This is a genomic window from Vibrio sp. A1-1 (genome assembly GCF_021728175.1).
In the GTDB taxonomy this organism is placed as follows: Bacteria; Pseudomonadota; Gammaproteobacteria; order Enterobacterales; family Vibrionaceae; genus Vibrio; species Vibrio diabolicus.
In genome coordinates, this window is the sequence record NZ_JAKKCL010000015.1 from 75,287 (window position 1) to 124,676 (window position 49,390).

47 protein-coding genes and 4 tRNA genes are annotated in these 49,390 nt (G+C 46.0%); 39 read left to right on the top strand and 12 right to left on the bottom strand.

The window, feature by feature from the left end; all coding sequences use genetic code 11:
• Nucleotides 1-100: 100 nt before the first annotated feature.
• The 4 genes from L3V30_RS18960 (at nt 101) to L3V30_RS18975 (ending at nt 535) form a co-directional block, all read left to right on the top strand.
• Nucleotides 101-176 (top strand) — tRNA-Gly (locus tag L3V30_RS18960).
• 36 nt (nt 177-212) lie between these two features.
• Nucleotides 213-288: transfer RNA gene (locus L3V30_RS18965), tRNA-Gly, on the top strand.
• A gap of 35 nt (nt 289-323) precedes the next feature.
• Nucleotides 324-399: transfer RNA gene (locus L3V30_RS18970), tRNA-Gly, on the top strand.
• Nucleotides 400-458: 59 nt separating this feature from the next.
• Nucleotides 459-535 (top strand) — tRNA-Met (locus L3V30_RS18975).
• Between the two features lie 619 nt (nt 536-1,154).
• Here the strand turns inward: L3V30_RS18975 and queG are convergent.
• The gene (queG, locus tag L3V30_RS18980) at nt 1,155-2,282 is read right to left on the bottom strand and encodes a tRNA epoxyqueuosine(34) reductase QueG (protein ID WP_237309538.1); all 1,128 of its coding nucleotides are present in this window, start codon (nt 2,280-2,282) and stop codon (nt 1,155-1,157) included.
• Nucleotides 2,283-2,559: 277 nt separating this feature from the next.
• Here queG and tsaE point away from each other — a divergent pair, with 277 nt between their 5' ends.
• The 8 genes from tsaE (at nt 2,560) to hflC (ending at nt 11,712) form a co-directional block, all read left to right on the top strand.
• A complete protein-coding gene (gene tsaE, locus L3V30_RS18985) occupies nt 2,560-3,024 on the top strand; it encodes a tRNA (adenosine(37)-N6)-threonylcarbamoyltransferase complex ATPase subunit type 1 TsaE (RefSeq protein ID WP_237309540.1) in 465 nt (154 codons plus the stop codon).
• A complete protein-coding gene (locus L3V30_RS18990) occupies nt 3,018-4,733 on the top strand; it encodes an N-acetylmuramoyl-L-alanine amidase (protein ID WP_237309541.1) in 1,716 nt (571 codons plus the stop codon). The genes tsaE and L3V30_RS18990 overlap by 7 nt, the downstream gene beginning before the upstream one ends.
• 18 nt (nt 4,734-4,751) lie before the next feature.
• The gene (mutL, locus tag L3V30_RS18995; RefSeq protein WP_237309542.1) at nt 4,752-6,764 is read left to right on the top strand and encodes a DNA mismatch repair endonuclease MutL; all 2,013 of its coding nucleotides are present in this window, start codon (nt 4,752-4,754) and stop codon (nt 6,762-6,764) included.
• Nucleotides 6,761-7,693 (top strand): tRNA (adenosine(37)-N6)-dimethylallyltransferase MiaA, encoded by a 933-nt coding sequence (gene miaA / locus L3V30_RS19000; protein ID WP_005395375.1) that lies wholly within the window; start codon nt 6,761-6,763, stop codon nt 7,691-7,693. The genes mutL and miaA overlap by 4 nt, the downstream gene beginning before the upstream one ends.
• A gap of 193 nt (nt 7,694-7,886) precedes the next feature.
• On the top strand, nt 7,887-8,150 hold the full coding sequence (gene hfq, locus L3V30_RS19005; protein WP_005381379.1) for an RNA chaperone Hfq: 264 nt from the start codon (nt 7,887-7,889) through the stop codon (nt 8,148-8,150).
• A 38-nt stretch (nt 8,151-8,188) separates the two neighbouring features.
• The gene (hflX, locus tag L3V30_RS19010) at nt 8,189-9,478 is read left to right on the top strand and encodes a ribosome rescue GTPase HflX (RefSeq protein ID WP_005381380.1); all 1,290 of its coding nucleotides are present in this window, start codon (nt 8,189-8,191) and stop codon (nt 9,476-9,478) included.
• Nucleotides 9,479-9,523: 45 nt separating this feature from the next.
• Entirely contained in the window at nt 9,524-10,729 is a 1,206-nt protein-coding gene (gene hflK / locus L3V30_RS19015; protein ID WP_005395374.1) for an FtsH protease activity modulator HflK, read from the top strand.
• Nucleotides 10,730-10,731: 2 nt separating this feature from the next.
• Nucleotides 10,732-11,712, top strand: coding sequence for a protease modulator HflC (gene hflC / locus L3V30_RS19020; protein WP_005395373.1), 981 nt, complete (start codon nt 10,732-10,734; stop codon nt 11,710-11,712).
• A 62-nt stretch (nt 11,713-11,774) separates the two neighbouring features.
• On the opposite strand, the gene L3V30_RS19025 is transcribed toward hflC, so the two are convergent.
• The gene (locus L3V30_RS19025; protein WP_237309543.1) at nt 11,775-11,960 is read right to left on the bottom strand and encodes a DUF2065 domain-containing protein; all 186 of its coding nucleotides are present in this window, start codon (nt 11,958-11,960) and stop codon (nt 11,775-11,777) included.
• A gap of 172 nt (nt 11,961-12,132) precedes the next feature.
• Here L3V30_RS19025 and L3V30_RS19030 point away from each other — a divergent pair, with 172 nt between their 5' ends.
• Together L3V30_RS19030 and L3V30_RS19035 are read left to right on the top strand one after the other, a co-directional pair.
• A complete protein-coding gene (locus L3V30_RS19030) occupies nt 12,133-13,449 on the top strand; it encodes an adenylosuccinate synthase (RefSeq protein ID WP_005395372.1) in 1,317 nt (438 codons plus the stop codon).
• A 219-nt stretch (nt 13,450-13,668) separates the two neighbouring features.
• Nucleotides 13,669-14,304, top strand: a complete 636-nt coding sequence (locus L3V30_RS19035) for a tetratricopeptide repeat protein (protein WP_005387944.1) — start codon at nt 13,669-13,671, stop codon at nt 14,302-14,304.
• 84 nt (nt 14,305-14,388) lie between these two features.
• Here L3V30_RS19035 and hmpA read toward each other — a convergent pair whose 3' ends face one another.
• Nucleotides 14,389-15,573 (bottom strand): NO-inducible flavohemoprotein, encoded by a 1,185-nt coding sequence (gene hmpA, locus L3V30_RS19040; RefSeq protein ID WP_237309544.1) that lies wholly within the window; start codon nt 15,571-15,573, stop codon nt 14,389-14,391.
• Nucleotides 15,574-15,730: 157 nt separating this feature from the next.
• Here hmpA and nsrR point away from each other — a divergent pair, with 157 nt between their 5' ends.
• From nsrR to trpS, 5 genes are all read left to right on the top strand, one after another.
• Entirely contained in the window at nt 15,731-16,156 is a 426-nt protein-coding gene (nsrR, locus tag L3V30_RS19045; protein WP_005387939.1) for a nitric oxide-sensing transcriptional repressor NsrR, read from the top strand.
• A gap of 115 nt (nt 16,157-16,271) precedes the next feature.
• Nucleotides 16,272-18,776: a ribonuclease R gene (gene rnr, locus L3V30_RS19050; RefSeq protein WP_237309545.1), complete on the top strand. Its 2,505-nt coding sequence runs from the start codon at nt 16,272-16,274 to the stop codon at nt 18,774-18,776.
• 70 nt (nt 18,777-18,846) lie between these two features.
• Nucleotides 18,847-19,593 carry a 23S rRNA (guanosine(2251)-2'-O)-methyltransferase RlmB gene (gene rlmB / locus L3V30_RS19055; RefSeq protein WP_005395369.1) on the top strand — a complete coding sequence of 249 codons (747 nt, stop codon included), beginning with the start codon at nt 18,847-18,849 and terminating at the stop codon, nt 19,591-19,593.
• A gap of 99 nt (nt 19,594-19,692) precedes the next feature.
• Nucleotides 19,693-20,379, top strand: a complete 687-nt coding sequence (locus L3V30_RS19060; protein ID WP_005395368.1) for a phosphoglycolate phosphatase — start codon at nt 19,693-19,695, stop codon at nt 20,377-20,379.
• A gap of 115 nt (nt 20,380-20,494) precedes the next feature.
• Nucleotides 20,495-21,511: a tryptophan--tRNA ligase gene (trpS, locus tag L3V30_RS19065; RefSeq protein ID WP_005395367.1), complete on the top strand. Its 1,017-nt coding sequence runs from the start codon at nt 20,495-20,497 to the stop codon at nt 21,509-21,511.
• A gap of 55 nt (nt 21,512-21,566) precedes the next feature.
• Here trpS and L3V30_RS19070 read toward each other — a convergent pair whose 3' ends face one another.
• Entirely contained in the window at nt 21,567-21,941 is a 375-nt protein-coding gene (locus tag L3V30_RS19070; RefSeq protein ID WP_005395366.1) for a hypothetical protein, read from the bottom strand.
• A gap of 546 nt (nt 21,942-22,487) precedes the next feature.
• On the opposite strand from L3V30_RS19070, the gene L3V30_RS19075 reads away from it, so the two are divergent.
• The 6 genes from L3V30_RS19075 to L3V30_RS19100 all read left to right on the top strand — a co-directional run bounded on the left by L3V30_RS19075 (nt 22,488) and on the right by L3V30_RS19100 (nt 31,434).
• Nucleotides 22,488-25,442 carry an ExeM/NucH family extracellular endonuclease gene (locus L3V30_RS19075; RefSeq protein WP_237309546.1) on the top strand — a complete coding sequence of 985 codons (2,955 nt, stop codon included), beginning with the start codon at nt 22,488-22,490 and terminating at the stop codon, nt 25,440-25,442.
• A 175-nt stretch (nt 25,443-25,617) separates the two neighbouring features.
• The gene (locus L3V30_RS19080; RefSeq protein ID WP_005397690.1) at nt 25,618-26,205 is read left to right on the top strand and encodes an aminodeoxychorismate/anthranilate synthase component II; all 588 of its coding nucleotides are present in this window, start codon (nt 25,618-25,620) and stop codon (nt 26,203-26,205) included.
• A gap of 361 nt (nt 26,206-26,566) precedes the next feature.
• Nucleotides 26,567-27,778, top strand: coding sequence for an aspartate aminotransferase family protein (locus tag L3V30_RS19085; protein WP_005397689.1), 1,212 nt, complete (start codon nt 26,567-26,569; stop codon nt 27,776-27,778).
• Between the two features lie 109 nt (nt 27,779-27,887).
• Nucleotides 27,888-28,907 carry an arginine N-succinyltransferase gene (astA, locus tag L3V30_RS19090; protein WP_085344615.1) on the top strand — a complete coding sequence of 340 codons (1,020 nt, stop codon included), beginning with the start codon at nt 27,888-27,890 and terminating at the stop codon, nt 28,905-28,907.
• Nucleotides 28,908-28,935: 28 nt separating this feature from the next.
• Nucleotides 28,936-30,393, top strand: a complete 1,458-nt coding sequence (astD, locus tag L3V30_RS19095) for a succinylglutamate-semialdehyde dehydrogenase (RefSeq protein ID WP_005397684.1) — start codon at nt 28,936-28,938, stop codon at nt 30,391-30,393.
• Nucleotides 30,394-30,642: 249 nt separating this feature from the next.
• Entirely contained in the window at nt 30,643-31,434 is a 792-nt protein-coding gene (locus L3V30_RS19100) for a DUF1338 domain-containing protein (RefSeq protein ID WP_005397681.1), read from the top strand.
• A gap of 145 nt (nt 31,435-31,579) precedes the next feature.
• Here the strand turns inward: L3V30_RS19100 and crp are convergent, their stop codons facing one another.
• The 6 genes from crp to L3V30_RS19130 form a co-directional block, all read right to left on the bottom strand.
• Entirely contained in the window at nt 31,580-32,212 is a 633-nt protein-coding gene (gene crp, locus L3V30_RS19105) for a cAMP-activated global transcriptional regulator CRP (RefSeq protein WP_005381432.1), read from the bottom strand.
• A gap of 240 nt (nt 32,213-32,452) precedes the next feature.
• Nucleotides 32,453-33,322 carry a phosphoribulokinase gene (locus L3V30_RS19110; protein WP_005397679.1) on the bottom strand — a complete coding sequence of 290 codons (870 nt, stop codon included), beginning with the start codon at nt 33,320-33,322 and terminating at the stop codon, nt 32,453-32,455.
• 124 nt (nt 33,323-33,446) lie between these two features.
• Nucleotides 33,447-33,659 (bottom strand): YheU family protein, encoded by a 213-nt coding sequence (locus tag L3V30_RS19115; RefSeq protein WP_237309547.1) that lies wholly within the window; start codon nt 33,657-33,659, stop codon nt 33,447-33,449.
• A 33-nt stretch (nt 33,660-33,692) separates the two neighbouring features.
• Complete coding sequence (locus L3V30_RS19120) at nt 33,693-34,700, bottom strand: hydrolase (protein ID WP_046874535.1); 1,008 nt, start codon at nt 34,698-34,700, stop codon at nt 33,693-33,695.
• Between the two features lie 87 nt (nt 34,701-34,787).
• A complete protein-coding gene (locus L3V30_RS19125; protein WP_005397673.1) occupies nt 34,788-35,276 on the bottom strand; it encodes a TIGR02444 family protein in 489 nt (162 codons plus the stop codon).
• Nucleotides 35,273-37,192: an ABC transporter ATP-binding protein gene (locus L3V30_RS19130; protein WP_237309557.1), complete on the bottom strand. Its 1,920-nt coding sequence runs from the start codon at nt 37,190-37,192 to the stop codon at nt 35,273-35,275. Before L3V30_RS19130 ends, L3V30_RS19125 begins: the two co-directional genes overlap by 4 nt.
• A 209-nt stretch (nt 37,193-37,401) precedes the next feature.
• Here L3V30_RS19130 and kefG point away from each other — a divergent pair, with 209 nt between their 5' ends.
• The 5 genes from kefG to L3V30_RS19155 all read left to right on the top strand — a co-directional run bounded on the left by kefG (nt 37,402) and on the right by L3V30_RS19155 (nt 41,710).
• Entirely contained in the window at nt 37,402-37,995 is a 594-nt protein-coding gene (gene kefG, locus L3V30_RS19135; protein ID WP_145474426.1) for a glutathione-regulated potassium-efflux system ancillary protein KefG, read from the top strand.
• Nucleotides 37,979-39,775: a glutathione-regulated potassium-efflux system protein KefB gene (gene kefB / locus L3V30_RS19140; protein WP_237309549.1), complete on the top strand. Its 1,797-nt coding sequence runs from the start codon at nt 37,979-37,981 to the stop codon at nt 39,773-39,775. Before kefG ends, kefB begins: the two co-directional genes overlap by 17 nt.
• Nucleotides 39,776-39,808: 33 nt before the next feature.
• Nucleotides 39,809-40,009: a YheV family putative zinc ribbon protein gene (locus L3V30_RS19145; protein ID WP_005381449.1), complete on the top strand. Its 201-nt coding sequence runs from the start codon at nt 39,809-39,811 to the stop codon at nt 40,007-40,009.
• 92 nt (nt 40,010-40,101) lie between these two features.
• Complete coding sequence (slyD, locus tag L3V30_RS19150) at nt 40,102-40,638, top strand: peptidylprolyl isomerase (RefSeq protein ID WP_237309551.1); 537 nt, start codon at nt 40,102-40,104, stop codon at nt 40,636-40,638.
• A gap of 130 nt (nt 40,639-40,768) precedes the next feature.
• Entirely contained in the window at nt 40,769-41,710 is a 942-nt protein-coding gene (locus tag L3V30_RS19155; protein WP_237309553.1) for an isoaspartyl peptidase/L-asparaginase, read from the top strand.
• Between the two features lie 84 nt (nt 41,711-41,794).
• Here the strand turns inward: L3V30_RS19155 and L3V30_RS19160 are convergent, their stop codons facing one another.
• Together L3V30_RS19160 and L3V30_RS19165 are read right to left on the bottom strand one after the other, a co-directional pair.
• Nucleotides 41,795-42,022: a SlyX family protein gene (locus L3V30_RS19160; RefSeq protein WP_005381455.1), complete on the bottom strand. Its 228-nt coding sequence runs from the start codon at nt 42,020-42,022 to the stop codon at nt 41,795-41,797.
• Nucleotides 42,019-43,005: a hypothetical protein gene (locus L3V30_RS19165; RefSeq protein WP_237309558.1), complete on the bottom strand. Its 987-nt coding sequence runs from the start codon at nt 43,003-43,005 to the stop codon at nt 42,019-42,021. Before L3V30_RS19165 ends, L3V30_RS19160 begins: the two co-directional genes overlap by 4 nt.
• A gap of 128 nt (nt 43,006-43,133) precedes the next feature.
• Between L3V30_RS19165 and fkpA the strand changes: the two genes are divergently transcribed.
• The 9 genes from fkpA to L3V30_RS19210 form a co-directional block, all read left to right on the top strand.
• Nucleotides 43,134-43,916 carry an FKBP-type peptidyl-prolyl cis-trans isomerase gene (gene fkpA / locus L3V30_RS19170; RefSeq protein WP_005397659.1) on the top strand — a complete coding sequence of 261 codons (783 nt, stop codon included), beginning with the start codon at nt 43,134-43,136 and terminating at the stop codon, nt 43,914-43,916.
• A 143-nt stretch (nt 43,917-44,059) separates the two neighbouring features.
• Entirely contained in the window at nt 44,060-44,782 is a 723-nt protein-coding gene (locus tag L3V30_RS19175; RefSeq protein WP_031780643.1) for a transcriptional regulator, read from the top strand.
• Nucleotides 44,779-45,174, top strand: a complete 396-nt coding sequence (gene tusD, locus L3V30_RS19180; RefSeq protein ID WP_046874531.1) for a sulfurtransferase complex subunit TusD — start codon at nt 44,779-44,781, stop codon at nt 45,172-45,174. The genes L3V30_RS19175 and tusD overlap by 4 nt, the downstream gene beginning before the upstream one ends.
• Entirely contained in the window at nt 45,171-45,527 is a 357-nt protein-coding gene (gene tusC, locus L3V30_RS19185; RefSeq protein ID WP_005397648.1) for a sulfurtransferase complex subunit TusC, read from the top strand. Before tusD ends, tusC begins: the two co-directional genes overlap by 4 nt.
• A gap of 7 nt (nt 45,528-45,534) precedes the next feature.
• Nucleotides 45,535-45,810, top strand: coding sequence for a sulfurtransferase complex subunit TusB (tusB, locus tag L3V30_RS19190; protein WP_237309556.1), 276 nt, complete (start codon nt 45,535-45,537; stop codon nt 45,808-45,810).
• A gap of 177 nt (nt 45,811-45,987) precedes the next feature.
• A complete protein-coding gene (rpsL, locus tag L3V30_RS19195) occupies nt 45,988-46,362 on the top strand; it encodes a 30S ribosomal protein S12 (RefSeq protein ID WP_004399892.1) in 375 nt (124 codons plus the stop codon).
• A 101-nt stretch (nt 46,363-46,463) separates the two neighbouring features.
• Nucleotides 46,464-46,934, top strand: coding sequence for a 30S ribosomal protein S7 (gene rpsG / locus L3V30_RS19200; protein ID WP_005382796.1), 471 nt, complete (start codon nt 46,464-46,466; stop codon nt 46,932-46,934).
• A 75-nt stretch (nt 46,935-47,009) separates the two neighbouring features.
• Nucleotides 47,010-49,109 (top strand): elongation factor G, encoded by a 2,100-nt coding sequence (gene fusA, locus L3V30_RS19205; protein ID WP_005397643.1) that lies wholly within the window; start codon nt 47,010-47,012, stop codon nt 49,107-49,109.
• A 153-nt stretch (nt 49,110-49,262) separates the two neighbouring features.
• Nucleotides 49,263-49,390, top strand: a 128-nt coding sequence (locus L3V30_RS19210; protein ID WP_227484038.1) for a GTP-binding protein, incomplete at its 3' end; no start/stop codon positions are given.

Consider the following 49,390-nt stretch of genomic DNA (forward strand, 5'->3'; position numbering starts at 1 on the left):
TGGAGCAGCTTGGTAGCTCGTCGGGCTCATAACCCGAAGGTCGTCGGTTCAAATCCGGCCCCCGCAACCAAATTCCATTAATAGCGACTGCTGTTAATATGCGACACTAGCTCAGTTGGTAGAGCGCAACCTTGCCAAGGTTGAGGTCACGAGTTCGAACCTCGTGTGTCGCTCCAATATATAGCCCTCATCGTGCTTAACGGTGACGAAATGCGACACTAGCTCAGTTGGTAGAGCGCAACCTTGCCAAGGTTGAGGTCACGAGTTCGAACCTCGTGTGTCGCTCCAATATATAGCCCTCATCGTGCTTAACGGTGACAAAAGCGACACTAGCTCAGTTGGTAGAGCGCAACCTTGCCAAGGTTGAGGTCACGAGTTCGAACCTCGTGTGTCGCTCCAGTTTCTTTTTTATAAATGAAAGCAAAGCCTTCATCATCAACAAAGATGAAGCACTCGGACGCGGGGTGGAGCAGCTTGGTAGCTCGTCGGGCTCATAACCCGAAGGTCGTCGGTTCAAATCCGGCCCCCGCAACCAAATACAAGACGATAGATTGAATGCTTATTTATTAGCACAATCCTAAGTCGTCGACGGATGCGCCGCTTGATTCAATTCCTGCTTCTCGCAACCAATCACATCGCTCTTTTCATAATGCTGCGAAGCATGAATCCCCAAAAACTAAATTTTATCCGCATCATATGATGTCGGACGATTTCGTTTGTGTTTAAAACACGATATGAATCGGCTGGCGTACAAGTATGATGAGGTTCTGCATGTTTTATCTACTTTAATTAACAGAGTTATCCACATACGTCGTTCTGTGGATAAGTTAGTTGATAAAGTGTTTTTAGCTTGACTTTTTGCGATGGAGAAGAAAGATCTTTTCGCTGAAGGAAAGTCGAAATAATAACGAAATATTGATTAAGTCTCTGTTAATTAAGAGAAAAATAAGTTTCTTGTCGGATCGGATACGTTAAAATACGATCATTAACTGGTATTTTTTTGATCCTAGTCATTTCTCCAAGCTGTGTTTAACTTTTTTCTGCTAGCTTGTTTTTCTTGAATCTCAAATTTTTTTCCACATTACAAAATTGAGAACAAGGTCATGAATTGAACATGTAAAAGTGCTTTCAATCTCTTGCATATAGACTACGCACTATGCGTCTCTTGGTAGCCCCTTCTCGACGATTCTTATTAAGCGCTGCTTTTTCGTCTCTGTAGATGCTTTATTCTCAATGGGGAGTTGATTCAGTTGCTCGGCCAAAGCCCATTTGATGTGTTCATCAAGTAATTTATTTTCACCTTGTCGACTTTCTAACGCATCAATGACTCGTTGACTGTATTCTGCATTACCAAGTGCGACAGCAATATTACGCAGCCACTGTATATGACCAATGCGACGAATAGCGGAGCCTTCCATATTTTTTAGAAAAGTCGCTTCATCCCAGTTAAACATGTCAACGAGATCCGGGTTTTTGAAACTATCGCGACGATGGAAATCACTCTGCTCCGTTATGTCGGCGTAGCGATTCCATGGACAAACCAATTGGCAGTCGTCACAGCCATAAATGCGGTTACCCATTGGCTTGCGAAACTCTTCAGGGATCACGCCATCGAACTCGATGGTGAGGTAAGAGATGCAGCGTCTAGCATCGACAACTTTGTCTTCAACGATGGCTTGTGTTGGGCATGAGGTAATACATGCTTTGCATTTACCGCACTGGTCAACGCTTGGCTCGTCAACGGGAAGTGGCAAGTCGATAAGTAACTCGCCTAAAAAGAACCACGAGCCACAGTCTTGATCTAAAATCAGGGAATGTTTCCCTGTCCAGCCTAAGCCTGCTTTTTGGGCGAGTGGTCGCTCCAATATTGGTGCGGAGTCGACGAAAGGTCGGTAACCATACTGACCAACTTCTTGTTCAATAAGTTTGCCAAGTTTATTCAGTTGTTTTCTGACGAGCTTGTGATAATCACGCCCTAATGCATAGCGACTAATATAGGCATGATTTTTATTCGCTAGGTTCGAAGCGAATTGTGCTTCTGGTGGTAGGTAGTCCATCCGAACGCTGATCACACGAACGGTTCCCGGGAGTAGCTCATTGGGTCTAGCTCGCATCATACCGTGACGAGCCATCCAGTCCATTGAGCCGTGATAGCCTGCATCGAGCCATTTTTGCAGTGCGGCTTCATGCTCACTCAGATCAACGTCGCAGATCCCAACTTTTTGGAAGCCGAGCTCTTTTCCCCAAATTTTGATTTGTTGTGCGAGTTGTTCGTAGTCCATGTTAACCACCGGAATAAAAGGGGGGCGGATCTTAACGGATCTCTGGCTTTGGTGCTACCCAGTTATGGACGTTTTTGATGCTGTGAATACTGCTTATTGAAGTCATTTGCATATATTCTAAATCTAGGTCGATACTAAGGTGATTAAGATACCGTTCCTTGGATACTTTTTTCGCACATATGACATTTGAAAGCTTGTCTCTCAAAACCAACACGGTTTACTATTCCTGTTCTTTTGATTTTTATATAGTCAACGATCATTAGTTAGAGAAGCATCAATGAGCACGAAACAATTCAATTTAAAAGATGAGCACGAAACGGTTGCACTAGGTACCGCTCTGGCTCACCTTTGTTCGCAACAAACCACAATTTATCTGCATGGTGATTTGGGTGCAGGTAAAACAACCTTTAGTCGTGGTTTTGTCCGTGCTCTTGGCCATCAAGGTAACGTGAAAAGCCCAACTTATACTCTAGTCGAACCGTATCAGTTGGATCAGTGGCAAGTGTACCATTTCGATCTTTATCGTCTTGCGGATCCTGAAGAGCTTGAGTTCATGGGGATTCGAGATTACTTCACAGATGATGCAATTTGCTTGGTTGAATGGCCTGAAAAAGGGCATGGTTTGTTGCCACAACCGGATCTTGATGTGAACATTCGCTACCAAGGTGAGCAGCGTGTAGCCGAACTAACAGCTAATAATGATTATGGTGTGCAGTTACTCACTCGATTGGAGCTATGTTGAGTTTTTCAAATTTTAGAGTAGTGGCGACGTTTGTCGCCACTTTTCTCCTTCTCATCCCCAATTTAGCATTTGCTAACGTCGTTAAGAGTTTTCGAGTTTGGCCTTCTCCTGATGAAACGCGTGTTGTCATCGATTTAGGCTCGGAAGCTGACTATTCCTATTTCTCTTTATCCGGACCGGATCGTCTTGTCGTGGATTTAAAAAGCACGACCATGCAGGCCAAACTGCCTGTTACTGTTACGGACAGCCCGGTTTTAAAGCTAGTTCGAAAAAGCTCTCCGCCAGAGAAGGGCACCTATCGTTTGGTGTTTGAACTGAAAAAGAGCGTTCAAGCGGAATTGTTTAAATTAAGCCCAACACCTGGCGGGCAATATGGTCACCGTTTGGTGATTGACCTGCCGCACGGTAAGAAAGCATCGACTTCAGCCTCTAAACCGAGCAAGCCAGCGGCGACCAGTAAAGACATGAGTTCAGTACAACGAGCTCAAGAAGTCTTGATCGTTATCGACCCTGGTCACGGTGGTGAAGATCCTGGCTCTATTGGCCCTTCACGCCGTAAGTATGAAAAAGATGCAGTATTAAGTATTTCACGAAAAATCGCCGCTCAGCTTGATGCTACGCCTGGGATTAAAACGCGTATGACACGTACCGGAGATTACTTTGTGAATCTAAACCGTCGTGTGGCCATTGCCCGTGAAAATGATGCGCACTTACTGATTTCCATTCACGCTGATGCGTTTACATCACCGAAGCCTCGCGGAGGTTCGGTTTTTGTACTGAATACCCGTCGTGCAAATACTGAAATTGCTCGCTGGGTTGAGAACCATGAGAAACAATCTGAAATATTAGGTGGTTCGGGTAATGCGTTCTTCACTAAAACCAAAGATCGTAACGTGAACCAAACTTTGTTGGACTTGCAGTTTAGTCATTCACAAAAAGAAGGGTATAAGCTGGCAACAGAAATCCTTGGTGAGATGGGGCGTGTTGCGCACCTGCATAACACCAAACCGATTAATACTAGCCTTGCTGTTTTACGCTCTCCGCAGATTCCGTCTGTATTAGTGGAAACGGGCTTTATTTCTAACCCAACAGAAGAGCGGTTGCTGTTTCAACGAGCGCACCAAGATAAGTTAGCTCAGGCGATCACCAAGGCGGTCGTTAAGTACTTAAAAGATAATCCACCAGAGGGTACGGTATTCTCGCCTTCAGCGAAGCCAATGGTGCATACCGTAAAACGTGGCGAGTCGTTATCGGTGATTGCGAATAAATATGGGCTTAGCTCTAAAGCGCTGATGTCGGCAAACAACTTGAATTCGACTGGGTTGGCAATTGGTCAGAAGCTCAAAATCCCTTCTGCTGGCACGATTAAAGTGCCAAGTAAACCGATTACTGTTGAGACAGAAACCATTATTCATAAGGTTAAGTCAGGTGAGTTCTTAGGTAAGATTGCGAGTCACTATAAAGTGAAGGTTTCAGATATCCGCCGTGAGAACAACTTGAAGTCAGATACCTTGTGGGTAGGACAAAAGTTGAAGATAACAGTCGCAGTCAAAGATAAGCCGATCCGTAAGCACAAAGTTTCTCGAGGTGAATACCTTGGTAAAATAGCGTCCAAATACGGCGTCAGCGTTTCGAGCATTCGTAAAGCGAACAACTTACGCTCCGATCAGCTGGCGGTTGGGCAAGTCCTTATCATTCCAAACAAATAGGTGAGCTTTTAACTCATTATGACGATTAAAATTTTGCCAGCTAGACTTGCAAACCAAATTGCAGCAGGGGAAGTGGTCGAAAGACCCGCCTCTGTGATTAAAGAACTGGTTGAAAATAGTCTTGATTCTGGCGCAACTCGAATCGATATCGATATCGAGAAAGGAGGCGCAAAGCTGATTCGTGTTCGTGATAACGGCAAAGGTATCGCGAAAGATGAACTCGGCTTAGCGCTCAGTCGTCATGCTACATCTAAGATACATACCTTGGATGATCTTGAAGCCATCATGAGTCTAGGTTTTCGCGGTGAAGCGTTAGCCAGTATTAGCTCAGTCTCGCGTTTGACGCTCACATCGCGTCCTGCGGCACAAGAAGAAGCCTGGAGTGCCTACTCCGAAGGGCGTGATATGCAGGTGAAGCTTAAGCCTGCAGCGCACCCGATTGGTACGACTGTTGAGGTGTTGGATTTATTTTTTAATACTCCAGCGCGTCGCAAATTTCTTCGTACGGAGAAAACCGAATTTGCTCATATTGATGAGTTATTGAAACGCATTGCGTTAAGTCGCTTTGATGTCACCATCAATGTGCGTCATAACGGCAAGATCATCCGTCAATATCGCGCGGCGAAAAATCAGCTTCAAACCGAAAAACGTATTGCAGCTGTCTGCGGTAATGCGTTTGTGCGGCATATGCTCAGAATCGAGCTTGAGCATCAAGGGTTAAAGCTACATGGTTGGATTACCACTCCAGAGGGAGCAAGGCAGCAAAGCGATTTACAGTATTGCTATGTGAATGGCCGAATGATGCGTGACAAATTAATCAATCACGCGATTCGTCAAAGCTATGAAATGAGCTTAAAGCCAGATCAGTTCGCTGCCTATGTGCTCTTTATTGAGTTAGACCCGCACCAGGTAGATGTGAATGTCCACCCTGCTAAGCATGAAGTGCGTTTCCACCAAGCTCGCTTAGTGCATGATTTCATCTATCAAGCTTTGGCGGATGCACTTGCACAAAGCGCCGTGATTGATAAACCACAGGTTAATGAATCGGCATTTCATCGTGTGGAACTGAATGAATCCGAAGAGGTTGAGCATTCGCTTGAACCTGAAACAGTGCAAAGACCGACCTCTTCACCAGTTCCAGAGCGTGTTTATCAAGCGATAGAGAGCACACCGGCTTATCCTGGACGCAGTGATTATGAAGTTAAACCTCGCGATCGCAGTCCTAGGGATACTTCCGTGCGAGAAGCTCGCGTTGCGGACTCGTTCAAGCGTACTGATTGGGTGGAATCCAAACCAGCATCAAAGCCGAATCACAACAAAGAGCGCCATGTTGAGCCAGCGCCAACTAAACAAGAAGTGCGCGCTTATCACGAGCTGTTGAAAACGCCAGAGTTTGAGGCTCAGGCAGTCACTCCAATAGCGCCCCAAACGATAACTTCGCACACATCAATGCCATCGATTACTGCATTAGGCAAAGCGCTGATGGTGGTCGATGAACAATTTGTTTTGATGAGCAGTGACAGTGGGGCGGCGTTAGTCTCGTTACCTAGAGCAGAATTTTATCGTGTAAAAGGTCAGCTCACTCCAAGCGATGGTGCACTTAAGGCACAACCTCTGCTTGTTCCTCTATCTATTAAGTTAGAGGCCGAGTTAGTGAAGCTGGCTCAAGATTATCAACAAGATTTGGCGTTACTTGGCATTCAATTGAAAGCGAGAAATGAGCAAGCCTTAATGGTGATGGGCGTTCCCGCGCCGCTACGTCAACAAAACTTACAAAATCTAGTACCAGATCTGTTATCTTACGCGCAATCTTGTGTGAAGGAAGGTATAGCAACGGCTCAGATGCTGTCTGAGTTGATAGATTGGCTCGCATTGCAGGTCACGACAGTGAAGAGTCACTATACTTTTTCTGAAGCAATTCAAATTATTGCGGAACTTGAACAGCTAAGAGATGGTCAATTGCCATTAGAAGATACAAAATTTGTATCCGCTGTTGATTTCTCTGCCACGATAGCCAAATTAAAACCATGACAGATAAACTACCTTTGGCGCTATTTTTAATGGGGCCAACTGCATCAGGCAAAACTGAGTTGGCGATTCGTCTTCGTCAAAAGTTCCCAGTTGAGATCATCAGTGTCGATTCTGCTTTGATCTATAAAGGGATGGATATCGGTACGGCGAAACCGGATGAAAAAGAGTTAAGTTTAGCGCCTCATCGCTTGATTGATATTTTGGATCCGAGCGAATCTTACTCTGTAGCCGACTTTCGTCGTGATGCATTGAAAGCGATGGATGATATTGTTGCAGAAGGAAAAATTCCACTCTTAGTGGGTGGGACAATGCTGTATTATAAGGCGTTACTTGAAGGTTTATCCCCACTTCCTGCTGCAAATCCTGAAATTCGTCAGCAAATTGAACAAGAAGCATTGACTAAAGGTTGGTCAGTGTTGCACGATGAACTCAAAGAGGTTGATCCTGTGTCAGCAGCGAGAATCCATCCCAATGATCCCCAACGTTTATCTCGGGCATTGGAAGTTTTTCGTATTTCAGGTAAAACTTTGACTGAATTGACTCAAACGAAAGGTGAAAGCCTGCCATACCGAGTCAAGCAGTTTGCAATAGCTCCCAAGGATAGGGCAGAACTTCACCGTCGAATTGAACTTCGTTTCGAAAAGATGATGGAAGCGGGCTTTGAAGAAGAAATGAAAGCGCTACATTCGCGAAAAGATCTTCACCCCGATCTTCCTTCCATACGATGCGTCGGTTACCGACAGATGTGGGAGTATTTAGATGGGGAGTGTACACGTGACGAAGCAGTATTTCGTGGCGTATGCGCGACTCGTCAATTGGCCAAGCGTCAAATCACCTGGTTACGCAGCTGGGATGACTTAACTTGGTTGGATAGCGAGAACATTGAACAGGCATTAGAAACGATGTCGGAAGCAATAGCATCTGATTGACATAGCTGTGTATAATGTGATCGTTTTTGCGTGAACGCACTCTCAAAGGATCTGTTGTTGGCGGTTTTTATACTATGCTGCTAATTACTTAGAGTGCATTTTTGATTCGTTTAGCTCAGATGCAAAAGCAGTATCTTTTGCATTGCACCACTAGCTAAATAATTACAACTACAAATTAAATAAGGAAAATAAAATGGCTAAGGGGCAATCTCTACAAGACCCATTTCTAAACGCGCTACGTCGTGAGCGTATCCCGGTATCTATCTACCTTGTGAATGGTATTAAACTACAAGGTCAGATCGAATCGTTCGATCAATTTGTGATCCTGCTGAAGAATACTGTTAACCAAATGGTGTACAAGCACGCGATCTCAACAGTTGTGCCGGCTCGTCCAGTGAGCCATCACAGCGGTGAACGTCCACAAGGTGAGCGTCCACAAGAGAAATCAGAAGATTAATTCTTCATCGAGTATTTTTAAAATAAGGAGTTGATTGCTTGTTTGACCGTTATGAATCCGGTGAGCGAGCCGTACTTGTTCATATCAACTTCACGCAAGAAGGTGAATGGGAAGATCTGGCTGAGTTCGAAATGCTGGTTTCTTCTGCTGGGGTAGAGGCGCTACAAGTGGTAACTGGTAGTCGTCAATCCCCACACCCGAAATACTATGTCGGAGAGGGTAAGGCCCAAGAGATTGCTACTGCGGTACAGTCGACAGGTGCCGAAATTGTGATTTTTAATCACGCCCTCTCTCCTGCCCAAGAACGTAACCTCGAAGCACTGTGCCAATGTCGAGTTCTCGACCGCACTGGTCTTATTCTCGATATCTTTGCTCAACGAGCTCGAACACACGAAGGTAAGCTACAGGTAGAGCTGGCCCAACTTCGTCATATCTCTACTCGTTTGATTCGTGGTTGGACGCACCTTGAAAGGCAGAAAGGGGGGATCGGTTTACGTGGCCCGGGTGAAACCCAGCTGGAAACCGACCGTCGCTTATTGCGTGACAGAATCAAAGCCATCCTGCGACGCTTAGACAAAGTAGCGAAGCAGCGTGAACAAGGGCGCCGCGCCCGAAATCGAGCTGAAATCCCAACGGTTTCACTCGTGGGTTACACCAACGCGGGTAAGTCGACACTCTTCAACCGTATTACAGAAGCTGGCGTGTATGCCGCTGATCAACTATTTGCTACTTTGGACCCGACTTTACGTAAGATAGAGTTAGCAGATGTTGGGCCTGCCATTTTGGCTGACACGGTTGGTTTTATTCGACATTTGCCTCACGACTTGGTTGCGGCCTTCAAGGCAACCTTGCAGGAAACGCAAGAAGCTGACATTTTGTTACATGTTGTTGATGCCAGTGATGAGCGTTTTCGTGAGAATATTCAAGCTGTTCATGAAGTACTAGAAGAGATCGACGCACATGAGGTGCCGACTCTGGTTGTCATGAACAAAATCGACAATCTAGATTCGCAGAAACCACGTATAGAACGAGACGAGGAAGGCGTACCTCGCGCAGTTTGGGTTTCAGCAATGGATGGGTTGGGCATTGATGTCCTGTTTGAGGCACTGACGGAACGTCTGGCGTCACAAATGGTCGAGCATCAGTTGCGAATTCCTCCACAGTATCAAGGACGATTCCGTAGTACCTTCTTCCAAATGAAGTGTATTCAACGTGAGGAATATGACCAGGATGGTAACTTGTTGATCGATATTCGAATGCAGCAAGTAGATTGGTCTAGACTTGAAAAAAGAGAAGGGGCAGTTTTGACTGGCTTTATAGTCACTTAAAGGACTGCTACAGTATAACGTCATATCAAATGATGGAGCTTTCTAATGGCGTGGAATGAGCCTGGAAATAACAACGGCAACAATGGCCGCGATAATGACCCTTGGGGTAATAATAATCGTGGTGGCCAGCGTCCTGGTGGCCGAGATCAAGGTCCGCCAGATTTAGATGAAGTGTTCAATAAACTGAGTCAAAAACTGGGTGGCAAGTTTGGTAAAAAAGGCGGCGGTGGTTCTCCAATCGGCGGCGGTGGTGGTAGTGCAATTGGCTTTGGCGTGATTGCTCTTATTGCTGTTGCAGTTTGGTTCTTCGCTGGTTTTTACACCATCGGTGAAGCAGAGCGTGGTGTTGTGCTGCGTTTAGGTAAATACGATCGTATCGTAGACCCAGGCCTTAACTGGCGCCCTCGTTTTATTGATGAATACGAAGCGGTAAACGTACAAGCGATTCGTTCACTACGTGCATCTGGTCTAATGCTGACTAAAGATGAAAACGTTGTAACAGTTGCGATGGATGTTCAGTACCGAGTGACTGATCCGTACAAATACTTGTACCGTGTAACCAATGCGGACGATAGCTTGCGTCAAGCAACGGATTCTGCACTACGTGCGGTAATTGGTGACTCATTGATGGATAGCATTCTAACCAGTGGTCGTCAGCAAATTCGTCAAACTACGCAAGAAACACTGAACCAAATCATTGATAGCTATGATATGGGTCTGGTACTTGTTGACGTAAACTTCCAGTCTGCTCGTCCACCAGAGCAAGTGAAAGATGCGTTTGATGATGCAATCGCTGCACGTGAGGATGAAGAGCGTTTCATCCGTGAAGCTGAAGCATACAAGAACGAAATCTTGCCGAAGGCAACGGGTCGTGCTGAACGTTTGAAGAAAGAAGCGCAAGGTTACAATGAACGTGTCACTAACGAGGCTCTTGGTCAGGTAGCACAGTTCGAAAAACTACTACCAGAATACCAAGCGGCACCAGGTGTAACGCGTGACCGTCTGTACATTGACGCAATGGAAGAAGTGTACTCAAGCACTTCGAAAGTGTTGATTGACTCGGAATCAAGCGGCAATCTTCTGTACCTTCCAATCGATAAGTTGGCGGGCCAAGAAGGTCAGGCAGACACAAAACGTAAATCGAAGTCATCTTCAACCTACGATCAAATTCAACTGGAGTCTGAGCGTACACAAGAAGACACTTCGAACACGCAGTCTCGTTCAACAGGTTCACGTCAAGGGAGATACTAAGAATGCGTAAGTTAATGATCCCTGTATTGGTAATCGCACTGGCATTAATGTTGATGTCTTTGTTTGTGATTCCTGAAGGTGAGCGCGGTATCGTGGTTCGATTTGGTCGTGTTCTTAAAGACAACAACGACATCACTCGAATTTACGAGCCTGGTTTGCATTTCAAGATGCCTCTGTTTGACCGTGTGAAACAACTTGATGCACGTATCCAAACGATGGATGGCCGTGCAGACCGTTTCGTAACGTCTGAGAAAAAAGACGTTATTATTGATACCTACGTGAAGTGGCGTATTGAAGACTTTGGTCGTTACTACCTAGCGACAGGCGGTGGTAATTCGCTAACGGCGGAGGCACTACTTGAGCGTAAAGTAACGGATGTGCTTCGTTCTGAAATCGGTGCTCGTGAAATCAAACAGATTGTATCTGGTCCACGTAACGATGATGTACTACCAGAAGATGCAAGTGCAGATGTTGTCGCAACTGAAGCGGCACGTGAAGCGCTTGAGATTGATGGTGAACGTGACCTAATTATGTCTGAAGTATTGAAAGACACGCGTGAAAGCGCGATGAAAGACTTGGGTGTTCGTGTTGTTGATTTCCGCATGAAGAAAATTAACCTGCCTGATGAAATCAGTGAGTCTATCTACCGTCGTATGCGTGCAGAGCGTGAGTCTGTAGCTCGTAAGCACCGTTCTCAAGGTCGTGAGAAAGCGGAAGTTATTCGTGCTCAAGCTGAGCTAGAAGTAGCAACCATTCTAGCTGAAGCTGATAAGACTGCTCGTGTAACACGAGGTGAAGCGGATGCAGAAGCAGCGAAGATTTATGCTGAAGCATACAACAAAGACCCTGAATTCTTTAGCTTCCTACGTTCGTTACGAGCGTATGAGAAGTCCTTCAGCTCTAAGAGCGATATCCTGGTACTTGATCCGAAGAGTGAGTTCTTCCAATACATGAACCAGTCGAAGGGCGGCATGGAGAAATAATCTCAGCGTCAAATGAAACAAAAGGCTCCTTAGGGAGCCTTTTTTGTATCTGATGCTAAGTGCTAGCTCAACATTATGGCGATTACGGCTCCAGCAACCACTAGGCAACCACCGATACGACGCAGCTGGTTGTTGGGTTGTTCACTTAATTGAGCCACCATATTCCGCCAACCGTTTGGAGCAATGAGTGGTCCAATGCCTTCCACGATCAAGACGAGCCCAATCGCCAACCATATGGATTCAGACATACCGCTTTCCAGTCGAATAAAGAAAACTAAATACTATCAGTGATATGCTGATTTCAAAATGAGCAAAGCAGCAAGATGACATTCTGGTAGCAACTCTGTGAACAAAAAATGACTGCAAGAAGCGTGATTCGGTGCTAGAATCCATTTTTAACTAGCAATCAGACTTGGAAAGATGGGAAATAACGTAGTCGTTCTAGGCACCCAATGGGGTGACGAAGGTAAAGGTAAAATCGTAGACCTTTTAACTGAAGATGCAAAATACGTGGTACGCTACCAAGGCGGTCACAACGCAGGTCATACTCTCGTAATTGACGGTGAAAAAACCGTTCTTCACTTAATTCCATCAGGTATCCTTCGCGATAACGTAAAATGTGTTATCGGTAACGGTGTTGTACTATCACCTGAAGCTCTACTTAAAGAAATGAAACCTCTTGAAGAGCGCGGTATTCCAGTACGCGAGCGTCTTTTCATTTCTGAAGCATGTCCGCTAATTCTTCCTTACCACGTTGCAATGGACCAAGCTCGCGAAATCGCTCGCGGTAAAAAAGCTATCGGTACAACAGGTCGTGGTATCGGTCCAGCATACGAAGATAAAGTTGCTCGTCGCGGTCTACGCGTTGGCGACCTATTCGATATGGAATCGTTCGCTGAGAAGCTAAAAGAAGTCATGGAGTTCCATAACTTCCAACTAGTTAACTTCTACAAAGCTGAACCAGTAAGCTACGAAGCTGTGCTTGAAGAAGCAAAAGGCTACGCAGAGCTACTTACTTCAATGGTTATCGACGTAACTGACGAACTAGACGCAGCACGTAAGCGCGGCGATAAGATCATGTTCGAAGGTGCACAAGGTACGCTACTTGATATCGACCACGGTACTTACCCATACGTAACGTCTTCTAACACGACTGCTGGTGGTGTTGCTGCAGGTTCTGGTTTTGGTCCTCGTCACATCGGTTACATCTTGGGTATCGCGAAAGCGTACTGTACTCGCGTTGGTGCAGGTCCATTCCCGACAGAACTATACGATGGTCTAGATAAGCAAGATCCAATTGGTAAGCACTTAGGTGAAGTTGGCCACGAGTTCGGTGCGACAACTGGTCGTCTACGCCGTACAGGTTGGTTCGATGCTGTTGCTATGCGTCGTGCAATCCAAATCAACTCTGTATCTGGTTTCTGTCTAACTAAACTAGACGTACTAGATGGTCTAGAAGAGCTAAAAATCTGTACTGGTTACAAGATGGAAGATGGCTCTGTGCTAGAAGTTTCTCCGATGGCTGCTGAAGCATTCGAAAAAGCAACGCCAATCTACGAAACAATGCCTGGTTGGTCTGAGAACACATTCGGTGCTAAAGCGCTAGAAGATCTACCACAAGCGGCTCTTAACTACATCAAGCGTATTGAAGAGCTAACAGGTGTGCCTGTAGATATCATTTCAACAGGTCCTGACCGCAACGAAACTATCATCAAGGTTCATCCATTCGAAGCTTAATTGATAGTCGTTAAAGATTGCAAAAGCCGACCTTCTGGTCGGCTTTTTTGTATCTGAACAAAAAACGGCAGTGATTCTCATATGGCAAATTTTTGCCGCTGAGTCTAAGTCAGAGGCAAAAATTGTCTAAAGCTTAGCTGGTTTTTGCCGATAAGGTTATCAAGCAGAGGAGATCCTTCATCGATCTTTGGTTTCTTAGATACCTTAAAGAGTACGTTTATGAAGTTACGAACAGTGGCTGCTTCACTGTTATTGACCTTGGTAGCTACCACAGCGAAAGCCAATGTTGCTGATGTGGGGGCGCCAGTTCCTATCTACACCGAAGCAGAGCTGATAAAGCTTATTGAGCAAAATAAGCACTTACAACGTGTGCGCGCTGATAACTGCCAGCTGGTGGAGGATATCGTTGCTCGTGCGACTCGAATTAACTTGCCCGCTTATGAATTTCTGTACGGCGACATGTTGGCGTGGGGTGTGTGTGTCGAGCAAGATGTCGAACTGGGCCTTTACTACATCGAAAATGCAGCACATCAGGGATTACCTGCCGCGCTAGAGCAGATTGGCCGATACTATTCGCGTGGCACTTTAGTGCAGCAAGATAAAGAGCGAGCGATTCCTTACTTGCGAGAAGCCGCCTCAATGGGAAACCTAAATGCGCGTATTCATTTAGCCGAGTTGCTCCTGCGTGATTACGGCAGCCCACTTGATTACGAAGATGCGTATCGTTGGTTATATAACTCTGTCACAGCAGATAAGCGGCAGCATAAGCGTATCACTGTATTGAGAAATGGCCTTGAGCAGCGCATGCCACAAAACGTTATTGCTCGAGCTAAACGGCGAGATACCTTTTGGTAACGTCCTATCAAGGCAAACAACTTCATACAACAAAGCCCACATTATGTGGGCTTTGTTGTTTTCCCGAAGAGTAATCTTGAGCGATTAAACGACTTTGTGTGGACCGAAGCATTCGTAATGGAATTGCTCTTGTGGTACGCCAAGTTCTAATAGCTGTTTCGCTACGTGTTGCATAAACCCTACAGGGCCACAGAAGTACACCTGCACGTTATCTTGCTTTAATGCAGCTTCAATTTCATACAGATTGACAAAACCCGTGAAGTGGAAGTCTTCACCTAACTTGTCTTCTGCCGTTGGGTGGTTATACCAAACGAGCGCGTTCATGTTTTCTTTTTCTGCAACGAGCTGGTTCACGTGTTGCTTGAAAGCATGCTGTTGGCCATTTTCTGTTGCATGAACCCAAGTTACAGGTGCTTGATGTGCTGAGAGACTTTCTAGCATGGACAGCGTTGGCGTCAGTCCCACACCAGCAGAAATTAGAACAACGGGTGTTTGTGGTTCGGCATCCATAAAGAAATCACCGGCAGGGGCGGCAAGCTGCACTTTTTCGCCAATGTTCAGGCTATCGTGCAGGAAGTTCGATACTTTTCCGCCTTCTTCACGTTTTACCGAGATACGGTAGGTGTTCTCTTGGACCGCAGAAGATAGGCTATATTGGCGAATTTCTTGGTTATCTAACTGGTCACTGTTGATATAGATGCCAAGATATTGTCCCGGTTTATACGGTGCCACTTTTTGGCCATCGGTTGGCTTAAACACAAAGCTGCAAATGTGTTCGCTCTCGATTTGTTTATCGACTAATTCAAATTCGCGTAGACCGCGCCAGCCGCCTTCCAAAGCTTCATTTTGTTGGTAAATTTGTTCTTCGCGCTGAATAAATACATTCGCAAGTACGCCGTAAGCCTCAGCCCAAGCATCCAACACTTCCTGACCTGGATTAAACAACTCATCAATCGTCGCAAGTAAGTGTTTACCAACGATTTGGTACTGATCTTCTGTGATCAAAAAGCTCGTGTGTTTATGAGCAATTTTTTCTACTGCGCCAAGTAGGGCTGGCAAATTTTCAATATTGGCAGCATAGGCGCAGATGGCGTTGAATAGCGCTTCACGCTGATCGCCGTTACGCTGGTTACTCATATTAAAAATATCTTTCAACTCTGGGTTATGAGTAAACATACGTTCGTAAAAGTGCGCGGTCAGTTTTGGTCCCGTTTCGGCGATAAGTGGTGCGGTCGCTTTGACGATCTCGATGGTTTGATTGCTGAGCATAAGGGCTTCCTACTTTAAGTTGTATTTATAATGCATGTTTAAAGTTGTATCTCAAATGTATCTTTCGATCAAGAAAAGATTTACACTTTTATCGATAGCTCAAGTTTGGTGTTTTAGTGTCACCAGCGAGTTATTGAGTCGCACTTTGGGAGAGAATATGCAGTTAACGAGCTTTACTGATTATGCGTTGAGAACCTTAATTTTCTTGGCTTCGTTGCCGGAAGATGAGTTAACTAATATCACTGAAGTGACGGATTTATTTGGTGTGTCACGTAACCATATGGTCAAAGTTATCAACCGTTTAGGGCAACTAGGTTATGTCCACACCGTGCGTGGAAAAAACGGTGGTATTCGGCTGATGAAACCTGCTTCTGAAATCACAGTAGGTGGTGTCGTGCGAGATTTAGAGCCGTTAGATTTGGTCAATTGCGGCGTAGATTTTTGCCATATTACCCCTGCCTGTCGCCTCAAAGATAAATTGGCAAAAGCAAAAAGTGCCTTTTTGGCGGAGCTGGATGATTGCACGATCGAATCCTTGCTGAGCGACAATTCTGAGTTGTTGATCTTACTGGCTCGTCCTTAACTCATTTGCACGTCTAGAGTCGATCTCGATCATTCTTTTTTCAAAGCAATTCTGTAGCTTATCGAGAGACTCAGATATACTAGCCATATACCTTCCTTGCTAGATAGGCGTGCCTATGTCAGACAATATTCCAAACGATCCTTTTGCAGATCGTGAATCCAAAAATTACGAAAATCCAATTCCAAGCCGAGAGTTTATCATCGAGTTTCTAGAACAAGCGGGCGTTCCAATGAATCGCAACGACTTGTTTGAGGCACTAAAGCTTGAGGGCGAAGAGCAATACGAAGGGTTGCGTCGTCGGCTACGTGCGATGGAGCGAGATGGTCAACTGGTGTTTACCCGCCGTCAGTGCTACGCATTGCCTGAAAAACTTGAAATGGTGAAAGGTTACGTGATTGGTCATCGTGATGGCCACGGTTGGGTGCGTCCAGAAGGCAGCGTCGGCAAGGATGATGATATTCTGTTACCGCACCATCAAATGAAGAACATCATCCACGGTGACTTTGTTTTAGTGCAACCTACAGACAACAGCAAACGCGGTCGCCGTGAGGGGCGCTTGGTTCGAGTGTTAGAGGAGCGTAATGATCAAATCGTCGGTCGTTTCTTCCTCGAATATGGTTATTCCTATGTTGTCCCTGATGACTCGCGTATCAGCCAAGATATTCTGATCCCAAATGAGCTCAAAGCGGGTGCACGCATGGGTAACGTGGTCGTGATTGAAATTACTGATCGTGGCTCACGCTCACGTGGCATGATGGGTAAAGTGGTTGAAGTACTTGGTGAAAATATGGCACCAGGTATGGAAACGCAAATTGCGATTCGTACACACCAAATTCCTCACGAGTGGCCAGAGGCCGTCGATAAACAAATCGAAAACTTAGGAGAAGAAGTACCAGAAGAAGCCAAAGTTGGTCGTGTGGATCTACGTGAGTTACAACTTGTGACCATTGACGGCGAAGACGCACGAGACTTTGATGATGCTGTTTACTGTGAGAAGAACAAAGAAGGTGGTTGGCGTTTATGGGTAGCGATTGCTGACGTCAGTTACTACGTTCGTCCTGACTCTGCGCTGGATAAAGAAGCCATCAACCGTGGTAACTCGGTGTACTTCCCTTCGCAAGTAGTGCCAATGCTACCGGAAGTGCTGTCGAACGGCCTATGTTCGCTTAACCCGCAAGTAGATCGCTTGTGTATGGTGTGCGAAATGACCATTTCCGATACTGGTAAGCTGTCTGGTTACAAGCATTACGAGGCGGTGATGAACTCGCACGCTCGCCTCACTTACAGCAAAGTGAGCGCGATTTTAGAAGGAGATGAGGAACTACGTGAGCGTTACCAGCCGCTTGTTTCTCATCTAGAAGAGCTGCATAAGATGTACAAAGTGCTGAAAGAAGCACGAGATCAACGCGGTGCAATCGAATTTGAAACCGTTGAAACCAAGTTTATCTTCAATGCGGAACGTAAAATCGAAAGCATTGAGCCAGTGATTCGTAATGACGCGCACAAGATCATCGAAGAATGTATGATTTTAGCCAACATTGCTTCGGCATCGCTGGTAGAAAAAGCGAAAGAGCCTGCGCTCTATCGTATCCACGAATCTCCAGGTGAATTACGCCTGCAAGGTTTCCGTGACTTCTTAAGTGAACTTGGTCTTGAGCTAAAAGGTGGTCTAGAGCCTTCACCAACGGACTATGCTGATCTCGCACGTCAAATCTCTGGGCGTCAAGATCAAGAGTTGATTCAAACTATGCTGCTGCGCTCAATGAAGCAAGCGGTATACAACGCAGATAACGCGGGGCACTTTGGATTGGCACTGAAACGCTATGCGCACTTTACGTCGCCAATTCGTCGTTACCCTGACCTGTTACTTCACCGTGCAATCAAGTATCTGATTGCGAAAGAAGAAGGTCGTAATCAAGATCGCTGGACACCAACGGGTGGCTATCATTACTCGTTCGATGATATGGACTTTTACGGTGAACAATGTTCGATGACAGAGCGCCGTGCGGACGATGCAACACGTGATGTTGCGGATTGGTTGAAGTGTGAATACATGCAAGACCACGTCGGTGACGAACTAGACGGCGTGATTGCTAATGTCACTAGCTTTGGCTTCTTTGTACGTTTAACGGATTTGCACATCGATGGTTTGGTGCATATTTCTACCCTTGCGAACGACTACTATCAATTTGACCCGATTGGTCAACGACTTATTGGTGAAAGTTTCGGTAACATCTATCGCTTAGGTGATGCAGTAAAAGTAAAAGTACTGGCTGTTAACCTCGATGATAAGCAAATTGACTTTGAATTGGTCGAAACAAGTCGTAAGCTACGCGGTGAAGGTAAGACTGCGAAGAAACGCGCAGCGGAAGCAAAACGCAAAGCGAAAGATAAAAAACGTGCTGCGACTCGCTCTTCATCGAAAGAAGGTGGCGCGCCTCGCGCAGTTCCTGCGATAGAGCCAACTAAGCGTCCAGAAGAAACGGGCGCAGTGAGTAAGCGCAATGGCCCCAAACGTGATGACGCCGAAGGCAAAAAGAAGCCTAAAGTGAAAAAAGCACGTAAAAAAAAGCCACACAGTAAGCCGAAGAAAACCAAGCGCACTAAAAAAGAGGCGTAGTAGGCTGAAGCGCCAGCTCAGTTCAAACTCGGCTGGCGCAGGCAATACGACCCGAACAACAGGTTAAACAATGAGTAACGAATTTATCTACGGCATTCACGCAGTGAAAGCGGTATTGGAGCGCGAACCAGAGCGTTTTATCGAGGCATACGTTTTAAAAGGTCGTCAAGATGATCGCCTAATGCCAATCCTAAATGATCTTCAGGTTTGTGGGGTCTCTATTCAACAAATGACGCGTAAAACTCTGGATGATAAAGCGCGTGGTGCAAATCACCAAGGCATCATTGCTCGCGTAAAACCAGCAAAACAGCTGAACGAGAACGACATTGATGACATCTTAGCGCAGCATGAATCACCGCTACTGTTAGTGTTAGATGGTGTGACGGACCCGCACAACCTTGGTGCGTGTTTGCGTAACGCAGATGCGGCAGGCGCTGCGGCGATCATCGTACCGAAAGATCGTTCTGCACCAATGAATGCAACGGTAAGTAAAGTAGCATGTGGCGCTGCAGAGGTTGTGCCTTTGATTCGTGTAACCAACCTTGCACGTACAATGCGTACGCTACAGGAAAAAGGTATTTGGTTTGTGGGTACGGCTGGTGAAGCTACGCACGACATTTATCAAGCTAAGCTTACTGGTCCTCTTGCTATCGTGATGGGTGCTGAAGGTGATGGTATGCGTCGTCTGACTCGCGAAACCTGCGATGATTTAATTAAGATCCCTATGGCGGGCAGTGTATCAAGCTTGAACGTATCAGTGGCTTCTGGTATCTGTTTGTTTGAAGCGGTTCGTCAGCGTTTGGCTGCCCAAAAATAAGGCGAGCACACTAAGCGTCGCTGAGTGTGACACTGAGTGACATCAAGATTAAGCACACAGGATGGGGAACCATCCTGTGTTATTTTAGCTAGGGAATTTATGACCCAACAAGATATTAAATTGATTGCTTTTGATCTGGATGGAACACTGCTTGATAGCGTGCCAGATCTTGCCGTAGCGGCCGATCAAGCAGTTCAGGCGTTAGGCTATCCTTCTGTATCAGAAGAGCAGGTGCGTGATTACGTTGGTAATGGTGCTGATATATTGATTGGACGTGCATTAAGCCAAAGCATGACCATCAGCAGTGATTTGAGTGATGAGCTGCGTGCTAAAGCGCGTGAGCTGTTTGATGAATACTACAAGCAAAGCGGCCATAAGTTAAGTCACCTTTATCCAACAGTAAAAGAGACGCTTGAAGAGCTACACCAAGCTGGTTTTACGATGGCGATTGTGACGAACAAGCCCTCGAAATTCGTACCAGAAATTCTAGAGCAGCATGACATCGCCAAGTACTTCGTAGACGTATTAGGTGGTGACGCGTTTCCAGAGAAAAAACCAAACCCGGTGGCGCTGAACTGGCTAATGGAAAAGCACCAGGTAAAACCAGCAGAGATGCTGATGGTTGGGGATTCGAAAAACGATATCTTGGCGGCGAAAAATGCGGGTTGTGCTTCATTTGGTTTAACTTACGGTTATAACCATGGCGAGCCCATTTCAGCTTCGAACCCTGACGTAGTGGCGAACCGCCTCGCGGAATTACTGGAAGTCGTCGCTGTTTCTGCATAACGGCAACAAAAGATCTTCCAAAATACTTGTTAATGAGTACACTGAGTAAACCGTGCGCTAAAAGCCGCACGGTTTTTCATTTTAATTAGATTAAGAAGTCAAAGGAATCATTCTAATGAGCAAACCCATTGTATTGAGTGGTGTTCAACCGTCAGGTGAACTAAGTATCGGTAACTACTTGGGTGCTCTACGTCAATGGCAGCAGATGCAAGACGATTATGATTGCCAATACTGTGTAGTAGACCTTCATGCGATTACGGTTCGTCAGGATCCTAAAGCACTGCATGAAGCGACATTAGACGCACTGGCAATTTGTCTGGCAGTTGGTGTTGATCCGAAGAAGAGCACGCTATTTGTTCAGTCACACGTACCAGAGCATGCTCAACTTGGTTGGCTTCTTAACTGTTACACGCAAATGGGTGAGCTGAGCCGTATGACTCAGTTTAAAGACAAATCGGCACGTTACGCAAATGACGTAAACGTGGGGCTGTTTGATTACCCTGTGTTGATGGCAGCAGATATTTTGCTTTACGGCGCACACCAAGTGCCAGTTGGTAGCGACCAGAAACAGCATCTTGAGTTAGCACGTGATATCGCAACGCGTTTTAACAACATCTACTCACCAGAGAGTCCGATTTTTACCGTTCCTGAGCCGTACATTCCAACAGTCAATGCACGTGTGATGAGTCTTCAAGACGCGACGAAGAAAATGTCGAAGTCAGATGATAACCGTAAGAACGTGATTACTCTGCTTGAAGAGCCAAAGTCGATCATCAAGAAGATCAACAAGGCGCAAACAGACACCGAAACCCCACCAAGCATTCGCCATGATATCGAGAACAAAGCGGGTATCGCGAACCTAATGGGACTTTACTCTGCGGCGACAGGAATGAGCTTTGAAGATATCGAAGCCAAGTACAAAGGCGTAGAAATGTATGGTCCATTTAAGAAAGATGTTGGCGAGGCGGTTGTAGCAATGCTGGAGCCAATTCAAGCAGAATACCATCGTATTCGCGCTGATCGTGCTTACATGGATGAGGTAATGCAGCAAGGTGCAGAAAAAGCATCGGCTCGCGCTGCTGAAACGCTGAAGAAAGCATACAAAGCGGTAGGCTTTGTCGCTCGCCCATAGTCGCTAAGAATAGATTACAAAAAGCTCCACGTTGGTGGAGCTTTTTTTATACTTTTTACTGGAATGGCGTGTCTTTCATGCAACGTTCCATATCGTAATATTCAACACGTCCTCGAGCACCTAAAAAGGCGGACTTCACCACCATGCCTCTATCAATGAAGTAACTGAGCTGCACGCATGATATATCGTAGCTAAGTTCTTTAATTCTTGCTGGGATCCAGTAGGTTCCTGGTGTTCTTAGACGCTGGGTAAAAGTAATAACACCCTCGTCACTGACCTCTAACTCTTCAATTCCATCCAGCTCATTTTTGGCTGATTCGATGATGTTTTGATTCGCGGTAGGTTGAAGTGGCTCACTGGCGGTCAATTGACATCCCGTTATCAAGCCAAGTAAGAAGAGAGCTAGCACACTGCGTTGAATTTTTTTCATTTATCGTTCCTGGGTTTACTGCTAATGAGATCTTAATGTCTCGCGCAGGTGTTATATCTTTTGTGTATGAATTTGGCTAGTGAATAAGGAGAAGTTATTGAGCAAATGATGAAAATTTTGAAGTATAAGGGTCATGTGTAAGAAAAAGCCAAGCGAATAATAGGTGACTTAAGTTTAGACATGGCTATAAAAATGAAAATCACAGCTTTCTAAATTAGTGATTAATTATATTTTCATTTATAACAAAGTGAGCTTGGTTAATAAGCCACTTCACGAGCGATGTATTTTCTACTCCTTAACATGAAGTGAAAAAATAAACTGAGTAATTAATCTAAATTTTGATTTGTTTATCAATAGCGTTCTGTATTTATTACAAAAAATGTTTGAATGGGATGTTCTGGCATATTTTCTTACATTCACATGTGATTCATTTCACGGCTTTAATTGCTCATTCTTATTTATTTCATAAATAAACCTGATAGTAGACGCAAATGGTAGGCTCTGATCAGAGCTAAGTTTGCATTTACATAAATATCAGGTATGACAATGGACACGTTAATCAAACCCTCAATACTCGCACTAACCATCGCCAGTGCACTTAGCGCAAACGCGAACGCAGAGATTATTATTTCCCAGTATGTGGAAGGCGGCGCTTATAATAAAGCGGTCGAGATCGCCAATACAGGTGATACTGCGATGACACTCACAGGCTATGAATTAGCAAAATCTTCGAATGGTGGCGGCTCGTGGGGCAGCACTCTTGATCTTAGTAACGTAACGTTACAAGCGAAGCAAGTGTATGTGCTTGCTCATGGCGATGCGAGCGAAGCAATAAAGGCGGTTGCGGATTACACTGATAAAAATGTAGCGAACTTTAACGGCGACGATCCGTTGGCACTTCTTAAAGATGGGGAAGTGCACGATATATTAGGTGTGATGGGGGACGTGGATTTCGCTAAAGACACCACGTTAGTTCGTAACAGTGATGCGCTTACACCTTCAACTACCTACCAATCCACTCAGTGGACAGCCTTACCTAAAGATAATATTGATGGTTTAGGGGAATTAAATACAACTGAGCCACCTGCGCCATTTGCTTGTGAAGTAGATGGACAAGAACCAGCCTTTACCACCATCCAAGAGATTCAAGGTGAAGGTGCTTCTTCTCCATTTATTGATGGTTACCCTTACATCACGACCGAAGATCACTTCGTAACTGGTGTGGTCAGTGCGGTAACAACAGGCTTAACTAAAGGCTTCTACCTGCAAGCACTTGAGAATGATGGCAACGACAAGACATCTGAAGGTTTGTTTATTCACACCGATGTTGCAGATACAGAGCTGAAAGCTGGTGATGTTGTTTGTGTGAAAGGGAAAGTACAAGAGTACTACAGCAACACTCAGCTTTCTTCTGATGCAAACAGTTATGTAAAAACAGGCACATCAAACGCCTCTTTGGTTACTCCGTTAACGATTAAGGAAGGGGAAACACTACGTGATGCACTAGAGCGTCATGAAGGTATGCAAGTTGAGCTCAGCTCGGCTAGCGAACTTTTCGTTACTCGTAACTTTTCTTACGATTATGACTCTCGACGCAACAACATGATGTTGTCTCATGAAGCACCGTTGCTTAAGCCGACTCAATTGCATGCAGCAGAGAGTGACGCTGCGGTTGCCCTTGCCAAAGAGAATGCGGCCAACCGTATTTACTTGGAATCGGATAGCAAAGCGCCAAATGGTCAAATCCCATATTTCCCAACGTTTGCACAAGATCTTGACCAAAATGGCTCTTCAGAGCAGCACATTCGCCTAGGCTCTCGTGTCGAAGGCCTGCAAGGTGTCGTGGCTTACAGCTACAACGAGTACCGCCTAATTGCGACCAATGAAGTTGATAGCAGCAACTTTGTCACGTCAGGTGATGACTTTGACGTTGCGCGTAAAGCGGCGCCAGCCATTGCCGATTCTGATTTACGAGTGGCGAGCTTTAACGTTCTTAACTACTTCACTTCGGTTGCTGACAGCGGTCACGACAACCCAACCGGGCAAAATCGTGGCGCGACAAACCTTGATGAGTTCTTGATCCAGCAAGCGAAAATCGTTTCAGCAATGAATAAGATGGACGCGGACATCATTGGCTTGATGGAAGTAGAAAACAACGGCTTTGGTGATGGTAGTGCTATCCAAAACTTGGTTGATGCTTTAAACGCTGAGATTGATGACGTGGAAGATCATTACACGTATGTCGAAATCGAAGAGCAAGACAAATACCAAGAGGAATACTTTGGCAGTGATGCGATCATGGTTGCGATCTTATATCGTGCTAACGCAGTAACACCAAAAGAAGCAGCAAAAGTCATTGTGACGCCAGAGCAACACATTGCAGAGAACACCATTACTCGTAAAGAGGGCACTGAAAGTAACCCTGCATACGACAAATATCAACGCCATAGCTTATTACAGACCTTTACAGTGAAAGAGACTGGCGAAGATCTTTCAGTGGTCGTGAACCACTTTAAATCGAAAGGTTCTGAATGTATTGAAGAGTGGATTGCTGGTGTAGAAGACTCAGAACCCGCGGATCTGCAAGGTAACTGCAACAACTTCCGTGTTTCTGCTGCGAAAGTCGTTGGTGAAGCGCTGAAAGATATTGATGGCGATGTGCTCGTTATGGGCGATTTGAACGCTTACGGCAAAGAAGATCCGTTACTTACCCTCACTGATTACTCAAAAGAGAAATACGGCCGTGATATCTACACTGCCGCTTACACAACCATTGGTGGCGGTGAGCTTCAAGTAGAGAAAACCAAGATTGAAAAAGGCTACGGTCTGCACAATTTAAACACCTTGCTGCATGGCGCTGATACGTTCTCGTACACCTATTCAGGTGAATTGGGGAACTTGGACCATGCATTGGCAAGCAGCAGTTTAGCGCAAAAAGTGGTGGCGATTGAAGATTGGCACATCAACTCCCTAGAAAGTAACTTGTTTGAATACAGCAGCAAATACACGGGTGACATGCCGAAGTACAAAGATGCGTTCTCAGCGTCTGATCATGATCCAGTGATTATTGCTATTGATTTGCCAGATGATGATATCGATTTACCGAAAACGGGTGAAAACTTAGCTATTGATGTACGTCTACCACCAACTGCGGTTGCGGGCGATATTGTGACAGTGAACTTAACAGCATCCACACAAGCGGCCGCGACAAGCAGTGATGCAAAAGTTTACTCGGCTAGCCAAACCTTGACTCAAACTGACATTGACGCACGCAGCGTGAATATTGAGTTTGAACAAGCGCCAGAACAAGGTAATTACCAGTTAGAAGAGAAAGTGACAGACTCGACAGGCAACGTCGTTAAGTTTAGCTCTGTTCGTGATGTCTCAATGACGCAAACTGAAACGGATGCAGGAGGTTCGAAGGATTCAGATGGTGGTTCGTTTGGTTTTGGCGCGCTACTCGCGATGCTAGGACTTGGCTTAGTACGTCGCCGCAACTAAGCTTTTATCTCCTAAAATACAGCTGTAAAGACCAAAGGCCAGCCGATGCTGGCCTTTTTATTGCACAAAGACTTGCCTTTCTAGTTTGGTGTTGCAAAATACCGCCCTTAATTGTCGCAAACCAGACAATCATCTCTTAAGTCTTGCCTAAACGGATTGGAGCAGCTGACACTCTATGTTGTTGATCATCGATAACTACGATTCTTTCACTTACAACCTCTACCAATACTTTTGCGAGCTTGGCGCTAGTGTAAAAGTCGTGCGTAACGATGAAATCGACATTCAAGGGATTGAAGCGTTGAACCCAACTCACTTGGTGATCTCACCTGGACCGTGTACGCCAAACGAGGCAGGTATCTCTCTACAAGCTATCGAATACTTCGCTGGTAAGCTTCCAATATTGGGTGTTTGCCTTGGTCATCAAGCGATAGCGCAAGTGTTTGGTGGGGAAGTCGTGCGCGCTCGACAAGTAATGCATGGGAAAACGTCACCTATTCGTCACAATGGTCGCAGTGTGTTTAAAAACCTGAATAACCCACTCACCGTAACCCGTTATCACTCTCTCGTGGTGAAAAACGGTACGTTACCCGATGTGTTTGAACTGACCGCATGGACTGAGCTGCCGGATGGAAGTATGGACGAAATCATGGGTTACCAACATAAAACTCTGCCAATTGACGCAGTGCAGTTTCACCCAGAATCGATCAAAACAGAGCAAGGTCACGAGTTGCTCGCGAACTTTTTAGCACGTAAAGCGATCTGATCGCGATCACTTTTCTTAACAAATCATTCATCTTTTTGCCGAGGTGAGTGGATTGCAAAACTATGCGGTTCATTCTGGCCTCTTTGTCTATTCATGTCTTTTTAAACCTTCTATCCCCTGTATTACATAACATTTATAAAAAATCGCTTCTCTATTTTACTTTCTTGATGCATAAATAGTCACAAGCAGTGATTAATGGAAGTTGCTTTCGAGAACGAAAAGAATAAATCACTATTGAAATGGTTAATTAAATGTAAATACAATGCCGCAATAGCTTAAATGCAAAACATTATTTGCTGGCAAAGAGAGCCGGTTAAATTCGCTTATCTGCTACGCATGCGGTATCAAGAAGGAATGTGCAATGACAACGGAAATTAAAGTAGAGCGCGGTTTATTCGATGAGGTAATGGTACCTTGCTATAACCCGATGGAAATGATCCCTGTTAAAGGTGAAGGTTCACGTGTTTGGGATCAGGAAGGTAATGAATATATCGACTTTGCTGGTGGTATTGCAGTGAGCTGTCTTGGCCATTGTCATCCAGTAATGGTAAACGCATTAACAGAGCAAGCTAACAAGCTTTGGCACTTAAGTAACGTGATGACGAACGAACCAGCACTTCGTCTGGCGAAAAAGCTAACAGAAGTGAGCTTTGCTGAGCGCGTATTCTTTGCTAACTCTGGCGCAGAAGCGAACGAAGCGGCACTTAAGCTGGCACGTCGTTACGCTGCTGACGTACATGGCGCTGAGAAATCAGAAATCATCGCATTCAAACAAGGTTTCCACGGTCGTACGTTCTTTACCGTAACGGTTGGTGGTCAAGCGGCTTACTCTGACGGTTTTGGTCCTAAGCCTGGTGACGTTACCCACTTACCTTACAATGATATCGAAGCACTACAGGCACACATGTCTGATCGCACATGTGCGGTGATGATGGAGCCGCTACAAGGTGAAGGCGGTATCGTGCCACCAACGCCTGAGTTTGCTCAAGCAGTACGTGAGCTGTGTGACAAACACAACGCGCTACTGATCTTCGATGAAGTACAAACCGGTAATGGTCGTACAGGTAACTTCTACGCTTACCAAGGTTTAGGTATTACACCTGATATTCTAAGCACCGCGAAATCACTCGGTGGCGGTTTCCCAATCGGTGCAATGCTGACTACTGCAAAATTAGCAGAGCACATGAAAGTCGGTACGCACGGTTCAACATACGGCGGTAACCCACTCGCGTGTGCTGTAGCAGAAGCAGTTGTGAACGAAGTTACTAAGCCTGAAGTGTTGGCTGGTGTGTTAGAACGCGAAGCGATGTTCCGCGAAGGTCTAGAGAAGATCAATGCTAAGTACAACATCTTCTCAGAAGTTCGTGGTCAAGGCCTATTGCTTGGCGCTGCACTAAATGAAGAATGGCAAGGCCGCGCACGTGATGTTCTCGTCGCTGCAGGCAAACAAGGTCTCATGGTATTGGTTGCGGGTGCCAATGTCGTACGTTTCACACCATCACTCGTTATTACACAACAAGAAATTGAAGAAGGCTTGGCGAAACTGGATAAAGCGATCGCGACTTTAGTTTAAGCGCGATATCAGTTTCAACGTCAACGCAGACACCCCCGTCAAGGATCTCTGATGGGGGAATTGTTCCTACAATATAGTTAGGATCTTCTTGCATCTGGAGGGAGTATTGATGCTAGTAGTTCGCCCTATCGCGATGTCGGATTATGACGCGCTGCACACTTGTGCGGTGGAGTCTGGTCACGGATTTACATCTCTACCGGTTAACGAAGAACTGTTAACCAATCGAATCAAACACTCAGAGTACAGCTTTGGTAAGCCAGATGTGGCAGAACCAGGTGATGAAGGCTACCTGATGGTCGGCTTTGACTCTGAAACGGGTGAGGTTGCGGGTACCACCGGAATCGAAGCATCTATCGGCTGGGATGTCCCATTTTACTCGTATCACATTAGTAAAGTGGTGCACTCGTCACCAAAGCTTGGCGTCAATAATGTCGTCAAACTGCTTACTTTTGGTAATAACTACACGGGTAACAGCGAAATTTGTACCTTGTTCTTGCGTGAGAAATTCCGCCAAGGTCTGAATGGTCGTCTAATGTCGAAGTGTCGTTTCCTCATGATGGCTGAGCACCCAGAGCGTTTCTCTGAAACGATCTTTGCGGAGATGCGTGGTGTTTCAGACGACGAAGGCAACTCGCCGTTCTGGCAATGGTTACAAGAGCATTTCTTCTCCATCGATTTCACGCTTGCGGATTACCTGACAGGTATCGGCAAGAAAGGCTTTATTGCTGACTTAATGCCGAAGCTGCCTATTTACATCAACCTGTTGAGTCCAGAAGCGCAAGCCGTGATTGGTCAAGTGCATGACAATACTCGCCCAGCATTAAAGCTGCTTGAGCGTGAAGGCTTCACTAACCGTGGCTACGTGGATATTTTCGATGCGGGTCCAACCGTTGAATGTGACTTACGCAATATTGAATCGGTACGTCACTCGTTCCGTGCGCAAGTGAAAATTGCACAACATAGCAGTACGCAAGACTTCTTGATGTGCAACTCATCGTTCGAAAACTTCCGCGCAGCAGTCACCAAAGCGGCGTATGACCCTGAAACACAAAGCGTCATGATCGCACCAGACGTTGCGGATGCACTTTTGGTTGAGGAAGGGGATTTTGTTCGCCTTCTTCCGCAGTAACAGACGACAGAATTTAAGGATAGAAACAATGACACATTGGATTGCAGGTGAATGGGTACAAGGTCAGGGTGAAGCATTTACGTCTCTGTCACCTTACAACCAAGAAGTGATCTGGCAAGGCAACGGTGCAACGGCAGAGCAGGTGAATCAAGCGGTATCTGCAGCGCGTGAAGCGTTTATTGACTGGAAAAAACGCCCATTTGCAGAGCGTGAAGCGATCGTGTTGGCTTTTGCTGAGAAAGTAAAAGAGAACAGCGAGAAAATCGCTGAAGTCATTGCCAAAGAAACTGGTAAGCCAATTTGGGAAACGCGCACTGAAGCAGCGGCAATGGCAGGTAAAATTGCAATCTCTATTCGTGCTTACCATGACCGCACCGGTGAAGCGAGCCGTGAAGCGGCGGGCAACCAAATTGTGTTACGTCATCGCCCACTCGGCGTGATGGCGGTATTTGGGCCATATAACTTCCCTGGTCACTTACCAAATGGTCACATTGTGCCTGCGTTACTAGCGGGTAACACCGTTGTGTTCAAGCCATCCGAGCAAACGCCTTGGACTGGCGAGCTAGCTATGAAACTTTGGGAAGAAGCAGGTCTGCCGAAAGGCGTGATCAACCTTGTCCAAGGTGCGAAAGAAACCGGCATTGCGCTTGCTGATGCGAAAGGCATTGATGGTGTACTGTTCACGGGCAGCGCGAACACGGGGCATGTATTGCACCGTCAATTTGCGGGTCAACCAGGCAAGATGTTAGCACTAGAAATGGGTGGTAATAACCCGATGGTGATCTCTGATAAATATGGTGATTTGGATGCCACGGTGTACACCATCATCCAGTCAGCGTTTATCAGTGCTGGTCAACGTTGTACGTGTGCTCGTCGTTTGTACGTGCCATTGGGTGAGAAAGGTGATGCGCTCATCACGAAACTGGTTGAAGCGACGAAGAATATTCGCGTAGACCAACCATTTGCAGAGCCTGCGCCATTTATGGGGCCGCAAATCTCCGTTGCCGCAGCCAAGTTCATTCTCGATGCACAAGCGAACCTTCAATCACTTGGTGGTGAAAGCTTGATTGAAGCTAAAGCAGGAGAGGCGGCGTTTGTTTCTCCGGGCATTATTGATGTAACGAACATTGCTGAGCTACCAGATGAAGAGTACTTCGGTCCACTTCTGCAAGTGGTGCGTTACGAAGGGCTAGAAAAAGCCGTAGAACTGGCGAACGACACGCGCTTTGGTCTCTCTGCTGGTTTAGTTTCAACTGACGACCAAGAATGGGAATACTTCGTTGACCATATTCGTGCAGGGATCGTGAACCGTAACCGCCAGCTCACTGGTGCAAGTGGTGATGCGCCATTTGGTGGTCCTGGTGCGTCAGGTAACCTACGTCCAAGCGCTTATTACGCAGCAGACTACTGTGCGTACCCGATGGCATCAATGGAAGGTCAAGAGACTATCTTGCCTGCAACATTAAGCCCAGGTGTGGCGCTATAAGTTTTAATAACAGAGTCGCAACCATGTATTGCGGCTCACCTTGCCGGCGAATCATTTAGGTATGGGTTGTAGTGATCGTTGGCAGAACACGGAAAGTGAGCAAAGACTCGGAAAAGCGTGTTGACTGACTGGCATTTACCGTCACAGGTTGATGGCTGCTCGTTCATTATTCTGGACAACTTTTCGTTGTGAACGAGCAGTCAACTTCCGCTTACCTTTTAACTCTACATCTCGTAACAAGGAGTCGTTATGACGCCCGATGTGTTATTTGAATCGCTATGGCAAGATTACATTCAACGTCTTTGCCCTTCTGCTGCGAAAGTACATCAGCTGCTTCAAGAAGATGAGCCTCTGATTAATGATCATATAGCTTTACGTACCTTCAATATTGCGCCTCTTGGTATCGAAACCTTAGCTAAACCATTTGTAGCCATTGGCTATCAGGCATGTGGTGACTACGTTTTCGAAAGTAAAAAGCTGGTTGCTAAACACTATGAGCACCCTGATCCGAAGCAACCGAAAGTCTTTATTAGTGAGCTAAAAGTTGAGGAGTGTTCACCTGAGCTGCAAGAGATTGTGAAAAAGCTGGTGGCACAAGTCGATGCAGGCAAGCTGAACGATAGCGCATTCTTACATGGTGGACGCTTGTGGGATTTAAGCTTTGCTGACTACCAAACGTTGGCTAAAGAAAGTGAGTATGCATCTTGGTTGGCTGCGCATGGTTACGGCGCAAACCACTTCACGGTGAGCGTTAACCAGCTCAATGAATACGAAGAAGTGAAGCAAGTAAACGATCACTTACGTACGGCCGGATTTACCATTAATGAAAACGGCGGGGAAGTGAAGGGCACTCCTGAGGTGCTGCTAGAACAATCATCGACCATGGCGGATAAAGTGGCGGTTCGCTTTAGCGAAGGCACTGAAATTATCCCTGGTGGCTTTTACGAGTTTGCTAAGCGCTACCCGATGGAAAACGGTGAGCTGTACCCAGGTTTTGTGGCGGCTTCAGCGGACAAAATCTTTGAAAGTACGAATGGCTAACTTTTAGGGTTAACCTTTCGGCTAACCAACTTGCTCATTAGTCTTTTGTTGCTCTGAGCTTAATGTGGTTACAAGACAAATAAAAAGCCACCAATGTCGCCATTGGTGGCTTTTATAATTTTGTTCGCGTCACTCTGGTTTGAGATTAACGAGTACCGTAAACCACGATAGTTTTACCGTGCGCAGAGATTAAGTTCTGCTCTTCTAACATTTTCAAGATACGACCTACTGTCTCACGAGAACAGCCAACGATTTGACCGATTTCTTGACGAGTGATCTTGATTTGCATGCCGTCTGGGTGAGTCATTGCGTCTGGTTGTTTTGCAAGGTTCAGAAGCGTCTGAGCGATACGACCAGTTACGTCTAGGAACGCCAGGTCACCCACTTTTTGGCTAGTTACTTGAAGACGACGAGCCATCTGCGCAGAAAGGCGCATTAGGATGTCTGGGTTTACTTGGATAAGCTGACGGAATTTCTTGAAAGAAATTTCAGCAACTTCACAAGGAGATTTAGCACGAACCCAAGCTGTGCGCTCTTGGTCTTCCTCGAATAGACCAAGTTCACCAATAAAGTCTCCTTGGTTTAGGTAAGAAAGGATCATCTCCTTACCTTCTTCGTCTTTAATAAGAACCGCAACAGAACCTTTAACGATGTAGTACAAAGTTTCTGCCTTTTCGCCCGCGTGAATTAGCGTGCTCTTTGAAGGGTACTTATGAATATGACAGTGTGAAAGAAACCACTCTAATGTTGGGTCGGTTTGAGGTTTACCTAGAACCATAATATCTCACTTCCTCTGCAGGGTACGCTTGCGCTATCCATATTTTAGCTAAGCCTGAATTAGGCCTACTAGAATAAGAGCACTTTTTATATGCTGCAAGCTCTCTTGTGTTTCGGTAAGAAATAGTATCCTTTTTCGAAAACGATTTCTTGATTTTAATCGTGCCATGATTGAGATTTTGTAAGCAAAACTGTGCACATGATCACGGTATGAAAAGTAAACATCTTCGCAGGCAGGTTTTTAGCCAATTTTCCCTGTTTCGATGAGCTGTTGTAGGATAGGCCGAACTATGAGCTCCATTGCAAAGCTCATCTTACCGCCTGGCACGACAATCGTGTTGTGGCGTGACATGAATGAGCCATCAATCATAGCCAGGAGATATGGGAAGTCGACTTTCTTTATCCCACGCAAGCGAATCACGACAAAGCTCTCATCCAGGCTTGGGATACCTTTCGCGTTAAGTGGGTTGGAGGTATCGACCGTTGGGACGCGCTGAAAGTTAATATGAGTGCGAGAAAATTGTGGCGTGATGTAGTTAAGATAATCGTCCATCGAGCGCACGATAGAATCCATTACTGCTTCTCGTGAATGACCGCGGTCACGAGTATCACGCACAAACTTTTGGATCCACTCTAAGTTTACGATTGGTACCATACCAATCAAGAAATCCACATGCTGCGCGACATTAACATCGCCATCCACAACACCGCCGTGCAAGCCTTCATAGAAGAGAACGTCACTGTTCTCCGGTAAGTCTTGCCACGGTGTAAAGGTACCAGGCATTTGATTATAAGGTACGGCCTCGTCAAAGGTGTGTAGGTAGCGACGTACGCTGCCTGCGCCATCGTGACCATATTTACGGAAAAACTCTTCCAATCCTGGAAAGTCATTAGCTTGAGGGCCAAAGTAGCTAATGTGTCGACCTTGCTCGCGCGCTTTACGGATTTCTATATCCATTTCAGGGCGAGTAAAGCGATGGAAGCTGTCGCCTTCAACCCATGCGGGTTTAACGTTCATCATATTGAACATCTTACGGAAGGCTTCAGATGTAGTGGTCGTGCCGGCACCGGATGAACCAGTAACCGCAATAATTGGGTGTTTAGCTGACATGACAAACCTTGTCGAAAATTACTTACCTGTAATGTGCAGTAGGCTGCTACTGCACGGTCGATAACCCACTATAGCACGTAACAATGCCTTGTCATTGAGTGGGGTACGGTAAAATGTGAAGGGTCTAAAATTTTGTTTTTACCTGAATATCGACGGTTTCGTGCAGTTCAGAGAACACGATAACCGCTTCGCCTTTTTCTAATTGAGTTTTTACTTGATCCACTTTGTCTTGCAAAGAAATCTCGACGGTTCCGTAATCCGTGCCTTCACGTAAGACGAATTCACGAATTAAGTTTTCCAATGTGTCTGGCGCAATGTCTTGCCATGGAATGATCATAAATACCTCGAACTTTTATGATGAGCGGCTAGTTTACTGCTTTCGCTGCTTGGATACAGCAGAAAGGTAATCTGCGGCAATACTTTCGTAATACGCTGGCAGCGCTTCTTCCAACCAAAATTTCGGCTTGAGCGCTGAACCTGTAAGGAAACCAACATGCCCACCGTGCTCAAAGAGACGGTAATCAATATTATCTGGCAGAACAAATTTCGGGATCACATCGTCGGTCATGAATGGATCGTCTTTGGCGTGAATGATCAGTGTCGGTAGCGTGATCTGTTGTAATTTACTTAAGCCAGAACATTGATCGTAATAATCTTGTGCGTCTTTAAAACCGTGCAGTGGTGCCGTGATCAAATCATCGAATTCATACAATCGTGTGACACGTTTTATTGAGTTGTAGGACAAAGCGAGCTCGCCATGCAACAAGTGATGTTTTTGCAACGCGTTGCGTTTGAGCGAAGAGAGCAGGTAACGGCGATACACTTTCGAAAAGCCTTGTTCAATACGGTTTGCACACGCTGCTAGGTCTAAAGGCGCTGAGATAATGGTCGCCGCGTTCAAAATGGGGTGGTCTTTGTATTGGGCTAAATAATTCGCCAACATGTTACCGCCAAGAGAAATACCAACCGCAACTTTGGGGTTATCAGGAAAGCGTTGCTCAAGGTGCTCTAAGAAGTGGCGGGCGTCAGTCACTTCACCAGAATGATAGGCGCGAGCTTTCTTGTTTGGCTTACCGCTACAACCGCGGAAATGCATCATCACCGACAGCCATCCGGATTGAGCAAATGCATTCATTAGGCCATTGGCGTAAGGGCTATAGAAGCAGCCTTCTAGTCCATGAAATAAAACAAAAATCGGCTTTTTTTGCGCAGGTTCTTGGGTTGGGTCCTCGCTCCATGCGAGATCGAGAAAATCGCCATCGGATGTATCGAGGGTTTGCCAAATCGGCGTAAACAACGCTTTTTTGCGAATAAAACGCGGTAAAAGCGTTTGAAGATGCGGGTTTTTGATCCCGGCGGCTGCGAAAAATTGTGTCATACCTAACTGCTCTTATGCGGTTCTTCGGTGTCAGTTGAAGAACTTATTAATATAATCCTTTATAAAGATTATAGGTATTCTACAGATTTATGGGCGTTTTGGTGGGTGAATGTTTGGCACCGGAATAGCAAAGGCCTGTTGCAAATGCTCACCACCAAGTTGACGACAGTATCTCAGCGTGAGTGGGGCGCCATCATTTTTGACCAGCGTGAGCGAGTTAATGCAATTCACCAAATCCGCTTGTTGCTGCTTTTCTAGTTGCAGCTCAAACTGCAAGGTTTCACGATATAAAGCGTCATTGACTTGAGACTTAAGATGGCGACGTAAGTCGCGAAAAGAGTGCAGTAAGGTTTCGCTTCGGCCCAGACAGCTTTGTACCAGAGGCCAGTCTTTTTCTTGGAAAATGAGTTGCTGCTCATCGAGCCATCTGAGCAGCAGGAGTAGGTTCACGTTGCCGTGATAATTGTTCTGTAATGATAAACACGCTTCTTTCACTTCTCGCACACCATAAAATTGCAGACTGAACTGCCAAAGGTGTTCTAGGGTGAGTGTGTATTCAGCGTGTTGATTACTCATTGATTAAACTCTAGCTCCATCTGCTCCAGTTCTTCCTGAGCAGACATCCATTCCATTTCAATTTCTTCGAGCTCTGCCTTACTAGAAGCTTGAAGAGCCAGCACTTGGTTAAGTTTAGCTTTATTTTCGGCTTCATACAGTGAGTTATCTGCCAATTGTTCTTCAGCTTCGGCCAGTGCAGCACCTAACTTATCCATTTTATTTTCTAATTGTGTCAGCGTTTTGCGAATTGGCGCCGTCTGCTTACGAAATTCTGCATCGCGACGTTTCTGCTCTTTTTTCGCTGCCGCGCTGTTGGCGCTATCTTTGGCTGGCTGTGCAGCTTGTGCTTCTTTGCGTTCCGCTCTTTGTTGCTCAGTTAACCATTTGTAGTAGTCGTTTAAGTCACCATCGAACGGCGCAACTTGACGATCATGCACCAAGTACAAGTCATCGGTTGTAGCACGCAGTAAGTAGCGATCGTGCGAAACAATCACCATTGCACCTTCGAACGTTTGCAGGGCCATCGTCAATGCCTGACGCATGTCCAAATCCAAGTGGTTGGTTGGTTCATCAAGTAGCAACAGGTTTGGCTTTTGCCACACAATTAAGGCCAGCACTAAACGGGCTTTTTCACCACCCGAAAACGGTGCGACTTTCTCCAGTGCTTTGTCGCCTTGGAAGCCAAAGCTGCCTAGGTAATCACGTAGCTGTTGTTCGGTTTGATCCGGCGCGATCTGCATCATGTGTTGCAGCGGCGTTTCCTCTGGGTGCAGCGTTTCTAATTGATGCTGGGCAAAGTAACCTATTTTTACGCCTTGTGAGTAAGTCAGATCGCCACCTTGCGCGTTAAGCTCACCAGAGAGCAATTTGATCAAGGTCGATTTACCCGCGCCATTACGGCCGAGTAGACCAATGCGACTGCCAGGAACCAAGTTCAACCTGATCTTCTCTAAGATCAGGTTGTCACCGTAGCCTGCCGATACTTCATCCATCATCATGATTGGGTTTGGCAGCGCCGTGGGCTCACGGAATTGGAAGCTAAATGGGTTATCGAATTGAGCGGGTAACACTTTCTCCATGCGCTCCAAAGCTTTAATACGGCTTTGAGCCTGGCGTGCTTTAGAAGCTTTATAACGGAAACGGTCGATGTAGCTTTGCATGTGCGACATCTGTTTCTGTTGCTTCTCGAACATCGCTTGCTGCAGCACCATTTTTTGCGCTCGTTGGTTTTCGAACGACGAATAGTTACCCGTGTATTCGTTCAATTGTTGGTTTTCGATGTGAATAATACGGCCAACAATGGGGTCAAGGAAGTCACGGTCGTGCGAGATCAGGATCAGTGTGCCTGGGTAGTTTTGTAGCCAACGTTCAAGCCACATCACCGCGTCTAAGTCCAAGTGGTTGGTTGGCTCATCGAGTAGCAATAAGTCAGAACGGCACAATAGCGCTTGAGCTAAGTTAAGGCGCATACGCCAACCACCTGAGAATTGAGTCAAACTCCAACTCATTTGCTCTTGGCTGAAACCTAAACCGTCGAGCAATTCTGCCGCGCGAGCGCGAATGCTATAACCGCCGATGGTTTCAATTTTACCGTGGATCTCGGCAACCAAGGTGCCGTTGTCTTGTGCTTCCGCTTCAGCCAACTGCTTTTCGAGCGCTCGGTACTCGCGATCACCATCAATGACGTATTCCAGTGCAGTGCGCTCTAGCGCAGGCGTTTCCTGTGCGACCCAAGCCAACTCCCAATGTTGAGGTTGGCTAAATGAGCCTGCATCAATCGACAGTTCATCTTTCAGCAATGCAAATAGCGTTGATTTACCGCAGCCGTTTTTGCCCACAAGACCGACTTTATCGCCAGGATGGATAGTCGCTGAAGCTTGATCTAAAAGAGGTTTACCGCCACGCAGTAACTGAATATCAGAGAAGGTAATCATAAAGTTTTCATTCACTTTGCGCAGTGCGCGTTGCTTGGTTACATCGCGAAGTGGTTTCAATCGTTTTTAAAGCCACTTGGGTATATATCTAGCGGTGAATAGTAGGGGTATTGGCCGGAAAAGTCGATTGATTCGCTTTAATTGCATTATGCTGTACAAAAAAGTATAACAATTTGATAACGGATAAAAATAACCACAAGGACGATCATTTGGCTGTTGCACCGTCTATTCTCCCAAGAGTTCTGGTCATTTATGCTCATCCAGAGCCACATAACTCGATTGCTAATCAAGTGATGATTAAAAAAGCTCAGTCGCTTGATCACGTCACTGTGCACGATCTTTACGGTGTTTACCCTGATTTCTTTATTGATGTGAATTACGAACATGAGTTGTTGCTCATGCATGATGTGATCGTGTTTCATCACCCGCTTTATATGTATTCATGCCCAGCCCTGTTAAAAGAGTGGTTGGACCGAGTGCTGGGCAAAGGTTTTGCTTTTGGCGGAGGTTCGGCGCTAGAGGGAAAATACTGGCGCAGTGTGATTACAACGGGGGGGAAAGAAGAGGCCTTTAGCGCGAAGGGGTACAACAAATATCCATTAGAGCAAATCTTACAACCGTTTGAACTGACGGCCGCCTTGTGTCAAATGCACTGGATTGAACCTTTGGTGTTGTATTGGTCGCGTAATGTCTCGGATATTGAGCGGTATGAGCACGCCGAATTGTATCGTCGGTGGTTGAACAACCCACTTGAAAACTGGGAAGCAACAGACCAAGGAGGTCAGTATGGCGATAACCAGTGAGTTTCTTCAAAGTAGCGTGGTCTTTCTCTCGGCTGCGGTTATCGCGGTGCCGATTGCTCAGCGTCTCGGACTTGGCTCGGTTTTAGGTTATTTACTTGCCGGTGTGTTGATTGGCCCTTGGGGTCTTGGCTTAATCAGTGATGTTGATGCTATTTTGCACTTTGCTGAACTTGGGGTCGTGTTGTTACTGTTCTTGATCGGCCTTGAACTAAATCCTAAAAAACTGTGGCAAATGCGAGGACCGATTCTAGGTTTAGGCGGCGCGCAGGTGGTGGTTACGACCGCCGTGCTCGGCAGTGTCGTCAGTATGTTCGGCGTAAGCATGCAAGTGAGTTTGGTGATTGGGATGGGGTTCGCGCTGTCCTCGACGGCAATTGCTCTTAAAGTGATTGAAGAGCAAGGGCTCAATGGCACCGAAACGGGTCAGTCTGGTTTTGCAGTATTGCTCTTTCAAGATATTGCCGTGATCCCAATGTTGGCAATGTTGCCCTTGCTTGCTGGCGGGCAGAGTGGCGGTAGTTGGTTGGATGTCTTCACGGTATTAGGCAGTGTGGTGGCCCTGTTGATTGGTGGCCATTTCTTATTGCGTCCACTATTTCGTTTTGTTGTGATGAGCGGCGTTCGTGAGCTCTTTACCGTCGCCGCACTATTGGTCGTGCTTGGGATTTCTGTCGTGATGCAAAAGCTCGGGCTTTCTATGGCCCTAGGGACTTTCTTAGCCGGCGTTCTGCTGGCTGAGAGTGAGTATCGACATGAATTGGAAATCGCTATCGAGCCGTTTAAAGGTTTGTTGTTGGGTTTGTTCTTCATCGCGGTTGGCATGGCGGTAAATTTGGGGTTATTGGCATTACACCCTTTAGAGATTCTAGGCGCGGTGGTGGCTTTGGTCGTGGTTAAGGGCTTGGTTTTGTATGCATTGGCGAGAGCTGCCCGTGTCGGAGCTAAAGCGAGAAGCCGTATGGCCGCGATTTTAAGCCAAGGTGGTGAGTTTGCCTTTGTCATATTTACCGCAGCGAGCCAAGAGGGCATTTTATCCAAAGAGCAAGTGGCTTTTCTGTTGGTGGTGGTCAGTTTATCCATGGTGACGACACCACTTTTGTTGATGGGACAAAAAAAATGGTTTGCTCATACCCTGAATCAAGAAGAAGAGGGCATGACCACGAAAGTAGTGGATCGTCGGCCACGTGTGATCATTGCAGGCTTTGGACGTTTCGGTCAGATCGTCGGACGTTTAATGTATGCCAATAAAATCAAAGTGACGGTATTAGAAAGTGATGCCAGCCAAATCCACCTACTGCGCAAGTATGGTTACAAAGTGTTTTATGGCGATGCTACCCAAATTGATCTTTTGCGGGCTGCTGGCGCAGATAAAGCAGAAGCATTGATCATTTGTACCGATTCACCTGATGAGGTGATGGCCATCGTTGATATCTGCCGCGTGCACTTTCCGAAACTTAAGTTGCTAGCCCGAGCAAGAAGCCGTGTCGAGGCGTATCAGTTAATGAGCCACGGTGTCGAGAATTACTCTCGTGAAACATTTTTAGGGGCATTGGATCTCGGTCGCCAAGCGCTCGTAGAACTTGGTATGCACCCTTATCAAGCAAAGCGGGCAGAAGCACATTTTCGTAAGTTAGATAATGCTATGCTTAAGGACTTATTGCCTCAGCACAATGAAGATAAGAAATTGGCTCAGAGAGCGAAAGAGGCACGCAAAGAGCTAGAAGAAATTTTTGGTCGTGAGATGGAGAGCGACCATCAGTCACCTAATCATTGGAAGTAGTACTTGAGCCAAGACTCAAGCTAAGGAAATAGCGTGAAAATCAAGAAACGTTTTATTGCCGGCGCTAGCTGCCCAAATTGCAGCCAGCAAGATACCCTGCGCTGGTGGATTGAAAATAATATCGAGTTAGTTGAGTGTGTCGAGTGTGAGTTTACTGAGCAGCGTAAACCGCAATCTGTAGAGAAAAATAAACACTCAGATCAGGAAATGATCGGAATTTTTAAGCCGGAATAATTGAACTTCGATAATTGATCCCCATAATACACCCAGATATCTCAGTACTTAACCCCATTCAGGTTAAGTCAATTAATCTCCCTGGAGTTAGTATGAAAATTGAAAAGAACGTTGTTGCAAGCCTTGCATACAAAGTAATGTTGGAAGACGGTGTGGTTGTTGATCAATCAACTGCAGAAGCGCCTCTAGATTACCTTCACGGTCACAACAACCTAATCACTGGTCTTGAAAAAGAGCTTGAAGGTAAAGTGGCTGGCGACAAGTTCTCAGTAACGGTAGCTCCTGAAGAAGCTTACGGCGAGCACAACGATGCGCTAGTACAACGCGTTCCTGCGGATGTATTCCAAGGCGTTGACCAAATCGAAGTGGGCATGCGCTTCCTAGCTGACACTGACCAAGGTCCAATCCCTGTAGAAGTAACAGAAGTTGATGGCAACGAAGTGGTTGTTGACGGTAACCATATGCTAGCTGGTCAAACACTAACTTTCGAAGTAGAAGTTATGTCTACACGTGAAGCAACAGCAGAAGAGATCGAACACGGTCATATCCATCAAGCTGGTGGTTGTGGTCATGACCATGAGCACGACGATGAAGGCTGCTGTGGCGGCGGCAGCTGTGGTTCTCATTAATCACAAGCTCCTTCACTAGATAATCTTATCTAGTAAAGCTTTGAAAAGCGCAAGTTGAGGTTTCAACTTGCGCTTTTTGTTTATCTAAGGTGTAGTGCATAGAAGAAAAGAACAACTCATGGAAAAAGCGATGACAAAACCTTTCTCGATTGCGATTCATGGTGGCGCAGGCACCATTTTACGTGAACAGATGAGCAATGAACTTCAGCAATCCATCTTGGCTGATTTGAAAGCGTCGGTAAAAGCCGGCCATCAAATTCTTGAGGAAGGCGGCGACGCTTTGGATGCAGTTGTTTCTGCAGTAAAAGTGTTGGAAGACTCGCCTAACTTTAATGCTGGTAAAGGCTCGGTGCTGACCAACAACGAAATGGTAGAAATGGACGCCTCTGTCATGGATGGTCGAAATCAAGCCGCAGGCGCGGTCGCTGGTGTTCGTCATATCAAGAATCCAATTGAGCTCGCTCGTGACGTGATGCGAAACAGCAATCACGTGTTGTTGGTGGGTGAGGGCGCAGAGAAGTTTGCTTTTGAACAAGGCCATGAGTATACCGAACAGGATTACTTCTTTACTGATCGCCGTTATGAGCAGTTGCTGTCTATGCGTGAGAAAGGGCTGTTTGCTTTGTCGGAGTCTCGTTACCCAGATGACCGTAAGCACGGTACGGTTGGTGCGGTGGCATTGGACCAACAAGGCAACTTAGCCGCTGCCACCAGTACGGGTGGCGTAACGAATAAGCAATACAATCGAGTCGGAGATTCGGCTTTGATAGGCTGCGGCACGGTGGCCGAAAATGGCGTCGTCGCGGTCTCGACTACGGGTGTCGGTGAGTTTTTTATCCGTAAACGTGTCGCAGAAGACGTCGCCGCGCGGATGCGTTACTTACAAGAAGATATTCATACTGCTTGTGAGCATATTATTCAGGGGGAACTGAAAGAGATGGGCGGCGAAGGCGGTTTAATCGCAATTGACGCGCAAGGTGAGCTGCACTTTGCGATGAACAGCTCTGGTATGTACCGAGCTGGCATCAATACTCAAGGCGAGTTGAGCGTCAAAATCTACGCTGACGAATAGCTTCCTCTTGAGCAACCTTCTTAAGTAATCAACACAACAAAGCCCAGAATATGTTCTGGGCTTTGTACTATTTGAGCCTGCATTTTAATAATGCGGTGGTGGGGTTTCTTCTGACGGATCGGCTAAATTCGACGAGTCCATATTTTTTACTTTACCTACCACATATTTCATCTGATCGAGCATCTTGGTAATTTGCAGTTGCTGCTGCGATAAGGCACCGTTCAGATCTTCAATAGTCTGTTCTTGGAACGCAAGCTGACATTCTAAGTCATTAATGCGTGCTTCCAATTGCTGAATGATTTTTTCTGTCATGATCCTTTCTCTAACTGCCAAGCTTGGGCAATACCTGCTGAAGTAGCAGTAATTACGCGTTGTTTTGAATCAAAGGCTGCATCATACACGACCGCACGGGGAGGGCGAGTGTCTTTTTTTGGCTCAACTTCAAATCCGCCAATCCGTTTTCCGGTTTGAGTATTCCATATTGAAACGCGGCCAGAAGGCGTTCCTGTCACTAACTGAGTTCCGTCATCAGAAAATCGCGCAGTAGAAAAGATCAATTGGCGCGACCAACTGCTCAACTGTGTGACTTCTTGTCCAGTTTTTAAATCCCAAATTACTGCTTGGTTTCCGCCATCGGATGTCATTGCTAACTTGCCATCTCGTTGCAGGGCAACACGAACAACCCGTTGTTCATGTTCGAAGGTCCGCAGCACTTGTCCGGTTTCGGTGTCCCACAAATACGCTTTGTAGTCATTACCACCAGTCAGTGCGAAGCGGCCATTAGGAGAAATGGCGACGGAATTGACTTTTTCACGATGCGCAAGGAACTCCAAGCGACGTCCGGTGACTAAGTTGACGTAAATTGCTTTACCGTTGGATAACCCGAGCAGAACTTGCTCACCGTTACTGGTGATATCAACGTCGCGAATGAGCGCATCAGAAATAGACCAAAGGCCTTCGGATTGCGTCCAACCTAAGTCCCAAACTGCGAAGTTCATTTGGCTTGCTGTGACTGCATAGCGACCATTGTCTGAGATACGAATATGGGATACCACGTTGGCATCGGCATCGAGCTCGCCCAGGTTGGCTAGTTGTTCATTTTGCTCTAGGTCCCACAGCATCAAATGGTGTTGCTGAGAATAGAGCAGAGCAAATCGTCCATCTCTGCTAAGTGCGAAGCTCGTCGCACCCTGAGGCTCTATCGGCCAACGGTGCACTTCACGCTCGGCGAAAAAGCAACCATTTAACGTGGTGATGACAATTAAATATAGGAATAAATGAGAAATTCTTTGCATCACATCTAATAATCCGGTTTGTGTCTTAAGACATATAGCTAGTATATTGGTATAACGATTGTCTTCACTAGTCTCATAGAAGATTTGTGCACAACAACCAATGGCAAAGCCATTATTGGGAGAATTTAATGAAATCAGTTTTAAAAGTGTCGCTACTTGCTGCAACAGTTATGCTAGCGGTAGGTTGTCAGAAAGAAGAAACTAAAACAGAAGCCGCACCTCAAGCAGAACAAGTTCAAGCAGAAACCGGTAAAGCGGTTCACTTTAAAACCGACGACGATAAAGCGGCATACGCAATCGGTGTTTCATTTGCTAACTACCTAAGCACAAGCATCGACAAGCCAAGCGAAATCGGCATTAATCTTAACAAAGACTTGGTACTAAAAGGTATCGAAGACGTCTTCAAAGGCAATGCTGAATTGAATGAAGAAGAAACACGTGCAGCACTAGAATCTCTAGATAAGCGTGTTGCTGAAAAGATGCAAGCACAAGCGGCTGAGAAAGCTGCTGAAGCAAAAAAAGCTGGCGATGATTTCCGTGCTGAGTTCGAGAAGCAAGAAGGCGTAGTGAAGACAGATACAGGTCTTCTATACCAAGTTATTACTCCTGCTGAAGGTGAGAAGCCAAAAGACACTGATACGGTTCAAGTACACTACAAAGGTACGCTAATCGATGGTACGCAATTTGATAGCTCTTACGATCGTGGTGAACCTGCAACATTCCCACTTAACCGTGTAATCCCAGGTTGGACAGAAGGTGTTCAGCTAATGCCTGTGGGTTCTAAATTCAAATTCGTTATCCCGCCAGAGCTAGCATACGGTGATCAAGACACACCAAGCATTCCTGCTAACTCAACGCTAGTATTTGAAGTTGAGCTGCTAAAAGTCGAGAACGACAACGCAGAGCAATAACAATAAGCCGCGATAAGTTATTGAAAAAGGTCCGTTTAACGGGCCTTTTTTGTTCTAGGTCACTAGTTGGTGAGTTTGCTAGGTTGATTTTCAAATTTTCTGATAAACTTACACCAATTTGTTGATTTTTCGCTCGAAGGCTTATGACAACTACAGAAACAATAAACGCGGAGATGTTGCTCGAAATGGAATCCGTTAACGTGATGCCGTTTACCGAGCACGACAAAATCATTTTAAGATCTTATGAGGCGGTCGTTGATGGTATCGCCAGCCTGATAGGTCCCTTTTGTGAAATCGTTCTTCACTCGCTAGAAGACTTAAATACCTCTGCAATTAAAATCGCTAATGGTGAAAACACGGGTCGCCAAGTCGGCTCACCTATCACTGATTTAGCGCTTAAAATGCTAAAAGACATCGAAGGCTCGGAGCGCAACTTCTCACGTTCGTACTTTACCCGTGCAAAAGGTGGCGTGTTGATGAAGTCGATCACTGTTGCCATTCGTAATGGTGAAAATCGCGTGATTGGTTTGTTGTGTATCAACGTCAACTTGGACGCGCCCTTCTCGCAAGTCCTTCAATCTTTCATGCCAACGCAAGAAGCAAAAGAAGCGGCTTCCTCGGTTAACTTTGCTAGTGACGTAGAAGAGCTGGTGGACCAAACTGTTGAACGCACCATCGAAGAGATCAATGCGGATAAATCCGTATCGAACAACACCAAGAATCGCCAAATCGTGATGGAATTGTACGACAAAGGCATCTTCGATATTAAAGATGCCATCAACCGCGTTGCAGATCGTCTTAACATTTCAAAACACACCGTCTACTTATACATTCGTCAACGTAAAACCGAGGACGATGAAAAGTGAGTAAACTGACTTACACGTTGGTGGTGAATGGTCCTGTTTACGGTAGCCAGTCAGCGCGCAGTGCTTATCAGTTCGCCAAGGCGGTGATTGAGCAAGGCCATCAGTTAGTGAGCGTTTTCTTTTATCAAGAGGGCGTGACCAATGGTACTGCTTTGAGTGTGCCTGCCAACGACGAATTTGATCTCAATAAGGCATGGCAATCTTTGGCAAAAGAGCATGGTGTTCGTCTAGAAACTTGTGTTGCTGCGGCTTTGCGTCGTGGGATCGTAAGTGAAGAAGAAGCGAATCAACATGGTTTGGTCCAGAGCAATCTAGCGGAAGGTTTTGAGCAAGCCGGCTTAGGTAGCTTAGCCGAAGCGATGTTAACCCAAGACAGAGTGGTACAGTTTTGAGTCAGCTAACTTATCTATTTCGTAGCGCACCGCATGGCAGTGCGGCTGGTCGTGAAGGTGTGGATGCACTGTTAGCCGCGTCGGCTTACTGTGAAGATATCAGCGTCATTTTCATGGGAGATGGGGTTTACCAGCTTCTACTAGGACAAGAACCGAGCAAGATCTTGAGCAAAGATTATGCGCCGATGCTGAAGCTTTTCGATTTATACGATATCGAACAAGTCTTTGTGTGCTCAGAGTCATTAGCTCAGCGAGGTTTGGCTCAAGCGGATTTAGTCATTGAAGCTCAAGCGTTAAGCTCAGAGCAGCTCAAAGATAAGTTGCAACACGCTGGCAAGCTACTGTCGTTCTGAGGAAGTTATGCTACATATTATAAAAACGGTCTCCGCTCTAGAAGACGCCATGCCCTTATGCAGTACACAGGATGACATCTTACTTATAGAAGATGCCGTGTACGCTGCTAACTCGCAGCATAAAGCGTTCTCCCACCTAAAAAACCGCAGTGTATTTGTGCTAGAGAGCGATATTCACGCTCGCGGTATTGCGAATCGTATCAGTCCATCACTGACGATCGTGAATTACTCAGACTTCGTTGAGCTCACAGTTAAACAGGATAAATCGCTTACTTGGGATTGAACGTGATTTACTGTCGCTAAAGCTTTACGGATGAATTGTCCTAATTGAACAAAAAAGATCCGTATATTTCTTGACACACCTCTCACTGCTGCATAGAATTTTGCGTCCCTAACTGCAATGGTAGTTGGGGATAGATTTTTCACAAAGCTTACTTTCAAGTAAATCAGGAGCTAGTTAATGGCAACTATTAACCAGTTGGTACGTAAGCCTCGTGCAAAGCAAGTTGTTAAAAGCAACGTGCCTGCACTAGAAGCGTGCCCACAAAAACGTGGTGTATGTACTCGTGTTTACACTACTACACCTAAAAAACCTAACTCAGCACTTCGTAAAGTTTGTCGTGTACGTCTGACAAACGGCTTCGAAGTTACATCGTACATCGGCGGTGAAGGTCACAACCTTCAAGAGCACAGTGTTGTACTAATCCGTGGCGGTCGTGTAAAAGACCTTCCGGGTGTACGTTACCACACTGTTCGCGGTGCACTTGACTGTGCTGGCGTTAACGACCGTAAACAAGGTCGTTCTAAGTACGGTGTGAAGCGTCCTAAGTCTTAATGGATTCCGTTAAGTAAGGCCAAACACTAAATTATTTTTAATTTTTTGAAAAAACTGAAAAGTTTTGGATAAAACCTGAAGAAGACAACGGAGATAAATCCATGCCACGTCGTCGCGTCATTGGTCAGCGTAAGATCCTTCCAGATCCAAAATTCAAATCTGAATTGCTGGCAAAATTCGTTAACATCCTAATGGTTGACGGTAAAAAATCTACTGCAGAGAAAATCGTTTACACTGCACTAGATGCTATGGCTGAAAAGTCTGGTAAAGACCACTTAGCTATTTTTGAAGAAGCTCTTGAAAACGTACGCCCTGCGGTAGAGGTTAAATCTCGCCGTGTTGGTGGTTCAACTTACCAAGTACCTGTAGAAGTACGTCCGGTTCGCCGTAACGCACTTGCTATGCGTTGGTTGGTTGAAGCTGCGCGCAAGCGTGGTGAAAAATCTATGGCTCAACGCCTAGCAGCTGAAATGCTAGACGCGTCTGAGAACAAAGGTACTGCGGTTAAGAAACGTGAAGACGTTCACCGCATGGCTGACGCAAACAAAGCGTTCGCTCATTACCGCTGGTAATACCTTCTGTGCTGCGAGGTTCTCTCGCAGCACTTTTCTATACTCTAAGGTACACCTTAGTAAGAGGATACAATCGTGGCTCGTAAAACTCCTATTGAGCGCTACCGTAATATCGGTATCTGTGCTCACGTAGATGCAGGAAAAACAACCACAACTGAGCGTATTCTGTTCTACACTGGCCTTTCTCACAAAATCGGCGAAGTTCACGATGGTGCTGCAACCATGGACTGGATGGAGCAGGAGCAGGAACGTGGTATCACTATCACATCCGCTGCGACTACTACATTCTGGCGTGGTATGGAAGCACAGTTCCCTGAGCATCGCGTAAACATCATTGATACCCCTGGACACGTTGACTTTACTATCGAAGTAGAGCGTTCTCTTCGTGTACTTGATGGTGCTGTGGTTGTGTTCTGTGGCTCATCTGGTGTTGAACCTCAGTCTGAAACTGTATGGCGTCAAGCAGACAAATACCACGTTCCACGTTTGGTATTTGTAAACAAGATGGACCGTGCGGGCGCAGACTTCCTACGCGTTGTGGACCAAATTAAAAATCGTCTTGGTGCGAACCCTGTTCCAATCCAACTGAATGTTGGTGCAGAAGATGAGTTCAGAGGTGTCATCGACCTTATCAAGATGAAGATGATCAACTGGAATGAAGCCGATCAAGGCACTTCGTTTACTTACGAAGACATCCCAGCTGACATGATCGAACTTGCTGAAGAGTGGCGCAACCACATGGTTGAATCCGCTGCTGAAGCTAGCGAAGAGCTGATGGACAAGTACCTTGAAGAAGGTGAATTGACTGAAGCTGAGCTCAAACAAGCTCTACGTACTCGTACACTAAACAACGAAATCGTACTGGCCACTTGTGGTAGTGCGTTTAAGAACAAAGGTGTTCAAGCGGTACTAGATGCTGTGATCGAGTTCTTGCCATCGCCAGTTGACGTACCTGCAATTAAAGGTGTTGACGAAAGAGAAAATGAAGTTGAGCGTCACGCTGACGACAACGAACCATTCTCTGCGCTAGCATTTAAGATCGCGACTGACCCATTCGTGGGTACGCTAACGTTCATGCGTGTTTACTCTGGTGTAGTAAACTCCGGCGACGCTGTTTACAACTCTGTAAAAGAGAAGAAAGAGCGTTTCGGTCGTATCGTTCAGATGCATGCGAACAAGCGTGAAGAAGTGAAAGAAGTTCGCGCTGGTGATATCGCTGCTGCTATCGGTCTGAAAGACGTAACAACAGGTGACACACTGTGTGATCAGAACCACAAAGTGATTCTAGAGCGCATGGAGTTCCCTGAACCAGTTATTCAGATTGCTGTAGAACCTCGTTCTAAGGCAGACCAAGAGAAAATGGCTATCGCGCTAGGTAAACTGGCTGCGGAAGATCCATCATTCCGCGTGGAAACGGACGACGAATCAGGTCAGACTCTGATCTCAGGTATGGGTGAACTTCACCTAGACATTATCGTTGATCGTATGAAGCGTGAATTCAGCGTTGATTGTAACGTTGGTAAACCTCAGGTTGCTTACCGTGAAACCATTCGTGGTAAAGCGGAAGTTGAAGGTAAGTTTGTTCGTCAATCAGGTGGTCGTGGTCAATACGGTCATGTGTGGGTCAAACTTGAGCCTTCTGAACCTGGCGAAGGTTTCGTATTCGTAGACGAAATCGTGGGTGGTGTGATTCCTAAGGAATACATCAGTTCGGTATCGAAAGGTATCGAGGAACAAATGAATAGTGGTGTTCTAGCGGGTTACCCTGTACTAGATATTAAAGCTACACTATTTGATGGTTCTTACCACGATGTAGACTCAAGCGAGATGGCGTTTAAGATCGCTGGCTCGATGGCATTCAAGAAAGGTGCACTAGAAGCACAACCTGTGATTCTAGAACCAATGATGAATGTCGAAGTAACCACTCCGGAAGACTGGATGGGTGACGTTGTTGGTGACCTAAACCGTCGTCGCGGTATCATTGAAGGCATGGACGAAGGTGTGGCTGGTCTTAAGATCATCCGTGCTCAAGTACCACTATCTGAAATGTTCGGTTACGCAACTGATCTACGTTCTGCAACTCAAGGCCGTGCGTCTTACTCTATGGAGTTTCACGAGTACGCTGAAGTGCCGAAAAACTTCGCAGATAAAATTATTGCAGAGCGTGGTTACTAATTGACGATTGAACTACAAAAAGTTTACGACTTTTTGCGAGATCAGGGCGTCCAAATATTGCGCTAACGGGCGTTGGCGCATAAAATAACAATTTCTGGCGCGTCGTCGATCAATAATGATCACGACGAATCATAACTAGGAAGGAACACGATCGTGTCTAAAGAAAAATTTGAACGTACGAAACCGCACGTTAACGTTGGTACTATCGGCCACGTTGACCACGGTAAAACAACTCTAACTGCAGCTATCTGTACTACTCTTGCTAAAGTTTACGGCGGTGT

Coding starts and splice junctions, on each gene's coding strand:
- nsrR (WP_005387939.1), top strand. CDS start 15,731: ATGCAGTTAACGAGCTTTACTGATTATGCGTTGAGAACCTTAATTTTC.
- tsaE (WP_237309540.1), top strand. CDS start 2,560: ATGAGCACGAAACAATTCAATTTAAAAGATGAGCACGAAACGGTTGCA.
- L3V30_RS19070 (WP_005395366.1), bottom strand. CDS start 21,941: ATGAAAAAAATTCAACGCAGTGTGCTAGCTCTCTTCTTACTTGGCTTG.
- rnr (WP_237309545.1), top strand. CDS start 16,272: ATGTCAGACAATATTCCAAACGATCCTTTTGCAGATCGTGAATCCAAA.
- L3V30_RS19030 (WP_005395372.1), top strand. CDS start 12,133: ATGGGAAATAACGTAGTCGTTCTAGGCACCCAATGGGGTGACGAAGGT.
- L3V30_RS19115 (WP_237309547.1), bottom strand. CDS start 33,659: ATGATCATTCCATGGCAAGACATTGCGCCAGACACATTGGAAAACTTA.
- hflC (WP_005395373.1), top strand. CDS start 10,732: ATGCGTAAGTTAATGATCCCTGTATTGGTAATCGCACTGGCATTAATG.
- hflK (WP_005395374.1), top strand. CDS start 9,524: ATGGCGTGGAATGAGCCTGGAAATAACAACGGCAACAATGGCCGCGAT.
- L3V30_RS19075 (WP_237309546.1), top strand. CDS start 22,488: ATGGACACGTTAATCAAACCCTCAATACTCGCACTAACCATCGCCAGT.
- fkpA (WP_005397659.1), top strand. CDS start 43,134: ATGAAATCAGTTTTAAAAGTGTCGCTACTTGCTGCAACAGTTATGCTA.
- rpsL (WP_004399892.1), top strand. CDS start 45,988: ATGGCAACTATTAACCAGTTGGTACGTAAGCCTCGTGCAAAGCAAGTT.
- L3V30_RS19165 (WP_237309558.1), bottom strand. CDS start 43,005: ATGCAAAGAATTTCTCATTTATTCCTATATTTAATTGTCATCACCACG.
- L3V30_RS19175 (WP_031780643.1), top strand. CDS start 44,060: ATGACAACTACAGAAACAATAAACGCGGAGATGTTGCTCGAAATGGAA.
- rpsG (WP_005382796.1), top strand. CDS start 46,464: ATGCCACGTCGTCGCGTCATTGGTCAGCGTAAGATCCTTCCAGATCCA.
- L3V30_RS18990 (WP_237309541.1), top strand. CDS start 3,018: ATGTTGAGTTTTTCAAATTTTAGAGTAGTGGCGACGTTTGTCGCCACT.
- L3V30_RS19100 (WP_005397681.1), top strand. CDS start 30,643: ATGACGCCCGATGTGTTATTTGAATCGCTATGGCAAGATTACATTCAA.
- L3V30_RS19110 (WP_005397679.1), bottom strand. CDS start 33,322: ATGTCAGCTAAACACCCAATTATTGCGGTTACTGGTTCATCCGGTGCC.
- hfq (WP_005381379.1), top strand. CDS start 7,887: ATGGCTAAGGGGCAATCTCTACAAGACCCATTTCTAAACGCGCTACGT.
- L3V30_RS19080 (WP_005397690.1), top strand. CDS start 25,618: ATGTTGTTGATCATCGATAACTACGATTCTTTCACTTACAACCTCTAC.
- astA (WP_085344615.1), top strand. CDS start 27,888: ATGCTAGTAGTTCGCCCTATCGCGATGTCGGATTATGACGCGCTGCAC.
- crp (WP_005381432.1), bottom strand. CDS start 32,212: ATGGTTCTAGGTAAACCTCAAACCGACCCAACATTAGAGTGGTTTCTT.
- L3V30_RS19035 (WP_005387944.1), top strand. CDS start 13,669: ATGAAGTTACGAACAGTGGCTGCTTCACTGTTATTGACCTTGGTAGCT.
- L3V30_RS19155 (WP_237309553.1), top strand. CDS start 40,769: ATGACAAAACCTTTCTCGATTGCGATTCATGGTGGCGCAGGCACCATT.
- rlmB (WP_005395369.1), top strand. CDS start 18,847: ATGAGTAACGAATTTATCTACGGCATTCACGCAGTGAAAGCGGTATTG.
- L3V30_RS19130 (WP_237309557.1), bottom strand. CDS start 37,192: ATGATTACCTTCTCTGATATTCAGTTACTGCGTGGCGGTAAACCTCTT.
- L3V30_RS19085 (WP_005397689.1), top strand. CDS start 26,567: ATGACAACGGAAATTAAAGTAGAGCGCGGTTTATTCGATGAGGTAATG.
- L3V30_RS19025 (WP_237309543.1), bottom strand. CDS start 11,960: ATGTCTGAATCCATATGGTTGGCGATTGGGCTCGTCTTGATCGTGGAA.
- trpS (WP_005395367.1), top strand. CDS start 20,495: ATGAGCAAACCCATTGTATTGAGTGGTGTTCAACCGTCAGGTGAACTA.
- mutL (WP_237309542.1), top strand. CDS start 4,752: ATGACGATTAAAATTTTGCCAGCTAGACTTGCAAACCAAATTGCAGCA.
- miaA (WP_005395375.1), top strand. CDS start 6,761: ATGACAGATAAACTACCTTTGGCGCTATTTTTAATGGGGCCAACTGCA.
- hmpA (WP_237309544.1), bottom strand. CDS start 15,573: ATGCTCAGCAATCAAACCATCGAGATCGTCAAAGCGACCGCACCACTT.
- tusB (WP_237309556.1), top strand. CDS start 45,535: ATGCTACATATTATAAAAACGGTCTCCGCTCTAGAAGACGCCATGCCC.
- L3V30_RS19160 (WP_005381455.1), bottom strand. CDS start 42,022: ATGACAGAAAAAATCATTCAGCAATTGGAAGCACGCATTAATGACTTA.
- L3V30_RS19060 (WP_005395368.1), top strand. CDS start 19,693: ATGACCCAACAAGATATTAAATTGATTGCTTTTGATCTGGATGGAACA.
- L3V30_RS19125 (WP_005397673.1), bottom strand. CDS start 35,276: ATGAGTAATCAACACGCTGAATACACACTCACCCTAGAACACCTTTGG.
- queG (WP_237309538.1), bottom strand. CDS start 2,282: ATGGACTACGAACAACTCGCACAACAAATCAAAATTTGGGGAAAAGAG.
- slyD (WP_237309551.1), top strand. CDS start 40,102: ATGAAAATTGAAAAGAACGTTGTTGCAAGCCTTGCATACAAAGTAATG.
- L3V30_RS19120 (WP_046874535.1), bottom strand. CDS start 34,700: ATGACACAATTTTTCGCAGCCGCCGGGATCAAAAACCCGCATCTTCAA.
- astD (WP_005397684.1), top strand. CDS start 28,936: ATGACACATTGGATTGCAGGTGAATGGGTACAAGGTCAGGGTGAAGCA.
- kefB (WP_237309549.1), top strand. CDS start 37,979: ATGGCGATAACCAGTGAGTTTCTTCAAAGTAGCGTGGTCTTTCTCTCG.